We start from the raw sequence: 57,671 nt of genomic DNA on the forward strand, positions 1-57,671 counted from the left end.
GGTCTAGCTCAAATGCATCTGTCGCGTCAGTATCACAGAGTGGATATGTCTTTGGGAATGGCACCGGCAGCGCAACGATCACAGCTAAATATACTGAAAATGGTACTCAGTATATTTCCACCTCAGTGGTGACCGTCACTGCTCCGGCAGTCAGCTACAGCAGTTTGTCTGTGTCGCCAACCAGTGCCAGCATCTCGGTGGGGGCGACCAAGCAACTGGTAGCCACGGCCCACTACAGTGACAGTACGACCAAGACGGTGACTACCAGTGGCACTACCTACAGCAGCTCGAACAGCGGCGTGGCCACGGTCAACGCTACAGGTTTGGTGACAGGTAAGGGAGCGGGTAGCACAGACATCACTGCGACATATATTGAGGGGGGGGTATTGCACTCCGCAATTTCAAAAATAACTGTTAGTGTTAGTTTCATGACATGCACGCTTGAACTTGTCCCAAGCCCATACGATTCTGTTTTGGTCGGAGCAACAGATGACATTCTTTTGAGAACACCGGGTGGCCAATCGGTAATACCTACGTCAGCCTATATGGAAACGGGTACTACATATCTCTCGGTTACGGGAAATTCGACTGATGGCTTTAAACTTACTGGTCTTAAGGCTGGAAGTGGTAAAATTAACCTTTATTATAATGGGAGCTATGGCATCTGCGCTGGTTGGTCTCAACTTATTTACGCAGTAAATCCATAGTTTATATAAATGTAGTCATTAATGGGGAGGACACGTTACGTCCGATGGCCTTCCCATTTTAAATACAGGTATGAACTGTGTTCTCTTGATTTTTTTTGATGATAATTGTGCTGATTAAGAGATGTGATTTAAGTTTTCATTGAAATAAATTCGACGTTTTCGTATGTTATACGCGTTGAAATATTTACATGTATTGTGTGTAAATATATTTTTTGTACCTAGCTAAAATTATGTGTAAAAATAACTTGGGAGATGACAACATGAGAAAAATAACTTTATTGGTATCTGTAGGCTCATTTTTGCTTGCTGCTAATGCCAATGCCGCATTATTGCCCACCCAAGCGGCGGAGACGCTGACCTGGAAAGGACTGGTGCCCTTCTCCGTTGCCAGTGACAAGGTGGTGATCACCGGGGAGTTGGGGGGGCCGATCCGGGCCGGTTTCTTGAATGTCAAAAAAGACGGCACCTTCAGCTCTACCGCGATCAATGTAGAGGCCCACGATAATCTGGGTGATGCCACCACGCCAGTGGTCGGCGATCCTGTCTCTGGCAATGTAAAATGGGGCCTGGCGGCCTACACGGTCGATGCCTCGACCGCTGACATGAGCGGTGCCAACCTCACCTTCGTGGCGAATGGCAATGCACTGACCACGGGCAGCACCATCAAGGATGGCTATGCGCTGGCCGTCAACGTGGCCAATGATGCGCCTATTTCCAGCATCACCGCCGGTGAGCGGGTACAGGTTAGCGCCGTCATCACGGCTGAATTGGCACTCTTGTAATTTCGATAGTAGAACTATCTTTCCATTAAAAGGGTGAGTGCTGCGGCGCTCATCCTTTTTATTCATTATCACTTGCACGGTTGTGGTGTTAGTCCATCGCCATCCGTCATCGCGCTGCCGGAGGATGAAACCACCAGGGGCGTGAGCATGGGTCACAGCTCCATGGCCGATGGTTTAAGTCAGCATGATGAATAGACTGCAATCACATAAGTACAATGCCAGCTCTCTGCAAAGGGATGGGTGTGTTTTATCGCCCATCTTGGCAGCGCGTTGCCGTCATGAGCACGGCTTTCATAATATGTGACTATTGCTGGGGATTAATATTCTGGTTCAATCTACATTCAGCTGAAGGTGGTGATAATCATCATGTCAGCGCGTATTGAGCCACGTGTTGGTGTTGTTAAGCATGTTATTCAATGAGTATTGTTGTTAGCCAACTCGAACGAGTTGGCTTTTTTTATAAATACGCGGGGGATCTATTTTTCTTGGCGCCTGACAGGTTATATTCAGGTTGTTTCAGTTATCATTGTTGGGTAAACAGCTTGTCTTTTTTCGTATCCTTCCTGATGTGACAAAGTCTCTACTCGGTAATGAGTCATCTTTTCATTTGTCGCAGTTACCTGTGTTATTATTGACCCATGCTTTATGCATGGGTTTTTTTTGTTCAAAAGATAGGGTGCAGAGGAACGAGAGCAATGAATCGAAATGAAGCATTTAATATCCCTGACCGAAATAATAACGAGGATTTTTGGTGGTGTAGGCAGAAGACAATATGTTGTGATGGAGGGGGAAGGCGTAAGGGATGTAGGTGCATTGCCAGATAATATTGGCCAAGTAGATAAGTGATTCAGGTTTCAGGGCTTAATTTACCCCAGCGTGAAGAGAGCAGCTTTTTCCAGCTGTAACCCGTTGGGTGATTCTTGGTCTGGCCGACTTGGCGTCGAAAAGGGCGGCGCCTGGCATCAAGGATATAGGGATGAATCTCGATGATCTTGATAGCTGCCTGTAACACTCCTCGAATTCTTACCTGTTGCTCGATGAAGACAATAATATCCTGACGCTGCCGCATGATTGAAAAATCGGAGCTGATCAACTTGGGGGGCAGGTCCAGTGCCAAGGCCACCTCCCTTGAGCGTAGTGGCTTCTGTTGCGCCAGCATCCAGTGTGCGACCTGTAAATAGCGTGGCGGTTCAATAGTCTGCATATTATGGGGGCGCTTGTGTTATGGGAGGGCGGCTTCGGGTGATCTTGATGGAAGCGCCCTCATATGATTTGGTAACTATTATTTTTTAGTTTTTTCAACGGTATTTTTAATATCATCCTTCTTGTTTGACAGCCCATCCTTGGTATCGTTTATTTTTTCTACTTTCTCATCAATTTTGCTGTTGTCGGTGATCGTATCCTTGGCGGCTTCGGTGGCCGAGCATCTGCCACCCACCCCTATGGTGGCATTCATGGCGGCACTTTTCATTGCCTTTTGAGCATTGCAATCCGGGTTAACTATCCCGGCTTGAGCCATGCTGGATAACAAAAAACAAAAAATAGCGATTCTTTTCATATTGTTACCTTTCACGTTAAAGAGAACAAATGTTCATTCATCATGATAGTCCAGTGTCGGTATGGATGACATGTCCAGCATGTTGAATTAATCAATCAGTCAATATTGTTGCCATCGTTGCATTCTAAACAGTCATCGTCGAATTGCGCATGAGTTATTGCGATGAAATACATATCAAATGCGATGGCTTTGAATGGTGCCTGGTACAGGCGCCAAGTTGTTTTAGTGATGCGTTTCGTAGTTGGGCAACTATTGTTCGCAAATGACAAAGTTTGGTTGCTGCAATTGTATAAAATATTGCTGTCATGTTTTGGGGGGGATGCGGCTTATTGCTGCTCGCGAGTCCCATCGCTATCTCATATGGAGTTCTTTTTCCAGGTGCAGGCATAGCATATGGCTCTGCTATTTTGTTTTTTGTAACGCAGGAACAGCACGATGAATATATTCCTTGTCAGCAATGTCACACTGAGCGGCTACGAGCAGTTGGTGTCCGAGATGGGTGGCGATGCCAGTGAATTGCTCGGGCTGGTCGAGTTGAGTGCGTCAGATATTGCCAACCCAGATGGCTACTTGTCGTATCTGGCATATGCAGATTTATTAAATTACACGGCAGTGAAACTCCATGACCCATTATTTGGGCTGAGGTTGGCTCACCGCCATGGTCCCGACCTGCTTGGCCCTTTATCACTGTCATTGCGCTTGCAGCCGAGCCTTGATGCGGCGCTAGATTATTTGCTCTCGCATTCATATCTGTTCGCATACGGCCAGCTACTGACCAGGGCCGTCGATGGTGAACATACCCATATAATGATTAATTATGAGTTCATCAGGGAGCATGGCTATAACGAGCTGAGGCAATCATCGTCCCAGCATTTGCACAACTATCTATCCACACTGGTGGTCGATGACATTGGTCAGTTAAAAATCCATCTACGCCAGCCAAAACCCGCGTCGATTGATAAAGAGTTTGATTCGGTGATATTTGATGCGGAGTTTGATGGTGTCAGCTTTCCCAGTGAATGGCTGACGTGTGGCTTCAATATCGACAACGAACATATTTTGCAATTCGTCGATCAATATATGATGGCGCTAGTTAAAGAGTTTCCTCACTCTTACTCGGAAATGGTCAGCACTGTGGTGATCCGGTTTCTCAAAGAGGGAGACTGTTCCATGCCGCGTGTTGCAAAAACATTGCAGTGTGGGGTGCGCACTCTGCAATTAAGGTTGAAGGAGGAAGGAAGCTCCTACGGTAAAATTTTGCAGAAATGTCGACAGGAGCTTGCCTGTAATTTATTGAAGTTTGAGCAATATCGTGTAACGGATGTGGCATTTGAGCTGGGATTCTCGGACGTGTCTACTTTCAGCCGTAATTTCAAGTCATGGACAGGGATCTCTCCGTTGCAATGGCAGAAAGAGAATACATAAGTCGGTTGCCATGGTGTTCAGAGCGCTGTTTTCTTGTGGCTCGTGGCATTCCACGTTCTTTGACGGCAGTTTGTCAGCGTATCACGGACGCGGATGAGCGCGCGGCATCAACGGCAGGTGGTTAACCTGCCGTTTTTTATTGTGGCCGTGGTTTCATTCCCTTCGCATTTTCCGCTTCAGTTGTGCCTTGATCAGCGCCTGTAACACGGCCATCAATGCTGCCCCTGTCATACCGAACATCAAGACACCATTGGCGGCTTCAAGCGGTCCTAATAACTTCCAAGAGTGGCTCATGACAATATCGCCATAACCGAGCGAGGTGAAGTTGACCCCGGAGTGATAGATGGCTTCGTACAGGGCATCGAATTCACCCAGCAAGAGGAACAGCCCTCCCCAGATCATGATCTGGGTTAGGTTGCCCAATATCAGCAGTACCATGATGGCCAACAGGGGAATGAGTCCCTGACTGAGATGACCTGGTTGTGCGGCCGTGTGCACCCGATCGATGTAAAAGCGCACCGCCAGAAAGGTCAGCGTGGCTTGCAGGATCAGACAGATCATCATGATGGGCAGCCCCACCAGCAGGTTTGTCAGTATCAGGGGGAACATGGTGAGGCCTCGTCATTGGCTGGTGTCAAAAGGGGGGCCGTCCGGTGTTTTCGCCAGCGCTCCAGTGTCCAGACCGCTCCCCAGGCATAACCGGCGACCAGCAGAAACAGACCGAGTCTAAACAGGGAGGCCTGCATCACATCTTTACCGTTGGCACTGTCCTGGATGGCGGGCCCCAGCAAGATGATCATGGTCATCAAGCCATTGCTCCAGTAGGAAGGGGGCAGTCGGCTCTGTGTGACGCTAAATAGCCGCTGTCCCAACCAGAGGGCGCCAATCATTACCCACAGCATCAACATCCACAGCGTGGGCCAAAGCGCGAGCCCGGCCCAGGCGATGGTTGCGACGAGTGCGCCCGTCAGGGTGGAACCAATCAACTCTTTGCCAGCATGGCGTGCCCGCATGGTACAGGCCTGCTGACTCAACGCCACCGTCTTCATGATGGCGGCCAGGTAGTGACCGGGATCCTGCAGCGCCATTATCAGCACCGGCAGCACGATGATCACTGCCCGCAACGCGATCCAGCCTGCATCCTCTGCGCTCAGCGGCCTGCTTTTGACTGCCAGGCCGGGCTCGTCAGGAAACAGATTGTGGGAGACTGTGCTGATGAGTGCACCCAGCATGACACCGATCGCCAGCGCCTGGATCACCATGAAGGCGAGCGCCTGTTCGGCAACGCCAGCCACCGGGATCAGGGTAAAGGTGATGATCAACAGGGTCAGCAGGGGGTTGGCACTTTTGAGCCCAAGATAAAAAAGCGCATAGAGCACCATGGCGATCAGCATCAGGGCACTGGCGGCATAGTGTTCAAGCAGGGGAACCATCATGACCCCGGCCGCCATCAACACCATGAGAGCCCCGCCCATCAGGAGCCCCTTGAGAGGAGGAATGGGCGGACCAGGTTTGCACAGTAGCAGGATCACCACCAGACAGCTGAGATGAGGTTGGGGAAGTGCCAGCCCATAGGTGATGAGGACGCTGAGCCCCACCCCCAGAGTGAGGCGCAGTGCGGCCTTGTCGGCCCGATGCATCTTCAAGGATATCCTCCGTATGGCATGTGTTGGCCACTCAATAGAAGTAGGAGAGCATGCTCATCAGTCTGATAAAGCCTGCACCCAGGGTGTTCATCAAGCCGCTGTCACCGCTGTATACCAGCACCTCTGCCTGGCCTCCGACCCGGATCCCGGTCACCGCCTTCAACTCACCCGGCTCAAATTCGATGGCAACCGGAAAGCGCTGAGCCTGACGCAACCAGTCGCGATTGTTTTGCACCGTCGGCAGGCTGCCTGCTGCGGCCTGGCTTCCCGAGCTCACCCCGTTGCCAAGGCTGCGTACCTTGCCTTTGAAAACATGACCCGGCATGACATCGAGCACGATGGCGACGCTATTTCCCGGTGCCATGTTGCCGAGGTTGTTCTCCGTCATGTCGGCGCTGATCCAGACATCGTGAATGGCGATCAGCGTCATGGCGGGCGCACCTGCCGAGGCGAACTGACCCGCATCGGTGCGCAGATCCGTGACCAATCCGCGTGATGGGGCCAGTACACGGGTATTGGCAAGGTCCAGCTCCGCCTTCTCGATGGCGGAACGGGCGCTGACGAGCTGAGCGTTGTTTTCTCCCTGTGCACCGGCAGCTTCCCTGGCCTGGGTCAGACTGGCCTCTGCGGCCTTGACCTGACTCTGTGCCTGTATCCGGGTGGCTCTGGCAACTTCCAGTCGGCGCACAGAAATGGCGCCCGGATCCTCGGCATAGAGACGTTCCTGGCGACTGGCATCCTGTTCTGCCTTGACGGCATTGGCCCTGGCCGCTTGCAGTGACGCTTGGGCGGCAATGACACCCGCCCCGGTGGCATTGACCGATCGCCGTACTGAGTCATAGTCGGCGTTGGCTCGTTGCAATGCGATCTGGTACTGGCTTGGATCCAGCGTAAACAATGGCTGGCCCGAAACCACCTCGTCATTGTTCTTGACCAGCACCTGGCTGACCTGGCCCGAGACCTGGGCGGCAACAGGCACAACGAAAGCCTGCACGCGAGCCTGAGTGCTGTAAGGGGTCAGTCGATCGGCCGCGAAGTACCAAAGCAGGCTCAATAGCAGCAGGCTCAGCAGCAGCAAGGTGCCGATACGGGAGCCTCTTCCAGGTGGTGGCGGTTGGGTGGTGGGCGGGGTAGTGGCTTCTTGGCTCATCATCTTCTCGTCATGACATTAGGGGGCGTCGGGCGCGGGCAGGGGATCGGTCAACAAAGACCCCCATTGATTGCGAGATTGCATCTGTCGGCGGCTCTCTTCGTCCAGCAAGGGGCGGTTGCGTCCCTGCTGCCATCCTCCCCCCATTGCCTTGTAGAGCGAGATCAGGTTGAGCATGACATCGCCCCGGCTGCTGATTAACCGCTCCTGCTGGTTGAACAGTGCTCGTTGGGAGTCGAGTACGCGCTGGAAGTCCGCCATGCCTTCGCGGTAGCGTATATTGGCAATATCAAGGGATCGCCTGGCGGCCAGCTCGCTCTGTTCCAGCAGGCTGATCTGCTCTTCGCTTCTAGCAAAGCCAATGGCGGCATCGTCTATTTCACGGGCCGCCCGCAGCAAGGTTTCCTGATAATTTTCCCTGAGCTGCTGAAAGCGGGCATCCTGTACCAGCACGGCATTGCTGAGCAGGCCATGGTCAAATACATTCCATTTAACGCTGGGCCCCATCCCCCACTCCAGGGTGGAGCTGCTGCCTGCAAGGGAGGTCGTCGACAATCCCACCGAGCCCAGCAGTGTCAATGAAGGGTAGAGTTCCGCTTCTCTGACGCCAATGAGTGCGGATTGGGCTGCCATCTGCCGCTCGGCCGCGCGCACATCCGGACGTCGCCGGATCAGATCGGCAGGCATCTCCATTGCCAGCGCCAGGGTGGCGTGGGGAATCTTGCCTGTGTCACCGCTCATCTCGGGTAACGGTCCCGGGGCCCTGGCCAGCAGGATGCCCAGGGCATTCTGGCCTTGACGCAAACTGGCCTCGATGGCCGGAATGCTGGCGAGGGTGCTGAGATACTGTGTTCTGGCCTGCTGTACATCCAGTTCGTCACTGTTGCCGCTGCGAAACAGTTTCTGGGTGATCTCCAGACTGCGAGCTTGCAGACGGGCATTTTCATGGGCTATCTGCAGCCGGGCCTCCAGTGTACGGATACTGACATAGAGGCTGGCCACCTGTGCCGCCATCAGAACCTGGATATCGTCATACTGGGCGAGGGTGGCAAAGTAGCTGGCATCCGCAGCTTCGATACTGCGCTGGAACTTGCCCCAGAAGTCGATCTCCCAGCCGAGATTGGCACCGATACCATAGGTCATGGCGTGTGTATCAGACCCATCGCGTAATTGACCGGTTTGCAGGGCACTGCCATTGACCTGCTGCAATTGTGGGTAACGGCTGCTGTCGGCAATCCCGAGCTGGGCTCTGGCCTCCAGAATGCGCAACCCGGTTGCGCGGACGCTATGGTTACGGGTCATGGCCTCATGGATCAAGGCGTCAAGCACGGGATCCTTGAACGCCGTCCACCAGGCATCATTGCGTTCTACTCGCCTATCGGCACTGGCCTGGTTGAGGGCACCTCCTTTCCAGCCCGTGATGGCTTCCGCTTCTGGTCTGACGTAATCCGGGCCCAGCGTGGCGCAGGCGCTCAGCAACAGGGGGCCGAGCAGAGCGATGCCGATCGGTATGCTGCCGGCATGGCGTTTCATGGTTGGAGTTTCAGAGTACATCTTTATGATTCTGTCGTGATGAGAGGCGAGGGGAGATGGTGCTCGGTGACCCAGGCCATGAATATCTGATAGCCAATGGCAAGCAACGTTGCCCCGACAAACATGCCCAGGATCCCGCCTGACACCATGCCTCCCAGCGCTCCCAGCAAGATGACCGGCATGGGAGCATCGACACCTCGGCCAAGCAGAATGGGTTTGAGCACGTTGTCTGCCATGCCGGAGATGATCAGCAAAACCGAATAGGCGATGGCCGATGGGGTGCTGTAGTCACCACTGGTCCATATGTAGATGATGGCGGGAATGAAAATGAGCGCGGCAGGTATCTGGGCGATCCCCAGGATCAAGGCAACCAGAGAGAGCAGACCGGAGGCCGGGATACCCGCCAGTGCCATCGCCAGTCCAATCAGCATGGCCTGAATGAAGGCCACCCCGATCACACCCTGTGCGACGGCACGGATAGTGGCGGTGCAGAGCAGGACGAATTCATCCCCACGCTTACCCATAATCCGGCCCGAGATGGCGCGTGCCCCTTGTTGGCCCGGCTGACCATAGGCCATGATGATGCCTGCGATCACGAAGGCAAAAATGAACTGCAGCAACCCGGTCCCCATGCTGGCCACCATACTGAGCGCGGCTTTGGACAAGTTGCCAATCTTGGGTTGCATGCTTTGGATGAAGGCTGGCAGATCGGTTGCCGCCTGCTGCCAGATAGGGTAGAGCCGTTTGCCGATGACAGGCCAGTTGGCGATGGATTCCGCAGGCGGTGGTAAATGAAGGCTGTTGCTGCGGATATCGTGGATAAAACCGGTCACAGTATCGGCCAGCGAACTGGTCAGCAAGGCCGTTGGCAATACGAGCAGCACCAGCCCGCCCATGACCAGCAAGATGGCTGCTTGCCCCTGTTTACCGTTCAACCTGGCCGCCAATACCTGCTGGAAGGGATAGAGAGTCACCGCCAGAATCAGGGCCCACAACATCAACGTCAGAAAGGGGGCGAAGATACCGTAACAAGTGATGACCAATGCCAGGATCAGGCCGGCTTTAATCAGTACATCCAGTAATTTGTTAAACAGACGACGCTCCAATTCAGAGTCGGATTCGTGTTGCATAGTAGATTCTCGTGGTTGGCTAGTTGGGATGGTTGTGTATCGTCGGATCATGAACCTTGTATTATCTGGATAACTTCCTGTTGCGAAGCTGAACTGAAATACAGTTATGTTTTTAATCAAAAAAGATGCGCAAAATATCAAGTTTTCAACTGGTGTTAGCACAGGTTCAATGAGTTGGACGTATGCTCATCCATCCCACCATTAAAAGGAGTCTATATACATGAGTGTGTGTGTCTCTTAAGGGTTCATTATGTGTTGGTATCAACCGATAAGGAGGGGAATACATGGCGTGTTTTATAAAATGAAGTGAATTGTAATTAAGCGTTGTCATTCGGCATAATATATGATGGCATCATGCTGATGCATCATGGCTATGGTGCATCAGCATGACATTTTTATAACTGTGAAATTGATAAAGTTTATATCGCTGGGCTTATGTTTTTTGGTCTTTTCTCCATATGGATGGTGATTGGCCTGTCCAGTCCTTGAAGTTCTTACTAAATGTGGATACGTCTGAATAGCCAAGATTTAATGCTATGTCCGTCATGTTGACATCTTTTTCTTTGAGACTGTTTATGGCAATCTGCAGCCGGCATTCTTTCAATAATTCATTATAGTTACAACCGATCTCTTTTAATCTGAGCTGCAGCGTTCTAGGATGTAGATCAAGTGAGCGTGCGACCTTTTCAATACTACACTCTCCGCTTGGAAGGATTGTACTTATCGTATGTGACACCATCGTCAATAAATTATCTGGATAGACTTCTTTAAGTTCATTGAGATGGTTGGTCATAAAAAAAGTCAGGCTTTCCTTGTCCATTGAGAACTCAGATTCCAGCCAGGATTGAGGAAACGACAAGCCATTGAAATCTGAATTAAAAATGATATGGTTCAGTGGGATTGATGGAGATGCCGGTGCTGACTGGGTCAAGTGTACGTTCAGCTTGGTTGTGTCAAAGCTCAGCCTGGCAGATAGTAAATTATATATTCTTTGTGTCGCAAGTTGATAGATATGAATGTATTCATTATGTTTGTCAAAATTATATGTCAACGCAAGTCGCTGTCTGTCATGTGAGCTGGATGAGGTAAGAAAAGTGCCATTTGCATGTAAATAATAAACCGGCTTTATAAACTCGATGGCATCTTCAACTGTCGGTTGAATAAATGCGGCAAGCTCAAGCCCACCCAGTAAAATTGTGGATTTTATATTGGCAAACATAAACCCAAAACATGGGTTGTTGAGTTCTTTTGCAGTAAATTCTAACAGACGGCACACCAAGTCATGAGATAAGTAGCCCTGCGGTTCTCTAAGCTGAGCAGATGTTATTCCAAAGTGTTTGAGATATGCTTGAGGATTGCCAGATAATTTCCTTACCAATCGCTCATACTCGGATAATATAGAGTTTCTTACTACATAGACAGTTGACATAAATAACCCCCAAGCATCAATGAGTTTATCTTTTCCATAAAATAAAATCTTTTTTTGTTATTTAATTCTGAGTATTAGATTTGCATAGGTGTGGATGAAGTTCAAGAACATTAAAATGAATTAAAAATTATGATGTTCTAATGACTCCTTGTATGTGAATGGATTAGAAAAACCTGAAGTGTTCGCTTATCTTATTATGGGTGAATATCTTGTGAAGTGTGATTTTTAAATTTTCTTAAAAAACAATATGATATAGAAAGTTGTTATGAGGTGGTAAATATGTATTCATGATTCGATTGGCTCACGGGCAATCAGAAAGGAATGCGCGGTTGTACAACGCAGGTACAACACATAGAGCGCATAGAAATGTCAGGATGATGTCATGATTGCCATATCAATTCATGAGCCAAAAGGACACCATTTTCTTCAGTAAGATAATTCGGCACTAACTCATATTGAAGCATGTGGTGCAATTTGGGACCCTGTGTTGGTGGGTTTAGTTACCCGGCGACATGACTTTATGTAACCTGATTGAATCCTATGTGGAGTTGCGTGGTCGTGAAGACGCTGATATGAGTGATATATATTATCAAAGATAGCTGATGTTTATTGCTTGAAATATTAGGTGTCGAAAATAGATCTTTTCGTAAACGGTCATTAAAAATTCGTAAAAAAACAAACAATAAATATCTTAACTTGGCAAGATACGATATCAGCATGATGCTACATCATAGCAATTTTATATGCTTGGGATATTAACTATAAGGAATAGATATGGATGTATCTGCTATGAGTGTGGTTGCGGAGTATGTGAGGCATACTCGTCCAGGTGTCTTATCGGATGGTATAGTTATTAGCACAATAATAAATATGGGATGTATATCATACTCGGTAGACTATCGTCTACGTAAGACTACATTGCATTTTAATGATGGTTCAACCTATCAAAGTCCTCATGAATTACCAGAGGTAAATATTCAGCTTCATTGTGATGAGATGAAACTTGAGCATGCAATGTCCATCGCACATGACTCTGAGATTTATTATAGTCAATTTTTGAGGTTGACAATTAAGGCTGGCGCAATTGGTTATGAGGTTTGGTTGGTTGATGGTGTCATCAATATGTTTGGAATCGGTGGGTATGTGATAACAAAAAGGTTTAAAACTGCGAAAGATTATTTAAATTTATAGTTGTGTCTGTATTTCTGGCGTGCTTAATGATGATTTTCAATATTGCGATATATGCTAATTAGTTTGCCTATAATTTTAAGGGGCGGAGAGAAAGTCTGATATGAGCTATTGAACTCCATTCGGAGTCGAATGACGGGCACTTCATGATTAATCCTCTCATCTTCGTCGACAGTGAGTTCATTCGTAATGCAAACCCTGGTCGCATCATTATTATTAATTTCAGGCACGTGCTTGGCCCGCATATTTTCAAGTTCATTAACCAACGACAGGCATTATGATAATTCAGGGGGCTTTGGTGGAGGCCACCATCACCTAAGCTCCCAGTGTCACCAAGGCAGCCATGCAAGAATTAATGCTGAATATATGAGGGCCAATATTTTCACCAAAGAGGGCTACGCGTTTCGCATCATCCAACTGCATCGCGACATACAGGGACAACTGAAAATAGATAACCCGCTGGCGATGTTATTTACACTACAGAGCCTGTTTTGGGTGAACCAGATGATATGTCAGTGGCAGCGATCTCATTACAAAGAGGAAATGATGCCAGATATGGCATAAGAGCTTTATAAATAGGCGAAGTGAGGGTGTTTTTCGTAAAAACAGACCCAAACAGTCATAGTGTTAAACGACGAGCCAGCTGGGGAAAATCAACTGCTTGTTCTTACCCCCTAACAGTAAGAGAAAATGAATCATGGCAATTCTTGACCTGTTGCGTGTATTGCTGCCGGGACGTTTTTTCTGAAAAACCATGCTGTAGTGGCGTGATACTTGGCGCAATAGGGTACTGAAACATTAATCAGCAGTGTGAAGTGGGTTTGCTTCTTTTGTTGCCAGATCGAGAAAGGCTCGCATGGCAGGGGTGACACTCTGCTGGCGGGTAAGAAAAACGGTGGTGCCTGCGTCGAGCTGCTCCAGAGGCTGACAGACCAGATCCGAAAGCTGGCTGGCGGAGTGGGCGAGACCGGCACTGACGATGGCCCAGCCCAGCCGATGGCGCACTGCGCTCACCAGATGGAACAGGGAGTCGGTCTCCAGCACTACGTTGAGCGGGATCCCCGCTCGCTCTGCCGCGAGATCCAGATAGTTGCGAAACTGCATGGTGCGGCTCGGCAATACCAGCGGCTGCTGTCGCAGGCTGGCGAGGGTCATGGGGGCATCTGAGGGGAGGGGCGTTGCTGCGCTGCGGTGCATCAGCACTGCCATCCGGTTTTGCCCCTGCGGGTAGATGTGAAAGGTCCGCTTGTTGGGATCGCCGGAGGGGACGTCAAACCCCAGCCCGATATCGCACTGATGGAGCGCCAGTTGTGACAGCAGGGCTTCATTGCTCAGCACCGACAGACGAATGACGATATCAGGATAACGCTGCTTGCACCTGGCGATAAACGGCATGATGTCGACATTGGATTGCGGCACTATGCCGATGCGCAAGGTACCGGACAGCTCGCCATGAAACAGCGCGAGCTCCTGTTTTAGCGCCTCCTGCTCCAGCAACATCCGCTCGGCGTACTGGCGCACCAGCTCGCCTGCCTCGGTCAAGGCGACAAACTGGCTGGTTCGCAGTACCAGATCCGTACCGAGGTTTTTTTCCAGCGCCGTGATGCTGGCCGACAGGGTGGGCTGGGTGATGTGGCAGGCTTTGGCTGCCTTGGCAAAATGGCGATGCTTGGCCAGTTCGTGAAAATAGTGCAGTTGCTTGATGTTCATGGCGATCTTGCGGGTGAGTGGGAGGCGTTGTTGCCAAAATTAATCAATTGAAAAATCTTCGTCAATAGAATGAATCTATCAGGAGATAGATTTAATTCATTGGTTTTGCCTGGCCGTGCTCTTTAAACTTGAATGCGGATTACATTTTTAGGCCAACCTTTCATGCCTGCGCCCTGCTCAGTCGGCACCCCTGCCAATCCACCTGCCTTGCCTTCGCTCGATCATCTGGTGGAGGAGGTGGCGGTTTCCATCAATATCAATGGCATCAACCATGCGGTGATGATGGCGACGCCGGACGATCTCGACGATTTTGCCATCGGTTTTCTGTTCTGCGAGTCGATCATTGAGCACAACCACGATGTGCACGATATTCGGGTCGCCTCCGCTGAACATGGCTTTGTGCTGGATGTGACCATTGCCAATCGTTGTATGGCGCAGCTACAACTGCGTCGGCGCAGGCTGACCGGCGTCACCGGCTGTGGCATCTGTGGTGTGGAGGCCGTCGAGCAGGCGTTTCCCCCCTTGCCATCTCTGCCGCTCACCCCACCGCTTGATGGCGGCTTGCTGGCAGGCCTGCGCCCGCAGATCACCCGGTGGCAGCTCAAGGGTCAGCAGTACGGCGCCCTGCATGCGGCGCTGGCGCTGGATGCCGAGGGCCGGATCCTGCACTGTCGGGAAGATATCGGGCGCCACAATGCCCTCGACAAGCTGATCGGCCTGCTGCTGCGTCAGCACAGTGCGTGCGACACCCTGGTGGTAACCAGTCGCTGCGGCAGCGAGCTGGTGCAAAAAGCCGCCCGCTTCGGTGCCCGCCATCTCATCTGTCTGGCATCGCCCAGCCAGCTGGCGGTCAGGCTGGCCCTCAAATACAACCTCAACGTCGTTCATATTCCCAAGTTTGATGCCCCGGTCAGCTACTCCAGCTATCGCCCGGCGGATCCCATCGGAGAGTGCCATGAGTCATATTGAAAAGCCTGCCAAAGCAGGCGGTTTTTCGTCCCTGCAGTCCACCATGAAGCAGGTGTTGCGCAGCCAGAAGACCCGTCAGAACATCAAGAATCTGTTGCGGGTCAATCAGACCGATGGCTTCGACTGCCCTGGCTGCGCCTGGGGTGACAACGATCACGGCGCCTTCCAGTTCTGCGAAAACGGTGCCAAGGCGGTGGCGTGGGAGTCCACCGGCAAGACGGTGGGGGCCGAGTTTTTCGCGGCCCACTCGGTACGCCAACTGGCCAGCCAGAGCGACTACTGGCTGGAGTATCAGGGGCGGCTGACCGAGCCGATGCGCTACAACCCGGCGACCGATCACTACGAGCCGATAAGCTGGGACGACGCCTTCGCCCTGATTGCCGATACCCTCAAGGGGCTTGCCAGCCCGGACGAGGTGGAGTTCTACACCTCTGGGCGTGCCAGCAACGAGGCTTCTTATCTATATCAGCTGTTTGGCCGCCTGTTTGGTACCAACAACTTCCCCGACTGCTCCAACATGTGCCACGAGGCGAGCGGGTTGGCGCTGATCCAGTCGGTCGGTATCGGCAAGGGCACCGTGGTGCTGGATGACTTCGATCAGGCTGATGCGGTGTTCGTCTATGGCCAGAACCCGGGCACCAACCACCCGCGCATGATGAATGCCCTGCGTAAAGCGGCGCGCAATGGCTGCAAGATCGTCAGCTTCAACAACTTGAAAGAGGTGGCCCTCGAGCGCTTCGCCAGCCCGCAGAGCCCGCTCGAGCTGTTGACCCCGGCGGCCACCACCATCAGCCACCAATACCTGACACCCAAACTGGGCGGCGACATGGCCGCCATACGCGGTATGGCCAAGTACATGTTGGAAGAGGCGCCACAGGTGGTGGATCGCGACTTTATCGCCCGCCACACCCACCATTTTGACGAGTACGAGGCGCAGGTGCGCGCCACTGGCTGGGCCGAGATCGAACGGCAATCCGGCCTGACTCGCGCCGAGATCGTGCAGGCTGCCCGGGTCTTTGCCGCCAGCCGCAGCGTCATCAGCTGCTGGGCCATGGGGCTGACCCAGCATCTGCACTCGGTCGACACCATCCGCGAAATCGTCAACCTGCACCTGATGCGCGGCCAGATTGGCAAGCCGGGGGCGGGGCTCTGTCCGGTACGGGGCCACAGCAACGTGCAGGGCAACCGCACCATGGGGATCAACGAGAAGCCGACAGCGGCCTTTATCGACCGGCTCGAACGTCACCTGCGGGTGAGCCTGCCGCGGGCCCGCGGTCACAATGTCTATGAGGCGCTCAAGGCGCTGCATGAGGGCAAGAGCAAGGTGCTCATCTGTCTGGGCGGCAACTTGGCGGCAGCGGCGCCCGATACCGACTTTACCTATCGGGCGATGAAGCAGGCCGAGCTCAACGTGCAGATCAGCACCAAGCTCAACCGCAGCCATCTGCAGGTGGGCAAGGCGGCGTTGATCCTGCCCTGCCTTGGCCGCACCGAGCTCGATATCCAGCGCACCGGCAACCAGAAAATAACGGTGGAGGACACCTTCAGCATGGTGCACGCCTCGACCGGTGCGGCCGAGCCGGTGTCGCCGCACTGCCTCTCCGAGACCGACATAGTCGCGCGGATGGCTCATGCCACCGTGGGCAGCGAGCGAGTCGACTGGCTGGCCCTGCGCGATGACTATGGCCGCATCCGTGATCTCATCGAGCAGACCATCGCCGGTTTTGCCGATTTCAATGCCCGCATCCAGCAGCCGTGCGGTTTTCATCTGGACAACTCCGCGGCGCTACTGACCTGGAATACCGCCAGCGGCAGCGCCGAGTTTCGTGCCAGCACCCTGCCGCACTCGGTGCTGCCGGAGTGTACCCGCCATGCCGAACAGATGGTGGATCAGCCGGTGTTGCTGCTGCAGAGCCTGCGCTCCCACGATCAGTACAACACCACCATCTACGGCATGGATGACCGCTATCGCGGCATCAAGGGTCAGCGCAACGTGGTGTTCATGAACGAGGCGGATGCCCGCCAGCTTGGCTTTGCCGAAGGGGATCGGGTCGACATGGCGGCCATCTGCAACGACGGGCGCGAGCGGATTGTTACCGGATTCAACGTGGTGATCTATGAGATTCCGCAGGGCAATATCGCGGCCTACTATCCCGAAACCAACCCGCTGGTGCCCATCGACAGCATAGGGGAGGGCTCGTTCACCCCGACCTCAAAGTCCATCCCGGTGCTGGTGACCGCCACCCGTCAGCAGGACAATCTGCTGCTGATATAGACAGAGCCATGGTTTGACGTACCAGCAGCTCGGCCGGGCAACCCTGTTCACGCTGCTGGCCAGAGCGGAAAATGAAAGGGCTCGTACTGTGGGGCATGTCCATACTGGCCAGTACGATGCAAGCCTGAGGGTCGTACAAACAACAACGCCGCATAAAATATGCGGCGTTGTTGTTTGCGAGATCTGGTGCCGGTAAGAGGAGTCGAACCTACGACCTTCGCATTACGAAGTCAATAAACTCACGTTTAATCCTGTCTTGATAAATCCAACAAATAAATGCATTTACATTAAATTCAATGACTTAAATATACGTCAAATTCACTCTTGTCCAACGACATACAACCCTATACGATGCCAAATGTGGTACCCCATGTGGTACCCCATGTGGTACCCCATGTGGTACCCCAATACGAGGTTTTAGGATGATTTCTCAAGATCGACAAGTCGCGGCAGCAGAGCTTAAAGAAGGTGCAACCGCAACCCGATTTGCTATCAGCTCTAAACATGGTAACGGGTTATCACTCGAGGTTCGGGCCGGTAAGCAAAAACGCTTCGTGTATAGATTTAGGCTACTTGGCAAGCAACAAACCATGGTACTTGGACTATACCCTGCGATGGGACTTGCTCAAGCTCGTGAACGACATTGTGTTGCGGTGGGGCAAGTCAAACAGGGCATCGATCCCCGTCAGGTTGTTGCAGAAGCTAAACAAAAGAACGAACAGATGCTCGTGCTTGATGAACTGTTTGAGCAATGGCTTAGCCACAAAGCCAGCGTAAAACGCCGTGATGGCGTTCGATCAGAGATTAGCCTTCGAACCGTCACTGATTATCGTCGAATCTACCAAACACACTTGCAAAAGGTCCTTGGTAAATATCGAGTTTGCGATATCACCATGGCCGTCCTCCACCAACACTATCAGAAGCTACAGAAGGTCTCTCTGGAAGGGCTTCGCAAAGCAATGGGGATAATGAACCAGGTGATGGAGGAGGCTATGCGACGACAGCTTATCGAGATGAGCCCCACGTTGGCACTCAAACCCAAAGTTTACAATGCGACCCCCAATCCACCTCGAGAGCGTTGGCTACCAATCTCTGAATTACGAGCCTTGTGGCATGCATTAGAAGAGGGCGTTGAAGGTGGCGGAGCGTTAACAGCTGGTGGCCGTGGCATTGCTACGACTTCTGTTCTTTCTGGAAGTGTCGCCAATGCAATTAAAATCGTCATATTGAGCGCGGTTCGTCGAGGTGAAGTGATATCGATGCAGTGGGCACACTTGGATGGTGATCGCTGGACGATTCCGGAAACCAAAAATGGGCGCCCGCATGTGGTGACCTTGTCGCCTTTGGCTCAGGAAATCATTTCAGAGCAGCGAATGATAACCTCCTCTACCAGTCCATATGTGTTCGAATCGACGACGAAGCTGGGTCATGCCATCACAGGTGACGCACTTATGCGCGCCCTTGACCGGCTACAAAAGCGTAAGCTGGCTGAACTTGAGCCTTTTAGCGTACACGACCTGCGGCGCAGTGTTGCAAACTGCTGTGGAATTGAACTTGGTGCAGGACCTCTAGAGATAGAGCATATGCTGAACCACCAGATCAGTGACAAACTCCTGCGAACTTATCAGGCGGGTGCTTTACGTAACCCTGAAAAACTGAGGAGTTTATTTCTTCGGTGGGGGGATATTGTGAAACATCAAATAGCCCAACATGAAGTAGAAAAATCACCTGATGTTATGGGGAACGTAATCCAAGGGACATTCGGTAAACGTTGAGTTTTCAGCGCAATCAGACCTAAGAAGGAAGCGGCCGATGGCCGCTTCCTTCTATGTTCTTTTTTTTGCGAGCCAGATATCAAAGAGTATTTACATGAGGTGTGAGGCCCCTATGCAACAACATAGTCAAGAAGCACACAACAGCGCAGTGTAGGGCTAGTTCTTGTTCGCGGACAGTTACTATCTGGATTATATCTAATCGCCTGTACTAAAATGCCCACTTTCTCAAACTGAACACTTCGAATAAAACCAGATATGGTTCTGATGAACAGGCAAATGGGCCAGACCGAAGTAATACAGTTTTCCACAAATAAAATATGAAGCTTTTATGCGTTTATTGATTTGGTTGGCCATATGCTTGTCTCTCACGGGATGCGCAACAATAACATCAAGAATGGGAAAAGATTCAACTTGGGGCCACCCTTACTCCAGTGTTAAGACAGCGGTGGATAATGGTGAAGAGTGCATGGTTATATCCGTGTTGGCAGCCCCCCTTTTGCTACTATTTACCATCCCGTTGACACTAGTGGATATAGGGTTCTCGCTGCTCGTGGATACATTCATGCTGCCTGCAGATCTAGTGATCACCCCCAACAATCCCAAGCTCCGTACACCGCGTCCTATGCTCTGCCGATATGACTACAAGATTTGAGCGTGAATACGCCCAACAAAAAGTACCAAGCAGTTTTTTGTTGGGCGCCAGTTTGCCCCAAAGAATACAATTCCACTACCGTGGACTGTATTCTTTGGGGCCTTTTGGAGGCCAGCGGTTCTGCCTTATTTAGCGTCCAATCCGATAGGTCACCTTCTGCTATATGGTTACCTCGTGCACGAATCCGGCTGCTTCCTTCTATGTTCTTTTTTTAGCTTTTCTTAGCCGTTGATGACATCTTGCCAAACCAGTACTCAGAGAGTTTCTGTGCTTGTTTGACTTCCGGTTTGGTCATTTCTGCTTCCAACTCGTCACGGGCCTTCACCGCCTCCGGCATCCCTTCAGTGGCAGCCAATGAGAGCCAGGCGTAGGCATGCACCCGGTTACGAGGAGCCCCCAGTCCCTCTTCACGCATAGTCCCCATACGGTATTGAGCCATCCGGTCACCTTGCTGGGCCGCCAGGCGATACTGCTTGAGAGCCAGCGCGTAATCTTCTTTGCCCCCCTGACCGAGACGCAACATCTCACCGTAGGTGTACTGCGCGACAATGTGCCCTTGTTGGGCTGCCTCGGCATAACTGGCTCTGGCCTGCTCCAGTTCACCTTGTTTATGCTGTAGCTCCGCCAGTTCGAACAACGCATGGGTTACGCCACCGTCAGCAGCCTTCTCTAACCAGTAGACCTGCTGCTCCCGGTCTACCTGCTGCAAGCTCAGTTGGTACTCGGCTTCATGGGAACCGTGCCCTGCAGCCAGCTCCAGCCAGTAACGTCCCAAGGCCGGGTCTGCTGCGACCTTTTCTCCCGCCAGATAAGCCATGCCAAGCCAGAGTTCGGCTTCGGCAGAACCCGCATTGGCAGCCCGTTGATACGCTGCGAACGCATGGGTGGGGGCGGCCTGCCTGGCTTGCTGTAACAAAGCGTCCGGTTGCTGCTGAGCAGCCGCTTTGTCATTCCAGCGTTGGGCAAGATCCGGCCGCTTTGCAGCCCCTTTACTTTGTGCATAGCGCTCGCCCAGCAGGTACTGGGCATCACGGTTGCCAAGCTCTGCAGACCGCTCAAGCCACTTGACGGCGTCCGTATCGGCCCCCGGTTGTGTGCTGTACCACCGGGCCAGGATCAACTGAGCTTCAGCATGATCCTGCTTGGCAGACTGCTCGAACCAATCGAGGCATTCGCTCACCAGCTTGCCTTGATGCTGCTCCTGACACATCAGCCCCAGCCGATAGCTGGCATTGGTGTTGCCAAGACGAGCTGAACGCTGCCACCACTGTGTAGCAAGCACCGGACTTTTGGGCTCACCGAGCCCAGCTTGATACCAGTCACCCACTTGCCACGCGGCGTTGGCGCGGATCTGCTGATCGGCGGCCAAGGGGCCCGACTGCTTTGCCGCTTGCTGCATCCAGTGCATGGCGTTGGGGTAATCAGGTTGGCTGGCCAGACGTTTAGCCAGTTCATATTGGGCTCGGCCATCCCCCTGCTTTGCGGCTTGGGATAGCTCAGCATCAGTGAGTGACGCAGTGGAAGAACAGGCTGTAAGCATACTGGCTGCTAGCGCTAGCCATAAGGCTCGATGTGTCATGGAGAAAATCTTCGCAGAGTGGAAAAGTTACGGATGAGGCACTGCTTTATTGCAGGCTGATCCGTTATGCTACGCAGCCACCTGATGGACATAAAGCTGATGCGGCGCCTTCCCTGGCTATTAGCCCTTGTCTATCAGGTGGTTCAAGTACTAAACGATGAGCTCAACCTCGTAAAAAGTTAATCATCCTTGTCAACGTCTCAGAGTACATCAATGACGAGGCGGTGATCTGGTCACCACCATTCCCTTCAAGTCAGCATTCATTGGCAAGGCGCTTCACCCCATCACTAATTGCTCTCAATACAACAAGTTTTTGATTTCTCGTGGCTCTCTCACCTTGTAGGTTGATGCCAACGCCGTGAACAACTAGTTCTACCACGACCATCACGGACGACGGGGCCACCGACCAGATCATCCGTACCTTCCTGATGCTAAAGGGAATTTTCAACCTCACCTTGAGAGCTATACAAGGGTTGTTCGACTCCCAACTCGAGCTGATGAATGTACCGCTGTGTGCCCCGAGTCGCACCAGTTTGCCAAGCCCTCAATCGATAACTGTGAGATTAGGTGGAGATTGCGGCCTTAGATCCGGATTTTGATCAAGGCTAACTATAACGGCCAAGTTGGATAGGTAATGGCGCATGTGAGCGCGATAAACAAACTAAACGCCTTTGGTCTGCCAGTCAGAAAACCCCAAGAGTAACGGTCACTTGGAGCCAGGGCAGTTGTTTCTTGATGGTTGATTTAGGAAACAACGCCTCATTCACCCCAACTAGGTGGTCGAGGACATCGTAACGATAGTGGCAAGACAGAATATCGGGTACAGCTAGTGATGCATAACACTGTAATAGTCCCGGGTCTTTATGGTTACTTTTCATTTGTTATTCAAGAACGTCCGATTACGTTTCGCTAACCGAGCCTGCGGCCCTATATGTTCTGACTTTTTCCATGCTTAATTTACAATCCCTGGTAGAGCTTCTCTCAAAATCTCCAACTCATTCTTGTTTGCCTTAATCCAAATTTTTTTCAAGTTTGGCATCGAAGTCAATACATCTACTGTCTCTTTAGCCTTAATTACATTCGTTTCAACTAGATACAACGCAAAAATATTTTTATTTCCACGTAACTCGTCAATACTGGACAACTGTGGGTTCCCACTGAGATCTAGAACTCTTACGCTATCAAGCATTGTAATGATAGAACCAATATCTAATTTTTGACATTTATTTAAAGATAAGTAGCTTAAACCTTGAATATTCCCGGTAATCTCAGAGAGTTTGCTTGCATGGGTCACACTTAATGACTCTACTGAATTCGAGCATAAATCTATTGACTCCAATGAACGAACGATGGAGCAGTTCAATGAAATAGCCACATCTACTCTTACATTATCTATTTTAGAGTTAAATATGTTAACATGCTTAATTCCACCAACCAATTCAGATGATTTATTTTGCTCTAAATAACCTTTCCGAATGAATGCCCTTATGGCTTTCCAATCATCTCGCTGCCACTCGGAGTTATATACATAATCCAAAATCGGCAATATAGAATCGAAGGTAGGCAATGAACACTCCCACCTCTGCCACTCTGATACATTGTCTGGCGCCAACTTTATATATTTTTTAAAAGATGAAATGTCCATGCAGTCACTCAATTAAAGTAAGGGTTGTTGAAGTCAGGAAGTCCATCACTCCCAGTATATTTTTTCCATTTTTCCGGGGAAACAGCTCTAAAACCTGATGACTTATTCGGTAGCGGTATACCATTACTATCGAAACCGATACCCTGTTGTTCATAAAAACGTCTTACGCGTCTAGCGCCGTTTTCGCTTCTTCCTGGCGCATCAATCGGGGTAAATTCTACTTTAGAATCAGGAGCCAACCTACCATCCGCGATATGTTGATTCATACGTGTACCGTAGTCATTTGTCGATCCAGTGTATACATTACCGTTTGTATCAGTAAACCTATATATACCACTATCAGACGGCGCATCTTTACCTGAGTTGATCTTCGTTTCTGACTTGGCTCCAACGGATGGACATTGCGCCAGCCCCAGCGGATCCACCCATTCAAGCGGGTTACGTACATATCCCTGTGGCCTTAATCCTCCCGCAAAGCCTATCGGGTCTGATGAGATATACTGCCCCAACTCCGGGTCAAAGTAACGATGACGGTTGTAGTAGAGACCCGTCTCCTGGTCATAGAGCTGACCCTGATAGCGCAGCTCGCAGTAGATTTCTTCGTTCGCCGCATCTCCCAGGAAACGTCTGAGCTGTTGTGGTATCGCATCAGCGCGATGGTGACCCCACAGCAGCTGTTCACCCCGCCAGACAATATTTCCCTCTTCACTGCACAGCTCTCTAGCAGTGCCCGCCACGTCAGTCACGATATAGTGCAGACGCTCATCCTGTTCACCGGCTTCCCACTGGGCCAGTGGCCTGAAGCTCCCCGGCTCATACACCCACTGCACCTGCCGGGCGGCGTTGCCATCAGCTTGGTAACTTTGTTGTTGTACCAACTGGTCACCGTCCCAGCGGTAATGGACACGGGTGATCGCGGTGAGTTGGCTTACCTGACCTTCCCTCTCCTTGCCGATACGCCGACCAAAGGGGTCGTAGCGGTAACGCCAGCGACTGCCATCAGGCAGCATTACCCGCTGCAAGCGGTCGTGGGCATCCCATTGAAATTGCGAGGTCTGGGGCCGAAAGCCGGGCCGTGATACCACTTTTTCAGTTAGGCGACCGCATTTGTCATAGCGGTACTGATTTTGCCCAACCTGGCTGACTCGGCCCGCTTCGTCATACTGACGCAGCGGCTCGGCCTGTGCTTGCTTGCTGGATAACGGCTGCTCATCACTTGGCAGGATGTGGGAGAGCTCGCAGAGGTTCAGCTCGCTATCATAGCCAAATAGCCGGGCCTGACGCTCGTGGCCGCGCTTGCTGCGCTCGGCCACCACCTGGCCATTGCCATTTAACTTCCAGCCCTGTTCGCCCCAGTGGCTGTCCTTGATCCCAACCAGGCGGTCAAGGGCATCATATTGATAGTGGCGCGACAAGGTATCGGGCACTGTGCCTATGGCAGGCACCAAGGATTGAGAGAGCAAGAGCCCGGTGGCGCTCCACCCTTGTGTCAGGGCAAAGCCGGCCTCGCTCTGGCGCACCTGTTCACGTCCTTGCTGGTCGTGGGCAAAGTGCAGGGGCTGGCGGCTGCCCACGGTGAGCTGGGCCAGCCGCCCTTGCTCCCAATCCAGACCTAGTGGTGCCAGCAAGCCGGTTATCGCCTCGCGCTGTCCAGCCTCACCATAACGGCTCTCTATCGTCTCGCCATTGACGCGCTCGCACACCACCCGCCCCAGCGTATCCCACTCGTATTCTACCACCGCATCTGCATTGCCGGCCCGCAGCAAACGACCGGCAGCGTCATAGGCAAAATGAGTCTCTCCCTCGCGCTCGCCATGCTCACGCAACGCTTCAACTCGGCTCAATCGCCCCAACGCATCGTAGTGATAGTGCAGCTCGGTGCTATCCGGCGCACGACGCAAGACAAGCTGTCCGGCCATATCGTAACGGTAGTCATAGCAGCGACCGTCGTAATGCACCTCTCTGGACACTCGGCCGCAGTGGTCAAATTCATACCGCCAGTTGCGCCCTTGGCTGTTGGTGACGCCGGCAAACTCGCTCTCGGCATTGTAGTGATAGCGGGTGGTAGCACCTAGTGGGTCGGTCACGCTTTGGAGATTGTCAAAGGCACTATAGGCAAGTTGATGTTGCTGACCCAAGGCATCGGTCAGTCGCACCAGATTGCCCTCGATATCGTAATCGAAGCGGCTCTCTGTGCCATCTTCATAGATGACCTTGCTTGGCTGTTGCTCGTTATGGCGATATTCCCAACGGCGTACCAAGGGCTGTTGGTCGCTCTGCTGATAACGGGCAACCAAACGGTCCTGCGGGTCATAGTCAAAGCGCCAGGGAGCACCCACTGCCGGCTCGTAGCGGGCCAGCAAGCCACGTGGGCTATATTGCCACTGGCTGCGCAGCCCGCTCGGGTCAGTCATAGCCGCAAGCAGTCCCTGAGGGGTGTATTCATGACCCCAGGTTTGCCCCAAAGGATTAGTCACCGTCTCAAGCTGACCCAGAGAGTTATAGCTGTATTGCCAAGGTTGGCCGAGCGGGTCGATATAGGCCTGCAGCCTGCCCGCCTCATCGTAACCATAACGGTGAGTTGTGCCATCGGGCAGAATAACCTGGGTGACTTGCCCCCATTCGTTACGCTCAAACTCGGTACGCTGGTCCAGCGGATTGACTAGTGCCGCCAACTGATTGTTCACCCACTCAAAGCGAGTCTCGCCACCATCCGGCTCACGGCGCAGTAAGATGTTGTTACGCTCATCCCTCACATAGGCGGTAACGCCACCAAAACCACTGTGGTAGTAACTGGTAAGATTGGCATCGTCATAACGGAAGTGGCCATTCCAATAGTTGTCGGCGCAGCGGTTGGCCAGACAGCGCCCCTGCGCATCGTATTCGTGCTCGACCCAAGTCTGGGCCAAGTCGCTCCAGCGAGTAAGCCACCCTTGCGGTGAATATTGATAATCAAAGCTGCGCCCGGCACCGGCCCGCACCTCAAGCAGCTCGCCATTGGTACCGTACTCATAACGTGAGAGCAGGCGCGGAGGGTCAACTTCCGACGTCACCAGGGTGAGCGCCCTGACATTGCGCCCCTGATGGCTGACTCGAATGTAGCGGCCATCGGCTAGCAGTACGCGTACCAACCGTCCCCGTTCCCATACCCAGCGCATGGTGTTGCCACAGGCATCGCTCATGGACGTCAGGTAGAGGTGGGGACCACGGGCATGCTCGAACCCATAACGACGACCATCCAAATGATGCAGTTGCAACAGACCTTCGGAGCGGGTCAGCCGCCACTCAGGGTTAGAGAGGCTTTGCGCCCACGCCCCCTCATCAGGCAGGGTAAAGAAGGCTTGGTTAAATTCACCATCGGTGAAGACAACCATGCCCTCTTGCAGCTCCAGTGACATGTCCCATTCCGTACGCCAGAGCGTACCCAGGATACCGGGACGGCGCTGCCCACCCGAGCGGTAGTAACGCGTCAACCCGACAGGCAACAGGCTGACCAGGCGCCAATCCTCCCGGCGTTCGAACACGAAACCGGTGGCCATATCGACCGGCTCACCTTTCCCTTGGCACGTTTTTGTGGAGGCGCAGTTATTGCCATCTGCCTGACCAGCTTGCGTTGTTTCGGTGGGTGGTTTATCGAGATCACCATCCCCCTTGTTGCGACCAGCATTGACACCCTCTGGCAGATCAGCACGCCCTTTAGCCCGTGGTGAGCCGGTGACTCGGGTGACCACCTTGCCAATAAATTCATCAAATTTTGCAGCTATATAGGCAAGTGCTGAGTCGTATTTTGCAGAGAGTTTCTCCAGCGCGTGGATAATCCCGGTAATTTGCTCCTTCATCATGGCAATCAGCCAGCGGTTGCTTGCCGGGTCTATCAGCATTTTCTTCAATGCCGCAATCACCTGCAGCAAGATGGCTTTGGCTTTTTGCCCATATGTCGTTATCTGGGAACGTAGCTCCGTCAGCCCTTTAATCAAGTTGCCATTAGACAGACTGCGAATGGTCTTGATGGCAAACTGAATTGACTTCCTATCGCCCAGTTTCAATGCCTTGATAATGGCCTTGCCACTGACCTTGATGGCATCACCAAAGCCGGGGATAACCCCAATCAAACACAGGGCTCCTCCCGCCAAGTGCAGATTGTCATCCAGCTTTGCCGGCTCCTTGTAGGAGACGTAACCCCACTCACCAATCGCATACAGGTCGATGACCTGACCGACCACAGGAACAAAACCCAGCAGTACTTCACACACCAAGAGCACCGCTTCATTGCTGCTGGCCTTATCACCCAGCTCGGCAGCGAGACTGTGGTGTATCTTGTTGACCGCCACTTTGAGCTCGCGGCTGCCCTTGTTAATTTTTTTATCCAGCGCCCAAAAACGCTTGTAAGCCTGGTTGTACTTATCCGGGACACTATTGAAAATTCCACCGAGCATGCCGACATCATCAACATCCACCTCATCTGCGTCACTGTCAGAGGCATCATACTCAATCAATCCTTGCTGACGCAGAATAAGAAACAGCGTGAAATATTCAGCGGCCAATGCTGCATGGGCGGGATTGGATTGAAAGACTGGGTTGTTTTGCAAGGTTTCTTGGGGTTTGAATTCATCACTCCCCTCTTCCATTAGCAACTCAAAAGGACCACAGCCCATGTCTTTTATCTTACAGAGCCCATTTTTATCCGTCTTGCCACTGATCTCTTTCTTATTACTGTCTGTCAGTACAAAAGGGGCATTAGGGACCGGCTTTCCATCGTCATAATGATAATGGATGATGACTTCACAGCCACACTTTACGCAACCGCCAGAAATGATGTTATCGGTCGAAAAGTTGTTTTTGGCAGCCTCATCGCTGGACATCAGGCTTGCTGTTTTATTTTTACTCATGAGCTCCTCAACCTATCCCTTATCCAATTCATGAAGTGCCTGTTCAAACAACCTATCCATGCGGTTTTGTTGCCCAATCAGTTCAGCCGGCTCAGCCATTATTTTTTTTGCCCAGGGAAGCGCCATAAAGCCCGCTGGCATTTCCAGTTTTAAACTCAAGAAGCGAATAACATCCTGCTGGTTTTTGAATCCATTGGAGATAGCCTCTCGCTCACCCTCTTTGACGAAAGAGAACAATTGCTCTGGTTGCCACCCTTTAACCACTTGATGATGCGCCTGGATATGCGCGACATAGTCATCGTGTGCAACTCGATCTGACAGCGAGTTCAATGCAGTCCACTGTGCAGGTGATAACTGCTGCGGAGCACGCCCAGCGAGGTCATGTTCGACCCGTTCAATGAGCTGGAGATATTCACAACCGCCCTCCGGTAACACATCGATAAACTTGGCGATAGGGCCAAACAGTGCAGTGGCTTCGGCAGGAGAGCTTGCCATCAAGAGGGGCTTGGCCACCTGCCAGTCACTGAGCCGCAATATGGCGGTCTCATGTTCAGGTGTATCTATCCAGGACCACTGCCGCAGATGTGCCAGCAATGCTTGCAACTGCTGAAGCGGCGTATAGGCCAGCATGAACCAGTCGAGCTGAAACATCAGGCCCCATCCGGGTTGATGGGTGACAAGGCGCTGAAGCTCTAGCCAATTTTGTCGATGAACAGGGATGAGATAGGGGGAGATAGTGCTATGCAGCTTTCCCGTCGCCCCCCAATACAGTCTGGTTTGCTCAAGGCTACCGCCCCATTTTTCTGCCAAGCCCGGCACTACCTCATTGATGGCCGCTTCGGCAAACATAAACAGACCTTGCCCATCAAGCAGCTGTTGCCAGTCATCATCCCGATGCTTGCCAGATATCATCACCTTGCTTGCGTTCACACCTTACGCTCCTTTATCGTCTACCAGACCAAACAGCCATTCACATCGATGGAAATGGGCCCGTGAATCACTGACCAGCGCTGTATCCATCTTGAATTTTTTAATGGCCATCGATAACGAATAGTGAGAAACCAATTTAATAAACTGAGGGTGCCGATAATAATCTGAACCTATAATCCAGCGATGCGCCGACCAGGACTCCCACTCATTCTCCGATGCAGAGGGATATAACTCCCTTGCCAACGCAATACCGCTGATAAAGCGTCGTTCCAGCCACTCAATACTCAACTCAAAGGGATAATACTCGCTGGCTCGGACAAACAGGGTCCTTGCCAAATATTGATAGCGAGCCTGATTGGTCAGCACTCGATAACTCTCGGTACTCAGTCTGTTCTCATACCCTTTTGATGGCAGGTTGGTATACGAGGTTGACTCTCCGAGACATTCAAATTGCAACGTTGAATAACTTGCATCGACCACCTCAGGTACATACATCGCCAGAAATGGCGATTCAAACTGCTGTCTTGTTGGCAAGTCAGCCATTGCTAGCCATGTCTTTAGCAGGGTGGGTTCGTGAAAGGGGAAAAAGACATGTCGTCCATCCGGGTAAACACAGGCATGGCGAGCAATGCAAGCTTGCCGAACCTCATCGATGCCGGCTGTTGTCGTCAGCAGCACAATACCCACGTCAGGGTAACGTTCATGAGACAACAGCCACAACAGCAGACTTTCCGTGGCTGCACCTTCTTCGATAAAGAGCAGCAGTAACTCAGAATCTGGATAGCACTGTACATCATGTTCATTGGACAATAAGCGCCAATCCTCTGAACATCTATGATGTAACGACTTCCAGTAATCAACGCCACCATCAAACTGACTTATATCAATGACGACATATAGATTGGATGTCTCATCCCTGACAATATCGAATATAGGTAACGACATCGAAATGCCTATCTAGTTATTGCATTAACAGGACGTATTAAGCTCATTAGCACACGCCTACAGCATTGCGTTAAAAGTGCCGACTAGCATGACAGCAGAGCACGATGGACGTGATTAACAGAACAACATGTTTTTATGGTGAGGCAGTGGTCTGGGAATACCAGACCACTGCCTCACATCACTACACTTTTTCTCCGCGAGCCCAACGCTCACGCACTTCGGCAGGCGTCAGTGGTGGAAACTTAATACCTTTATCAACTAAGAACTGTTTTACCTTAATCGCCCAAGGATACTGAGGAGAGGACTTATCCATCAGTGACAAGCTATCTTCTACCGAGAAAGCCAAATCAGAACCCCCGCTGTCCCTCACCTTATAATCGGCACCATTCTGTAACAACCAATAGACAACCTCATACTTATCAATATATGCACCATATAGCGCGCTATTACGCCCAGGACCATCGGTCAGGTTAAGATCTGCACCACGCTCAGCCAATAGCTTGATATCAGCCCAACGCGCTTCACCGATAGCATTGAAAATGGCGGGTTCACCATTTCTGTCCAGAGAATTAGGATCACCTCCCGCATCTAAGACAACCTGAAGCAATTCAGGATATTTAGAACCTGCAACAGAACAAACAGCATTATCACCAAATCCATCTTTATAGTTGGGGTCTGCCCCCACTTTCAGGGCAAGTTCAACCGCTTTGTAGTCTTTGGTCTCAAGGATTAACCATAATAACGGGGTAATGCCCTCTTCATCTTGAATATTCAGGTCAACCCCCCGCTCAATCTGACGACGGGCTGCGGCTTCATCACCACGCTGGATAGCTTCCAGCACTTTCACTACCGGGGCGGGGAAAAACTCACTGGCTTGCATACTTTTTCCTCCCACTTGGCATGCCGATAACAAACCCAGCACTCCAATGCAGAGTACTTTTAAACGAGAAACCCATATCATTTTACTCCTCCAAGTTTGCTGGTAATGGTACCGATATCCTCACTCTTCTGCGCTTCAATCCCGGCAATCACTTGATCCATACCGTGGCGAGCTATGGGGTTTCCCCCTTGCGAGGGCAAGGGTAACATCTTGCCAGCAGCAGCAGGGAGTGCCCCACCTGCCAGCAGCAGGCTTCCCAAGGCACCACCAACAGCCGCCCCGCCCGAGCCCCCTATCGCACTGCCAATACCGGCAAACAGAGTGGGCACTGCCAGTTTCCCCACCCCTTGCGCCATGGTGAGCACCTCACCGTCCACCGCCTGGGTTGTAATCAGATCCCCTACCTTATCCAGTGGCAGACCCCCTTTGCGGCTGACTGTATTGGCATGTAACCCGGCCGCGTTGAATGTGTACCCAGGTAAGCCGGTAACACCGACTCCCGCGGAAGCCAATCCTCCCCCTAATGAATGCCCCACGGCAACCAACGGGGATGAGGGTGAAGCAACAGTCCGTTTGACCTGCCGCGCCAAATCCATCGCCTGATTGTATTGCTTAGTTTCCGAACCAATCCCCTGAGCCCCATTGGTCATCCAGTCCATTTTACCGGTCACCGCGTTGTTGGTGCCCCGATAGGTGAGCATGGTCTCGTTGTTGATGGAGGATTTGAACAAGGCGGCACCAAAACCACTCTTTTTATCGGTAAACACAGCCTTTTCCAGGCCGGGTATTTTTTTGGTATCTACCTGAGCAAGGCCAACAGGAGCAGCAAGCAGGTCTGTTCGCGCACCGCGAGTAAATTCATCCACGGCATAGACATACTGCGCAGCCTCAGCACGCAGGATACTGTCATTGTTAAAGCCCAGACGTTTACCTGCGTCCGCCAATCCCGGCACCTTGGCGGCACGCTCGGATAATTGTTTACGCGCCTGATAGCGCAGCTTACGCTGTGCTTCTGTCAAAGTTTTTTCCACCTCTGGCAAGGCGACGGGAGCTGCCCACTCAAGCAATGTTTGCCATGGCACCAACATGGGCGAGAGCGCCAACAAGGGCAGCCGCTTTTTGGCGGCTTGCTCGGCGCAGCTCTTGGCAGGGGATTGATAGGGGCTATCCCCAATGATCACATTGCCACTGCCTGCTGCAACAGAACCGCCACAGCCGATGGCATCACCCACCCTTGCCGCCGCCTTACCGTTGATAAACACATTGCCGGAGCCACCGGAGATGGCGCGACTGTGAATGCCATGGGGCATGTTGGGACAGGGGCAGGCATGGAGCAACACGGCATCACCTTTACGTGCAGCAGGCTTGCCATTAATGATGACATCACCACTACCTGCAATGATGGGGGTCGCCGGGAAACAACCATGACCGGCGCAGCTATCACCTAATCGAGCAGCACTTGGCATATCGGCTCCTTAGCGACGATCCGGCGCGTCCGGCAGGGTGGGCTTGTTGGGTGCTTCTGGTTCGATTGCGACCGGCGCAGTGCCGGCGCCGGGTGAGCCACCATCGTTGATCTTGACCACATTACCCGAGATGGTTACCCCAGATCCATCAAGCTTGATAAAACCACCGGGCCCTTTGATGGTTAGTGCTTGCCCCGCCTCCAGCACAATATCGGTGGCTTTGAGATAGCTGTCTGTGCCAACCACCACTCGCTGATGTGCCCCTACGACCAACTCTTCTCCACCAGAAATAGAGGTCTGGCGGCTACCATCCAGATGAGTGATCTCTCCCCCACCAATGAAGCGCTTGAATGAGGCCATGACTTTTTGCACAAAATGGCGGCCAATCAGTTGGTGATGATCCTGCCCAATTTGCTCAAAATCATCTTGAGCTACCGTGCGATGACTGTGACGGTCCACTCGCTGGAACTGATCCTGATTGACCGTCAGGTGCTGATCCAGTCCCACACTTTGACGATGAATGTGGTTGATGACGACGTCCATGTCCTTTTGGGCATGAATGTAGATCTGCTCTCTCGACGCTTCATCCTCAAAGCGCAGTTCATTAAATCCTTTGCCTTTATGCGTGTCTGTTCGCAGCAGCGTACGTGTCTTATGTTCGGGCAACACGTAGGGAGTTTGGTTTGTGGCGTGATAGGTACGACCGGTCACGATGGGCTGATCAGGATCGCCTTCTAAAAAGGAGACGATGACCTCATGACCAATACGGGGCACTGCCATCATGCCATATTGGCCGCCAGCCCAACCTTGGCTGACGCGTACCCAACAGGAACTCTGATCATTACTGGCACCGTATCTGTCCCATGGGAACTGCAGCTTGATCCGGCCATATTTATCGCAATAAATCTCTTCACCCGACGGGCCAACTACCGTGGCAATTTGGGGACCATCAACCATGGGTTTATGCGGTAAGAATGGTCGCCAAGTTTGTAGCGCTTTGACTACTGTGAACTCATTAGTAACAGTTGTGGCCCCATCGCCGCCTTCCTCTTCCAAGGCTTGAGGTTGTTTACCTGTATGGAGAATGCTGACGACTTGCCAATGGGTATTCAGGACAGCATTAGGATGCTCACTCAATGCAAAGGTCTGACCGGGTAACAACGCTGCACAGTTCGACTGACCTCGGCTCGCCATAGCATCGCTGCGCAACGCATCGAGCCGGTATTGGGTGAAGGATTTGCCACTGGGATCTTGCTTGAAACGCCCTGGGTAATCGAAGTGCTGATAAGTGTCACGCTGGTGCTCAAGTTCACTCCCCAGCTTTTTATGGGACAGGCCATACGCAGGGGTTTTAAAGCTGTAGTCCTTGAGTTCAACTTCAGCCTGGCGCACCGCTTCTCGATAGTGAAACTGGCGTACATAAGGCCCTTGCTCTAGCGAGCGGTTACCTAAATTGAAGAAGAGCGCGGGGCCATCGGTAAGCGCGGCAGCATCGTCTGCAAACACGAGACGATGCTTGCCTTGTTCGAACTCATGGAAATAAAACATCCCCTCTTCTGCTGCGAGGCGATTGATGAATTCAAGGTCGGACTCCCGGTACTGTACGCAGTACTCCCGCTGAGCATGGGCGTTTTTGAGTGCAAATGCGTAATCAGTGATGCCATGCTCCTGTAGCAAGGCCCCCATGATTTCTTCCGGTTTTTGTGCCTGGAAGATGCGGGCATTGTGACGCAGACCTAGTCGCCACAGGGCTGGTTTGACTTCCATGCTGTAGCGAGTACGCCGAAAACCACTGTCACCTTGCTCGAACTGGCTCACAACACCGTTAACACGTCGTTGCAACTCCCCGTTGTACCACACTAGCAGTTCGCATGGCTGATCCAGTACAGCGCCAAAATCGATATCAGGCTGGCTACTTGCCAGTTCCAGCGCAAGAGTGAACGGATCGCTTAACGCTTCATTCAATGTAAAACTGGCCACCACAAAGGTAGTGCCTGGCAGCGCACCCACCTTGACAGTGAATTGCAATCCGGTCTGATTAGCCATGATATCTCCCTAATACCTCTCCAAACGCCGCCTGAAACCTGTCAAAACACCACGCTACCGCCCTCTCCGGTCCATATATGGCAACCAAAGATAAGTAACATGACGGGTAATATGTTGATTGTGTCTGCATAACAGGACACCCCTTATTGCTTTGCCATCACTCCGCATTCACTACCACGACACCAATTTTTGGGCAGGGGGATGGCAAAACATAAAAGCTCCGGTAGCCACAGACTGACCGGAGAAAAAACGGGATAAAAGGCCGGTTACACGCCGGCCACAGAATACATACAAGGAATAGCAAAGTAAGAATGTGAGGCTTACGACTCGAGCGGCGCACGCCAGTCGTCAGAACCAGAGGTACCGGCAACAGTGTGCTCCCAGTCAATCTTGCGATACGCCAAAGAGACCTGGATAAGCTGGGTGAAATCAGACTTTGCAGGGTCTTGGCAGTGCGGCATCTGGCAGTCGATGTCGACGATGGTGGCGTCGGTCAGCACGGTAGAGAAGAAGTGCTCCTGCTTGCCCTCAACAGAGGTGCGATACCACTTCAGAGTCACTTTCGGCAGCATCTCGCCGGAGGCCAGGGAGTTGTACATCAGTGGTACGGCTTTGTTCAGCGCAACGGTGAACTTGAACGGCTTGTGGACACGCTGACCTGCAGGCTGACCGGATTGCGGGTCAGTCGGTACGGTAACTTGGTGATTGAACTCTTGTACCAGCATCTCGTCTTCGTGGCCTTGCACGAAGATGTTGCCGACGGAATCGGAGGTGAAAGCACTGGCAGTGATGTTGCCCTGGGTTTTACCTTCGATGCTGATATAACATGGAGTTGGCATGTGTATGCTCCTAAATGGATTGGTGAAATGAGTTAGCACTCGACCAAAACCATTAGCAGCGACCATGCCACTTTATTTATTCATTATTTATCAGAAAGTTACAACACCCATCACGACTCCACTTCAAATCAGCAGCAAGATATTGCGCTGCACAGGCCATTACACCAGCAAAGATTGCATTCGCAGTATTAAAGCTCGCTATTTGCGCAACATGTTGCGCCATTTGGAGCTATTGGCCATCTTCATCCACGTTCCCCACTAGCGCATTGTCGATATTAAGCCTTACCAGCCCCTGCTTGAGCGCCCAGGATATCGCCTGGCTTTTACTACTCGCCCCCAGCTTCTCGACAACACGATTGAGGTGGAAAGTCACGGTCCGGGGGGTGATGCCCAGTATCTGGGCTATATCACTGACTTGCTTGCCCTCCGCCGCCCACTGACACACCTCCAGCTCCCGTAGACTCAGCACCTCCCGACGAGGGATATCGGATAAGCAGACCCGAACAACCGCTTCAAAGATGTGTACCGATAGCCAGCTCAACAATGGCGTTTCCGTCAGCCACTGGTGTTCTGGACGGGGTGTTCGGGTAATAAATGACAGCAACCCCACATGACCATTAGCCCCATGCCAGGGGAAGGTGATGCCATCGCGTAATCCCGCCTCATGGGCCTGCAGCATGACCTCTACACCAGCGGTATCCTGTTGCTCGCAACATTCCTTGATTAGACTGGCCCACAGAAACGGCATGCTCTGAGTCATCCCTTTGCGTACCACCGGGTCTACCGCGAAGAAGTGCTGCGCATCATAGGCCTGCACCCACTGGGCAGGACAGCCATTGAAGATACGCACCTCGGGGCGCTGGATAGAGCTTGGTGAGATGAACCCCAGCCGGAAATGGTCAAAACCCATCTGCTGGCTGAGGGTGCGCAACAGCGTGACGATGGTGTGCTCGTCAGTTGCCGTATCGAACTGGGTGATGAACGTCAGTGCGTCGGCAGTATTGAGGAAATGAAGCGGGGTGGTGGTCAAGCATTCAGCTTACAAGCGATAAAACGTACTAAATATTACCAACAATCAATCAGATGGCGCAATCTATCATCTGCTAATGATAGATAAGGCCGCATCAATACTCGATGCGGCCCATACGTTCAGGTGAGGAACTCGTCCAGCTGATTGCCTTGCTCGAGCTGCTCAGCCAGGAATTTGGGCGTGCGACCCTGACCGGTCCAAGTTTTCTCTACACCATTCTCGACATAACGGTACTTCGGGGGACGAGGAGCCCGTTTAGCTTTAACCGCACTGGTCGATGTGGAAGGAGCACTACCGACCAACTCAGCCGGATCAATCCCCGCATCAGCCAATATCGCTTGGAACTCAGCCAGCTTTTGTTGGTGCTCAGCTTGGGCGGCTTGTTCTTTCTCTGCCTGCTCCAACCGTTCCAGATAAACAAGCTCAATCTTTTCGTGTGATTCTTTTACCTGCTCCAGAGATAACTCACGCAGTGCTGCCCGCAAACTGTGCACATTCATTAACACCTTAAAAAACTCACTCATTGAATATCCTCATATTTTTCTGAAAAGAATCAACATTAAAAATACTGCAATGACAAACAGCCACTAATCGCAATTAAAATGAAAGTTGATGCCAGCTAAACTGGTATCAACTTTCATTGTTTGCATCTTCTATCAGTTTCTCGATCAGAGCTGACTTTGTCAGTTTAAGACGCGTCGCCATATCATCTAGTTTTTTCTTCACATCATCATTAAGATAGAATGATGATGGTTTAATCGTCTCTCTTTTCATTCTGGTTTTTTGTTGTGATGCAGCTTTTTTGAATCTCATCATAAATAATGCTTGTCGGTCTGGGTTCGCGAACATGAGATCCCATGCGATTACAAGTTGACGCCCAATGAACTCTTTGGGGCCGTCCTTACAGGCCCATAGTGGCAATTGGTTATTAAATCCATTTGTTAATACGTACTCCCATGCCCACTTGTGCATATTCTGGTTCAGCTTAACCCACTGGACCATATCAGTGGAATCCTTTTGGGTTTCCCATATTTCTGCCATAGCGGCTAGGTGCTTTGATTTCTCTGAAATACTACAATCCCAACGATCAAAGAATCGAACAATATCGTTAAACCTATCTTTCTCATTGATGGATTGAGTTGAAATACATAACTGGTGAGACAATAGGCATCGCTCATGATAATTCTTATTTCGTGAAGTGTACATGTTAGGAGGCATGATTGGATTGAGCTTGGTAAGAGGTGAGAGCTTTAATTGTGACGTGCGACCGTCACGATAAGCAGCCTTATCAACTGAATACATGTGGAGCAGACTCCAAAAAAAGTCTATCGCTCGATCGTCTCTCTCTATAAATGAAAATTTTTCCCGGTCAAGCATAAAGGATGCTGAAGCATTGAGTAAGGCCTTGTAAAAGGCATCTGGATTGTTTTCAGGCGGTGGAATATCACCGCCATTATGTTCAATGTGATGAATGAGCTTTTTTAGTTTTACTGTATTTTTTACCGCCAACGCTATATCTTGCTGAAGAAAAAAATCTTTAGATTGCTTACTTTCAAACGCGTGAAAATCAGCATCCTTGTTAATTTTATAACAATAGTAAAAGTAGGCTACATCAATTGCTCTCTCGGCACTATTGCCATCCCACCCAATACCATTAACGAAAAATCCAACCATAATCTACCCCGTAGAAATCAAGCTAGGAAAGAGTGTGAATCTAGCAAAAATCAGGCTAATTTCAAGCGTTTTTCAGGTATCTATTTTATGGATTTAGTTGCGAATTCATAAGGCTTTCATGTTCAAGTTCACTTGATGAAGCTAGATGTGACTGACCATTCCTCTAGCTTGTTTATCTAAAGATACAGAGCATGGCATATCAAAGAGGGTCAGGGGGCCCTCAGGCTGGTGGGTGTGATAAATAAAATTGGGTTAGTGTTACCTCTATCTGCACACATTTGCGCGTGCCGTGAATAAGCCATGAGACATCGATGCTGAAACCAAACGCTTAAAAATTACTGCGTGGATTATCTACTGAGCAAAACCCAACCCTAACACTCAGGAGTACATCCATGAATAACCCCATCAAAGTCCTGCGCATTAAAGACCTCATCAGTAAAATCGGTATGGCGCGTTCTACCATATACGACCGCTTCAACCCAAAGTCGCCACGCTATGACAGTAGCTTTCCCAAACCCATCAAGCTGGGTTTGTCCGCTATTGGCTGGTTAGAGCATGAGGTTGACGCGTGGTTGGCCAACATAGCAACTCAGCGCTACCTCTAATTTATTTCTCTCTAATCCGCTCCATAAGTAGACATCAATTCTGATGGGTAGTAATTGACTGTCACATCTCTTTTGTTGCAATGCCCTCTATATATAGCGAATGACAAAAACACCCCGTAAATGCTTGGTCATCCAGACATTCCGTTTGGGTATTAATGTTATTTGATTTGCATCACTCATTATCCATTTAAAACACATGCCACTATTACCATCATCCTACATAGCCAGGTCTCCCAATAGACCTGGATAGTGACTATAGAGAAACACATATGCTTATCGATACACTAACCTTCATCGACACCCTGAATAAGTCCACTGTGCCATACATTCTTATTAAGCGAGATGGCACCTACAATAAATTAGCTAGAAAGTTTCAGCGCATCATGAACACCGTGACGGATCACTATTACGAATACAGGCAGCCTATATCTGCACACCCTTCAGTTGAGTTACTCTTGGAGCATCTCTATCCTTTTCGGAAATTAAATCTATTTGACCGAAATTTATCCCTGTCGGATATGCTCGCGTTAGCAGAGGAGATGGATGACGTTCTACGTGAGTTTATGATCAAACTGCACTCACCCCAGCACAATAAGCGCCTGTGTAATCTCAGGCGCGATGTGGCGCGTAATACGCAAACATATCGTCACTACATAAACGACTTGTTTGATATGCATGCCAAGTTGCTCGTTGTGAGAGTAGATATTCACTACGCTCAATCTATCAGTGCAGAGATATCATTAGAGGAGGCCATCTCTGATAGAGAGACTTACTTACGCCACGTAAAGCGAGAGTTTCCGCATCTGATTGGATTCATCTGGCGGATGGAGTACGGCAAAGGCCGAGGCTATCACCATCATCTGATGTTTATCTTCAATGGCGCCAAGCTTCGCAATGATATTCATCTTGGAAGGCAGCTCGGTGAGCTGTGGAAATCGCTCAGCCGTGAGCCCCGAACCTATTTCAACTGTAATGCTCGCAGAAATGAATACAAGCAATGGGAGACGGATGGGATAGGGATGGTGACCTATGACGATACACGCAAGCGGCAGTGTCTGCAGGACTATGCGCTGAGCTACTTGCTCAAGCATGACCCGCTGCTACTGGCGATGATGCAGGAGCGCCGTAATGGCATCGGCAGGATGCAGCTACCGACACAGCGTGGGCGCGGTGGTAGGCCAAGGATCCACCGTACCGAGTAATCGTCGGGGCCGTCCACGCATCCGCCGTTTAGGGTTGCCGGTGCTGATCTAGTTCGATTGAAAAAGATCTCAGATAGATATTATCAGGGGAGAGTAAACAGATATCGCGGTTAAGCTGCTTGGGAGCGTCATTGCGGCCTCCCAAGTTATCGGTCCTGGTATCGGCATCAGTTTGTCATCGATGCGCACTGTGAGCCATTAAGGCGCCAGTCGCGCCACCAGCTTATCAACTACCTCCAGCACCAGTGCTCTGTCAGCAGCCTTGAGCTTGGCCAACTGCTGGCTGAGCACAATGCCTTGTTCGGTAGGGCGGTTGCTGGTTTCACGCAGGAAGTCTGCCAGCTCACAGCCAAACAGCTGGGCGAGCTATGCCAATCGCACCACCGTCGGTACCACTTTTCCCCGCTCCATCCGGGAGACCGCTTCCATCCCGATATCCAGATGTTCTGCGACTTGCTCCTGGGTCAGCCCCGCTTGCTGGCGTTGGCGTCCAATCGCTTTACCTACGCTCTTGGCCAGTTCTTCAAAGTTGACGTCTGTCATAAGTCCTCCAGTCAGCACGTATGCTTGACCATGGACTCGTTGACATTAAGGGCGGTTTGAGTTGAGACTGGGCGCCATAGGTTGAGTTTGTTTGAATATATAGATTGAAATTGGAAAGGAGAGTCTTCTACACGGCATAAATTCCAACCCACTTTCTTCAGTGGCGCTTGGCTAACTGCCAACGCACTCGCTGACATTACCTGTATGACCCCGCTTACCCGAGAGGCCTGCCTCATCGGTCAGGCACCCTTTTGTCCTTTTCATGTTACAGGAGACCACACATGAAACGCTACCTTATCGCTGCTGCAGTGCTTGCTGCCTCAGCGGTTATCTATACCAGTGCCTCTGACGGCGCCAAGGCGTCACCGCCAGAATTCAAGCTCGACCTGTTCTACAACTCACTGGGCCGTCCCCAGTTACAGGTAACGTCCCTCAATGATGCAGTCACCATCAAGAAGATCCTCATCAACCGAGGAAAGTGTGTGGCAGTCGGCCCCTACGGAGTAGACCGCACGTTCCCGGTATCACTCAAGTACAGCCAGCGTACCCAGTTCTCCCTTATTCCGGGCACCTGCAACTTGCTCGAAGCCACCGTGTTCACCGACCAGGGTGAAGCGGCTTACACATTCCAATAGGAGATTCATCCATGCCATTAATTCTGCTGTGGGTAGGGCTGGCGTTACTGCTGGGCTTTGTTGCCGCCGGTAACGGACGCTCTTTTTGGGGGTGGTTCATTCTCGGGTTAATTATCGACCCTATTCTGGCTGGACTACTGTACTGGCTTATTTGCAAAGACTGATGGAGATAAACATGACGACACTGTTCACCCGGACACTACGAGTGGCCACGCTGGGGCTTCTGCTCAGCTGTTCGATGGTAACCTTCGCTACAGATGGAGCACTGGAGATTGAGACAAAAGTCCCTGCTAGCTTAAGCGGGAAGCTGAGCTACGCCAGCATGAAGTACTGGGTCGAGGTACCTGGGCAAGGGAATGTTGAGATATGGACCGATGATGAGGCTTACGCCGCCTTGATTGACCTGGTGGGAACACAAGTCTCGCTTGAGGGGGCCATGGTGACCTTCACCGATGGCAGTGTCTATTTTCAGCCCAAGCTGGCGAAAGCATCAGCCGGATTTACGGTGCGAAAAAATGACGAGGTGAACTTCGATGTGTTGCTCAATGGTGAGCGACTGACTCATCACGACAGTTATGCCGGTGTCGATGTGGCCCACCAGTTTGCGATACAGGGTGGTCAGGTTGCGCTGGTTGAACTGTTCAGCGGGGGAGTGGGGTGCCCCGTGCTCTACCAGTTGGTTGTGGCCAGACAAGATTCACCCACCATGATATCGACCGAGTTTGGGACCTGTAGCGACCTGGGCAAGCTGAGCCCCGAACCCAACGGCTTTACCCTCAATCTACCCGGCAACCCCAGCGAGCGCTGGGTATGGGATGCAAGTAGCCTGACGCTACGGAAGCAATCCTGACCACCAGCCACCACACACTCACCACCATCAGGGCACCTTCGGGTGCCCTGTGTGTTTATGCCGCATCTCGTTTAAGGAACTGTCCATGCCATTACCACAACCGGGGGACCACCTCGTTTCCCCCCGTACCGGTTACCAGCACCACGGCCTCTACCTGGGTGACCACCAGGTCATTCACTACCTGGGCTTCAGTGCCGGTGAACTGTCCGGCCAGATAACCATCACCTCCCTGGCTGAGTTTTGCCAAGAGCGCGATTACTACATCCAGCACCATGAGACTCGCGCCTACAACCGGGAGGAAAGCATGGACCGGGCTTACTCCCGCCTTGGGGAGGCGCACTACAGCACCCTCTTTAACAACTGCGAACACTTCGTGCTCTGGTGCATTGAGGGCTTTCACTACAGCAAGCAGATTAACCAGCTCATCGCCACTGGCTATATCGCCCATCAGGCTCTGCGCACCATGGCGAGGCAACCAGTTACCTCAGCACTCTCAGGAGCGGCCACCAGCAGTGCATTGAGCATATCGAGCAGCACTGTAGCGACCGCAGTCGCCGGTTCACTGCTCAGCACGACCGCAGCTCCCATCACACTCTCCCTCGTCGCCACTTATGGTCTTTACCGCGCCTGGCGCTGGTTCAGAGATTGACGGTTCTCACATTCGATACGAAAGGACACACCATGATGACCATGCCATTTCACCTGGCAGGGATGGCCCTGCCGATTTCACCTGAACTACCTGACTTGCTGCGCAACGTCGTGCGGGAACAACCGCTCGACCTCACCAATCTCTCGACCCTGACCTTCAACTTTCGCAGCCCCGGCTACAGTGCCGAAAAGGGTGGTGTCCATCCGGTAGAGCTGCGGCTTATTCGGGGATTACACGGCTGGGTCTTCGATTACATCACCGACTTCAGTTACCAAGGGCTGGGCCAGGATGCTGAGCTCTGCAAGGAACTCGACTTTAACCTCTCCTGCGACGAGCACTATCTGCAGGGCTGGGGACCACTGCCCGGCGTGGAAGCGCGGGAACTGTTTACCCTGTGGCAGAGCAATTTCATCACCTATGGCCAGCTGGGGTATTTCACCGTCACAGTCAGTGGGGAGTAGGAGGTGTGTGATGACTAACGAACTACCGCTCTCCCACTACTCACGCCAGTGGTTGGGGTTGGTAGCCGCCAAAGCCAAGCTGCAGCCAACTCGCCGGGGTGAGCGCTGGTTGCTGCACCTGACCCCTGGTAGCCCGAACGCCCGCACCGTCACGCTGCATCTGCGCTGGTCTGGCGTGCAGTGGCAACTGCTCTCCCTCACCAATGCCGAGGATTGGCACACCATGAGCCAGCCCGTGGATGAAATCTGCGTGGACCCCAAGCGTCGGTGTTTCTGGCGCTGCCAAGCAGGACCGGTTTCTCTCACCGAGCAACCACGTGTGTTGGCAAGTTTCCTGGCTGACCTGCAGCGCACCTGCACTAATCGCGGCTATACCGTGGAGAGTGACCCCTTACCCCAAGAGGAGGCACACGATGCCCAAACAACCGATAGTCGTTGAACTTGAAGCCATCAATCGGGAGGGTGAGACGCAGGTGGTGCGTGACAGTGGCCTGACGGTACAGGGCTACAGCGTTTACCTGCGCAGCGGCCTTGCCCTGGCCACTTGGGTCGCTGACTACGACACCATAGGGCCAGCCTACCAACTGACAGAATGGCTGAATGGCTGAGTATGGCACTCACTATCCCGCTCACTGTGCTGGTCTCCGGACCACTGATACCGGTACAGAGTGGCCCCGCAGCCACGGGCAACTGAACTACCCTCAAAGTGAACCAACAACCTCTCTACCTTTGACCCCGACATGCTTCCTGCGTGCCGGGGTTTTGTTTATTTGGAGAACCCCACATGCGTTACCACAAACTCAAAGCCGGGGAATGCCCCGGCACTTATGTCGTCACCGAACCGGTGACCGAGCAAGACCTGCTGCGCATCGCCAACCAGATTGCCCGCAAGCGTCTGGCCAAAGGCACCGCCATTACCAGCACCACGGACGCCGCTCTGCGGCTGCAAACTTTGCTGCAAGACCGGGAACACGAAGTGTTTGGGGCACTTTTCCTCGACTCCCAACATCGTGTCCTGGCCTTTGAGGAGCTGTTTCGCGGCACTCTCGATAGCGCCAGCATCTACCCACGGGAAGTGGTCAAGCGGGCCCTGATACTCAATTGCGGGGCCATCATCGCGGTCCATAATCACCCCAGCGGTGACCCGGAACCCAGCCACTCCGACAGGGTTTTTACCCAGGCCCTCAAGGAGGCATTGGCGCTGGTCGATGTCCGGTTGCTCGACCACCTGGTGGTTGGCGCTGAGGGCGTAGTCTCGCTGGCCGAGCGAGGCCTGCTATGAACATTCCCCCTGGCAAATCACACCTCACCGTCCTCGATATCCTCATCGAGTTGCGTTGCTGGCTTGCAGACAACGTCCAGATGCAGGCAGCGCCCGCTATCGTGACTCACCTGCCCAACGGTTACCAACTCACCCAGGCCGACTGTGTCGAAGCCATTGATGCGCTGCTGCATCAGCTACGCCATTAGCCAAGCCAAGAAGGGACAAACACAGTGCGATTACCTAACCCCTATTCCCTTGAGGAAGCGCTGGGCAAGCTGCGCTATGGCCTGGCAGCTACCTGCAACGAGGATGCGCTGGCGTTATTGGAGAAGGCGGTCACCCAAGCTGGTGACGATCAGATTTATGCCAAGCAGTTTGAAGAAGCTTTGCTGCTGGGCTCCACGGTCGAGATACGCGAGTGTCTCAGTTGCTTTGGAGACTACTTTGAGCGCTCCCGAGACAAACCGCCCTATTACCCGCACCACGACGCCGTCAACGGCATTGATTGTGCGCTCTACGCTACCCTGTTCGATGCCGCTCACCCAGAAGCCGAGCAGATGCACGAATAACACCAGCATCCCCAAACCCCGATCATCTGGTCCAGCACCATGATCTGGATATGCCGACACAACCCACAGGGCCACCTCACTGCAGGTGGCCTTTTTCATTTCAAGGAGTCATTCCCATGTCTGCCTTCATGATCGATCGTAAGGACTATCTGGCCTTTGCCGTGCAGTTACACCGCTTTTGCAATGCACCCATGCCGCCGCACTACACCCTTGAGTTGCTGCGCACCCTCTGGTGGATACCGCCAGCAGACACGACCAGTACCTGGACGTGGCGAGTAGACCGGATGGTACGACTGATGATGCTCGCCAACCGGCGGGCGGTCTGGCATCGCTATCAGCTGGGGCGTCAGCAGGACCACAAGGAACCACGCCAGCACCGCTCCACCAAGCTGAGTCTGCTTAAACCTGCCCACCGTTACCACCAGGCACTACTCACCGATGCCGAACTGGTAGCCCTGTACAAATTCACCTGCTGCGCCCTATACCAATCGAGCGAATGGAGCGGGAGCCCTGAACAGGCTCCCCGGCTGGTGAAGGTGATACAGCAGTTGCAACAGGCTCTCGCACAAGACGTGCTGACCCGACTGTCACTGTGGGAACAAGCCCCCTGGGGAGAGATGTGATGGCTCTCTCCATCACCCTGACAGTGACAAGCTCACCACCGAGATCAACCGCCCATATAGCCCAACGTATCGCCGATGACATGGCACATCTGCATCACCGTCTAGGGGATGGGGTCAGTGATGAACTGGGCATCAGTATCAGCTATCTGGTCGAACAGTTTGCGTTGTTGGCAGCCGCTTACCGTGCACCTGCAGAAAGGGAGAAATACCCATGATTGAGTTCAACGACAGCTTTAGCCAGGCCGCCGTGGCAGAGGCCATGTGTGCCCATCCAACACTTACCAAGCTCATCAGTCAGCAGTTGATGCAGCGGGGCTTTGCCTATGCTCACGATGTGGAGGGAAGGCGTATTGGCGGCCCACTGGTTGCACCCAACCCGGTACTGCACAAGACCATGCTCTTTGTCAGTCCACGGGATATGCGTGAACACCTGCCACGTGAGATTAACTTCGCCCGTTTCCGCTGCACCTGTAATGCTGCGGGTCAGCCGGTCGGCGAGTGGCAACGGGTGATAGTCGGGGCCTACATCAACCACGGCAGCAATGACGCGCCGGATTGGAGCAGCCACACATGACAACACCCACAGCATCACCAATAGCGCCAGAGAGTGCTACCGCCAGACTCAGAGCCCATATCGAGGAGTTCATTGCACTGGAGCTGACCCACAAGCTTGATGTGCAGCTGGCCAGCCTGGTGCGCTCCGGCGCACTGAACCTGGATAACTGGGACGGGGCAAATCTGGTTCTGCCCCGCACCGTGACCACCGCGCTGCTGGAGGCTGCTGCCGAGCGGGTGATTTGGCATAGCTACCGCCGCCGCTATGAGCGAGACATCAACCGCCTCAAGCAATTGCTGTAGACAATCCCCCCACTGTTGCACACCACAACCCCACGCAGCCCCTCACGCCGAGGGGCTGTTTGCATTTGAAGGAAGCCCAACCATGCACGACCTGCATGATTACAAAACCCTGTCCGCTCGGCAGATAACCACTGCCATCGGCCAGCTCAACCACAACACCGCACCGAAGATAATGACCCACCTGGCATTGCGGGCCCGACAGTCCCATCCGCTCGGTAATGGCCGCAGCAGAGCCAAGGCCCTCAAGCTGCTGCACCGGGTCAAAAAGGCCCACAACACGGGGCGTATCCCGCTCGAGCGCACAGCGACTGGTTGCCGCATCGACCGGGGTAGCCATCAGGCCGACCGTTACTACTACGACCGAATGCTGCTGGCCCAAGGCTGGCAGCAATACGACACCGAGGAAGATGCATGGTATTTCGGCATCTGGATTAACACCGAGAAGCTGGAGACCTTTACCTATGCCGAGGGGGATACCCACCATGTGATTGCGCCGAACGTTGAGGCCTTTCGCGCTGAATTGGCGCGGCTCTACCAGTACCACCCGCAAGCCCCGGCGTTTATCAGCATCGACCCAGAGGCTGGCATTGTGACCCACCATTTTGAAGCCAAACCGGAGGTGTGAAATGGCGAAAAACATCACCATCAAGGTGCCCGGCAAACATCCGCGAATCGGCGAGCTCACGACTTTCGAGCTCAAGGGGCAGCGCATGGATATCGACATCGGCGGCCAGGCCGTGCCCTTCCTTATTCACGGGAGGGGGATAGGGACGTCGCTCACCCATATCCCGAGTGGCTACCGCATCGCACTGCTCGGCGGCTGGCTCACCGCGGGTTAAGCAGTCCTTGAGAATAAGCCCAGCAGAACGGCCTGCGCCCAAATAGCCATAGACCGGCTGGTAGCCCAGTACGGCTCGCGGCACCTGCTGGACCGACTCAACTGCAAGTCGGTTATCAATTAGACGGCTGACTGCGCTCGTTGACGCCCGACTGTCTCGCTCATCAACAAACAACATAAAGGGCCAGCCCTATCAGGCTGGCCCTTTGCATCATTGGAGTCACCGAGCATGACCCGTCTTATCACCGGGCTCGAGGTGCATCACTATGCCCCCGAGCTTAACACGTTGCATCTGCGCAACCGGCAAACGTTACCAGCCCCCGGTATCACCACCATCAAAGAGGCCAAAGCCCGCCTGTTTAGGCGTTGGCAGCCGGGGCATCAGGTGACCATCACAGTGAGCCACCCCGACTACGTCAACTTCTCCCGGCTCTACCGGGGGCGACTGGCAAACCTGACAGACCTCCCAGAGCACCTGGCCAGACTACGCCAGCGCCACAACGTGCCCGGCACCATCATCGACATTCAAATGAGGTATCGCTAATCATGACCACAATCCACCCCACATGCTCTGCCACACACCATCCAGATCACCAGGCTCTCACACCGCTCCCCAGCATTTGCTGGGGTCTGCCGCGTGATATCTCTCCACGTTTTGGCGCTCGTCTGATACAGAGCCGCTACCGGCTCGATTTTCTATCCGATCGGGCCAGTCTGATAGGTGAATGGAGTGCGGTGCAGATAGACAAGCTCGACCTGGCTTTCCCTGAGATCATCAAGGCACTGGAAGCCAAGCTGCTGACCGGCTAACTGGATGCCAGCTCCAGCACTGCATCACTATTCAGCACGGCGGCTTTACCTGCGAAGCCGATACCCTTGGCAGCTACGGCTATGTCTACTTAGCCATTTACCCAGCGACCAACATGGGCGTCAATCCTGAGCGCAAGGCGTGACCACCAATCCGCTTGTGGTTACATTTTGGCACCTACTCATCCGTGATTATTGGGATAGGTCGTGGGGAAGGCCAATTCATGGCCTTCCCTTTGTTTTTTGTCCGCCAACTTGAGGCGTTGACCATTTCATCTCTGCAATAACAACGATGCTCAGTGATCGCCATTACGCGTTACATTACGCATAGTGCTGCGGGGTTCATTTGTATAAACTGCCCGCCAGATAATTGATAGACGACTGACGGGCCGGACTTTTTCTCGCCGATGCATCACCTTGGCTGCATCGCCTTCTGTTGACCCACCACCCTAGATTGGTCCCTGCTGCGCCCGCAAGGCTCGGCATGCGCCGTTCCGTCAGTCTGACAACTTGGCCCGCATCCTCACCTTGGCTTTCGCGCAGGTGAGCTGTGAAGGCAACACGCATTAACCGGAGAACCCCATGACCGACCCCAACGAGCTCAGCCAGGCGCTGCTGGCCGCCGTTCCTGAAGATGGCAGCAGCATCGGCAACCAAGCCTTGATGGAGACCCTTAAAGCCCAATTCAGCGACCTGACCGATGAGGCATTTACCGCCGCACGCGAGGGCCTGCTGGAACAGGGCGTATTGCGCAAGGGGCGCGGTCGGGGCGGCGCTGTGCTCCGGGTGTTGGAAGGTGAGGCCGCCGTGGCAGCACCACGCAAAGCGAAGGCCGGTGGCAAGGGCAAGCCAGCCAAGGATGCGCCGCAAGCTACCGGCATCGAGGGGCTGAAGAAGACCCTGTGGGCTGCCGCAGACAAGCTGCGTGCCGACATGGACGCCGCCGAGTACAAGCACATCGTGCTGGGCCTTATCTTCCTCAAGTACATCTCCGACTCCTTCGCCGCCCGTCGCGCTGAGCTGACCCGCCGCTTTGCCGATGAGAGCGACGAGTACTTTCTCTACGATTGTGACGATGAGCTGCTGGCCGAGGAGCTGGAAGACCGCGATTACTACCGTGAGGTGAATGCCTTCTGGGTACCGGAAGGAGCCCGTTGGGAGGGGCTGCGGGCCCATGCCAAGCAGGCCGATATCGGCAAGCGCATTGACGATGCGCTGACCCTGATCGAACAGGAGAACCCGCGCCTCAAGGGCATCCTCGACAAACGCTACGCCCGTGCCCAGTTGCCCGATGGCAAGCTCGGCGAACTGGTGGATCTGGTCTCCAAGATTGGCTTTGGCAGTGATGTCAGTGAAGCGCGCGACATCCTGGGGCAGGTCTACGAGTACTTCCTTGGCGAGTTTGCCAGTGCCGAGGGCAAGAAGGGGGGCCAGTTCTATACCCCGGCCAGCATCGTCAAGACGCTGGTGGCGGTACTTGCCCCCCATCATGGTCAGGTCTACGACCCCTGCTGCGGTTCAGGCGGCATGTTCGTGCAGTCGGAGAGGTTTATCGAAGCCCATGGCGGCAAGCTGGGTGATGTCTCCATCTACGGTCAGGAGTCGAACCCGACCACTTGGCGGCTGGCGGCGATGAACCTCGCCATCCAGGGGATGGACTACAACCTCGGGCGCGAAAACGGTGATACCTTCACCCGCAATCAGCACCCTGACTTGCGTGCCGACTTCGTGTTGGCCAACCCGCCGTTCAATATCAGCGACTGGTGGCATGGCAGCCTTGAGGGGGATCCGCGCTGGGTCTATGGCACACCACCTGCTGGCAACGCCAACTATGCGTGGCTGCAGCATATGCTCTACCACCTCAAGCCAACTGGTCGCGCCGGTATCGTGCTGGCTAACGGCTCCATGAGCTCCAGCCAGAACAGTGAGGGTGATATTCGCCGTGCGATGGTGGAGGCGGACGTGGTGGAGTGCATGGTGGCCCTGCCGGGTCAGCTCTTCACCAACACCCAGATCCCGGCTTGCCTCTGGTTCCTCGCCAAGCACAAGACCCGCCGCCAGGGCGAGGTGCTGTTTATCGATGCCCGCAAGCTGGGCACAATGATCAGCAGGGTGCAGTGCGAACTGGACAAAGACGCTATCGCCAAGATTGCCGACACCTTCCATGCATGGCGCGGTAGTGCCGCTGGTAATGGTCAATCAGATGGAGAAACTGCGCAGCCCTACGAGGATGTCCCCGGCTTCTGCCGTAGCGTAACTTTGGCCGAGATTGCCGAGCTCGGCCATGTGTTGACCCCTGGCCGCTATGTGGGTGCCGAAGAGGTGGAAGAGGACGATGAGGCCTTTGCCGACAAGATGGCTCGTTTGACAAAGCAACTTGGTGAGCAGATGGCCAAGGGGGCCGAGCTGGACCAGTTGATCAAGCAGAAGCTGGGGGGGCTGGGGTATGAGTTTTGACCTTCCGGTCTTACCCGATGGCTGGACCTACGTTCCCCTTGAACAATTGGCACAGAAAAATTCCGTAACTTACGGTGTCGTGCAGCCAGGAACACACGTCGAAGAGGGCGTTCCAATTGTCCGAGTCAACAATTTCAAAGACGGATGTATTGAGCTTGCCGATGTCATGCGAATCGCACCGGACATAGAGAGCAAATACGGTCGTACGCGTTTGGAAGGCGGAGAAGTGCTGCTCACCATTGTTGGCAGTGTTGGTCAAGTCGCTGTTGTACCGAGGGGGCTTAAAGGTTTCAATGTCGCACGAGCGGTCGCTGTAATCCATTTGACGTCAGCGGTCGAGTCCGATTGGTTGGCGTTGTGCTTAAGATCTCCGTTGTCTCAGCACTTACTCACAAGTCGTGCTAACACCACAGTCCAAACCACCATCAACTTGAAAGACTTACGAGCGCTCCCTGTTCCGATACCGCCGAAGGCCGAACGTCGGAGGATTGCTGATCTACTTAGCGCCCTTAACGACCGAATCTACTTGCTGCGAGAGACTAATGCCACGTTGGAGGCGATCGCGCAGGCGTTGTTCAAGTCGTGGTTTGTTGACTTCGACCCGGTCCATGCACGCGCTCGTGGCGAGCAACCAGCAGGTCTGGCCCCCGAAGTCGCGGCCCTGTTCCCCGACAGCTTCGAAGAGTCCGTGCTTGGCAGGGTGCCGAAGGGGTGGCGGACTGGTGCATTCCGTGATGTCTGTGTCCGTATAGAAAGTGGAGGTACGCCGAGACGTTCGGTACCGGAATACTGGGGCGGCGGTGTTTCATGGCTTAGCTCGGGAGAAGTACGCAGCCCTATCGTCTTTGACACTAAAGAAACCATCACTGACTTGGGGGTGAAGGAAAGTGCTGCCAAATTGTGGCCGCAAGGAACGACCGTGGTTGCTATGTATGGTGCAACGGCAGGTGAAGTCTGTTTATTGGCAAGACCTACGACAGCCAACCAAGCATGTTGTGGTTTGATAGCGAAGCCACAGGCCCGAGCATTCATGTTCATGTGCGCTAGACGGGAACGCGCGGCACTAGCGTCCAAATCCTCCGGCTCTGCACAACAGAACTTGAACAAAGGTCTCATAGAGAACCACCCATTAGTTCTGCCGCCAATTGAACTCCTTAGTACATATGAGGAGTCAGCGGGAGCATTGCTGGACTGCTGGATCGCAAATGATCATCAGGCCCAAATACTCGCGACCTTGCGCGATACCCTGCTACCTCGTCTGATCTCCGGTCAACTGCGCTTGCCGGATGCCGAACAACAACTGAAGGATCTCGCTGTATGACGGCCGCTGTTGCAAACGCCACTGCCTTTACCAATGAACACTTCCCGCGCTTGTTGGCTCAGCTCAAGACGATGGGCGACAGAGCCCGTTTCGATAGTGAACAGAGCGATCTCTATTGCAAGTTTATCGAGCAGTTCCCGCTCGACTCGTTGCCTAACTTGACCCTTGAGGAATACTGCGTAGGCAAGGGGGATGGCAACTCGTTCTGTTGGTGGATCGAGCGTGGTCTGCAGCCCGTGCTGGCCCGCTATATGCCCGGTACGTCCCGTGGTCACCTGCTCTACTTCCAGAAAGATGGCGCTGTCTACAAGCACCAGCGCTTGGCCGAGTTGGGGGATGAAGGGGCGCTGCGCTACACCCTCAAGGTGCAGCACTGCGTAGCGGCAGCCGACCCTGATGGCGACCTGAGCTGGATTGATAACGACGAGGCACTTTACAAGCAGGCCGGGGTCGAGCCGCGTGTCACCATGGGGCACGGCCGCAAGCTGCGGCTGGTGACTTGCTATCACCCCAAGCGGATGCTGCCCATCTCATCCTCTGCTCATCTCGGACATTTTTTGAATGTGCTGGGATGGCCATCAGCCGACATCCCCCCAGAAAACCAGCCCATGGGGCGTATGCAGCGTCTGGTTCGTTACTACGATTTGGCTCGTGAGTCGTTGCCAGACTTGACCCCCTTCGGCTTTGCTTCCGGCTTGTATCAAGAGGCACTGGGGTTGGCACCACAAAAAACTGAATGGAATCAGACCGAAGCTAATGATGAGGATGACACCATGACCGAATCAAACGACAACCCGGTGATGCCCAAGACCAGCGCGCCGTTGAACCAGATCCTCTTCGGCCCGCCCGGTACTGGCAAAACCTACAATACCATCAACAAGGCGCTAGCCATTCTCGACCCTGATTGCCTGGAGCAACAGCGTGATGATGAAAGCCCAGAGGCCCGCAATGCGCTGAAGGCGCGCTTTGATGAGCTGGTAAAGGAGGGGCGTATCGACTTTGTGACCTTCCACCAGAGCTTCAGTTATGAAGACTTTGTGGAAGGGATCCGTGCCGAGAGTGATGGAGACAGTGGTCAACTGACTTATGACGTGGTTGATGGTGTCTTCAAGCGCATGTGTGACGCGGTGGCCACCAAAGTCACGCGCAGCGACAGCCATGAGGCGATGACGCTGGAGGGGCGCCGGGTCTGGAAGATGTCACTTGGAAATACCAAGGGGGATGATGCTCATATCTTTGATGACTGTATTGAAGAGGGGGTGATCCGTCTGGGGTATGGAGGCGCGCATGATTACAGCAAGTGTAAGAGCCGTGAAGAGGTGCAGGCATTGCTGGAGCAATCAACTGGCAAGATAGATAACGCGTATGACTACACCGTTACCAGCGTGATGACGCTGGTCAACCGGATGAAGGTTGGCGACCTAGTTGTTGTTACTGATGGTAATTTCAAGTTCCGGGCTATTGGTGAGATTAAAGGGGATTACCGACGCGAACTTCATCCCGATTATGATGATGGTTATGCTCAGGTTCGTCCGGTCAAGTGGCTGTGCCAGTTCAGTCCCTCGCTCCCATGTAGTGAACTGATCAACGGTCGCTTCAGCCAGATGACGCTCTATGAATTGAAGGCTCCGACCTTGATCCCGGAGAAGCTGCTTGCTCTGGTCAATGCCACAGCATCACAAGCTGGGTCGCAGAGTGAAGCTGGCGCCACGCCATCAAACAAACGCGTACTGATCATCGACGAGATCAATCGGGGTAACGTTTCGCGCATCTTCGGTGAGCTGATCACCCTGATAGAGCCAAGCAAGCGAGCTGGGGCAAGCGAGGCGCTGACCACTACTCTGCCTTACTCCAAGCGCCCCTTTAGCGTACCGGACAACCTCTACCTTATCGGCACCATGAACACTGCTGACCGCTCCTTGGCCGGACTCGATATCGCGCTGCGTCGCCGCTTTGTGTTTGAAGAGATGGCCCCCGCTCCTGAGAAACTTAAAGGGGTTGTGGTCGAGCACAATGGCATCAAAGTTGATGTTCGCGAACTACTAACAGTGCTCAATCAGCGAATCGAAGTTCTGCTGGACCGCGACCATTGTCTCGGTCATGCCTACTTTATGCCGCTCAAAACTGCTGTAAAGCCGACCATGGCGCAGTTGGGATACATCTTCCAGCATCAGATCCTGCCGCTGTTGCAAGAGTACTTCTTTGAGGACTGGCAGCGCATTGCCTGGGTGCTCAATGACCATCGCAAGAGCAGCGCTGAGGCGATGTTCCTCAAGCCTCCCCAACTCGATATCAAGACCCTGCTTGGTGATATAGCGGTTGGGGGGCAGCGCCAACGTTGGTGCATCAATGAGAAGGCGTTTACGCGTATTGAGGCCTATGCCTTGACCATCGAGGGTGACAAGGGGGCGCAGTGAAGGCTCCCATCACGGTTCGTGAGTTTGGTCGGCTAACTGTTAGAGATAATGCGGTTAATACGCTGATGCTTGCCCAGATTATCCCAACTGATTTCGATTGGCTGTGCCAGTTGAGTCAGCGTTATAAGGTCACCCATGCTCCTGCCTTGACACAGGTGGAAGATAGCCGGACCTTGCAACTGGACAACTACGTGGGGGTGATAGAGACCCCCACCGGGCAGGTGATTGAGATCCTGCCCAAGACTGCCAATGAGGATGACCCACCTGAGCATGGCCGTGAGTTGATCCGCCGGATGCTGGAGCGAGCCTTGGATCTGCCCCCCCGTGAAACGGCGGAGGCGTCGCTGGATCGCTTTGATATGCCGCTCAACGAGTGGGTTATCGCGCGCTTTCTGGCCGAGCTCGATCAGCTGGTCAAACGCGGCGTGCGCAGTGACTATCAGCGCCTTGAGGCGACCGAGCCGTTCTTGCGTGGTCAACTGGATGTCGCCCGGCAGATGCGCCAGCCACCGGGCCGGGGTCACCACTTTGCGTTACGTTACGACCTCTTCTTGCCCGACCGGGCCGAGAACCGGCTGCTCAAGCGGGCGCTGGAGACCGTCGCCAATGCGACTCAGCACCCGGACAACTGGCGGTTGGCACAGGAGCTGCGCCACTTGCTGGTGGATGTGCCTGCCAGCTGCGATGTGGAAGGGGACTTCAGACTGTGGCGACATGACCGCTTGATGGCTCACTATCAAGGGGTTCGGCCGTGGTGTGAGCTTATCCTCTATCGTGCCATGCCGAGTGCCCTGAATGGTGAGTGGCGCGGCATCAGCCTGCTGTTCCCCATGGAGAAGCTGTTCGAGCGCTATGTAGAGTCGTGTTTGCGTGAACAGCTGTTGCCCGATGCCAACCTCAAGGCCCAGGTGGCCAGTCAGTACCTTTGCACCCAGCAAGGCAAGCAGATGTTCCGGTTACAGCCGGACCTCTTGTTGCAGCACGGCAGCAAGCGTTGGGTGATGGATGTGAAGTGGAAGCAGCTCGATAGCAACGACCATGACGGCAAGTACGGCATCAGCCAAGGTGACCTATACCAGCTGTTCGCTTATGGTCACAAGTACCTGACCGAGCAAGATGATGGTCATCTGGTATTGATTTATCCATCATGGAGCCAGCTCAAAGTTCCACTCGAACCTTTTTGTTATGATGCCCGCCTGACGTTATGGGTCTTGCCGTTTGACTTGGCTGCCAGTTCGTCCCACCGGTTGATATTGCCATGCCAGCCGGGGGCGGATTCTGCGTGCGAACTGCGTTTGCCACTGAGGCCCACCGAGCCCGCCTGACGGGCGTTTCTCCCTGTTGATGAGTGATGGTGCATGACCGAAGATCAGTTGGAACAAGAGGTGCTGGGGTGGTTGGCCGAGGTGGGCTATCGCGTGGTGTGTGGCTACGATGTGGCCCCCGATTCTGATAACCCGTGGCGTGCGAACTTCAATCAGGTGCTGTTGCTCGACCAGTTGAGAGGCGCGATAGCACGCCTCAATCCGTCTGTGCCGATGGTAGCGCGTGAAGACGCGCTGGCGCAGGTGGTCAATCTCGATACTCCGGCGCAACTGTCGGCCAACAGGGCGTTTCACCGCCTGCTGGTGAATGGGGTGCCAGTCCAATACCAGCGGGATGGCGAGACGGTGGGGGACTTTGTCCGCCTCGTTGACTTCGAGGACCCTACCGCCAACGAGTGGCTGGCCATCAATCAGTTCACCATCAAGGGGCCCAAGCACACCCGACGGCCAGACATTATCCTCTTCGTCAACGGGTTGCCGCTGGTGGTGCTGGAGCTCAAGAACCCGGCCGATGTGCATGCCGACATCTGGAAGGCATTCGACCAACTGCAAACCTACAAGGAGCAGATCCCCGACCTGTTCCAGTACAACGAGATCATGATTGCCTCCGATGGCAGCGAGGCGCGGATGGGGTCGCTCTCTGCGGATGCCGAACGCTTTATGCAATGGCGCACTGTGGATGGGGTCAACCTCGACCCCTACGGCGAGTTTGGCGAGCTGGAGACCATGGTGCGCGGCATTTTGACCCCGGCCATGTTGCTCGATTACCTGCGCTTCTTCGTGCTGTTTGAAGACGATGGCAGGTTGGTCAAGAAGATCGCCGGTTACCATCAGTTCCATGCAGTCAGGGCGGCCATTGAGCAGGTGGTGCTCGCATCGCGTCCAGACGGCAGCCACAAGGGCGGGGTGGTGTGGCATACCCAGGGCAGTGGCAAGAGCATCACCATGACCTGCTTTGCGGCGCGGGTGATGCGAGACGCCGCGATGGAGAACCCGACCATTGTCGTCATCACTGACCGAAATGACCTTGATGGCCAGCTGTTCGGGGTCTTCTCACTCTCGCAAGATCTGCTGCGCGAGCAGCCGGTGCAAGTGAGTACGCGAGGTGACTTGCGTGACAAGCTTGGCAACAGGCCTTCCGGTGGCATCGTGTTCACGACCATCCAGAAGTTCATGCCCGGCGAGGATGAGGACACGTTCCCAGTGCTCAGCGACCGCGCCAACATCGTGGTCATCGCGGATGAAGCACATCGTACCCAGTACGGCTTCAGCGCCTCGCTCAAAGCGCCAGGTAAGATCGCAGAAGGGTCTGCGCGCTATCAGGTCGGGTATGCCCAGCACTTGCGCGACGCGCTGCCCAACGCGACGTTCGTGGCCTTTACCGGTACGCCCGTATCGGCGGAAGACCGCGATACCCGCGCCGTCTTTGGCGACTACATCCACGTCTACGATATGCAGCAGGCCAAGGATGATGGTGCTACGGTTGCCATCTACTACGAGTCACGCCTGGCCAAGTTATCGCTTAATAACGAAGAGCTTCCTCACATCGACGACGAAGTGGATGAGCTGGCCGAGGATGAGGAAGAGAGTGAGCAGGCCAAGCTTAAGTCACGGTGGGCCGCCTTGGAGAAGGTGGTTGGCAGCAAGCCGAGAATAGAGCGGGTTGCCGCCGATCTGGTGGCCCACTTCGAAGAGCGCAATCAGGCGCAACATGGCAAGGCCATGGTGGTCGCCATGAGCCGCGAGATCTGTGTGCACTTGTATGATGCCATCGTTGCTCTTCGCCCCGACTGGCATGACCCGGACCCCGACAAGGGGGCCATCAAGATCGTGATGACCGGCAGCGCTTCTGACAAGGCATTACTGCGGCCCCACATCCATGCTACCCAAGTGAAGAAACGGTTGGAGAAGCGGTTCAAAGACCCGAGTGACCCGCTCAAGTTGGTCATCGTGCGAGACATGTGGCTTACCGGCTTCGACGCGCCCTGCGTACATACCCTTTATGTGGACAAGCCGATGAAGGGCCACAACCTGATGCAGGCCATTGCGCGGGTAAACCGGGTGTTCAAGGACAAACAAGGTGGGTTGGTGGTCGATTACATCGGTATTGCCAACGAGCTCAAGAGCGCCATCAAGGAGTACACCGCCAGCCGTGGCCGTGGCCGTCCTACGGTCGATGCCCATGAGGCCTACGCGGTATTGGAGGAGAAGCTGGATGTACTGCGCTCTATGTTGCATGGCTTCGATTACAGCGACTACCTCACGGGTGGGCACAAGCTGCTGGCCGGGGCCGCCAACTTCATCCTTGGTCTTGAAGATGGCAAGAAGCGCTTTGCCGACAACGCGCTGGCGATGAGCAAGGCATTCACCCTCTGCTGCACCCTTGATGAGGCCA

General features: G+C 53.3%; 56 protein-coding genes and 2 pseudogenes (1 of these 58 running past the window's edge). 36 read left to right on the forward strand and 22 right to left on the reverse strand.

All coding sequences use genetic code 11. The features are described 5' to 3' along the window. The coding region (locus ACW5XD_RS13495) for an Ig-like domain-containing protein (protein ID WP_456495331.1) at positions 1-707 on the forward strand (707 nt) is incomplete at its 5' end. A 299-nt stretch (positions 708-1,006) separates the two neighbouring features. Continuing rightward, on the forward strand, positions 1,007-1,489 hold the full coding sequence (locus ACW5XD_RS13500; protein WP_456495332.1) for a hypothetical protein: 483 nt from the start codon (positions 1,007-1,009) through the stop codon (positions 1,487-1,489). A gap of 847 nt (positions 1,490-2,336) precedes the next feature. Here the strand turns inward: ACW5XD_RS13500 and ACW5XD_RS13505 are convergent. Next, complete coding sequence (locus ACW5XD_RS13505) at positions 2,337-2,606, reverse strand: hypothetical protein (RefSeq protein WP_456495333.1); 270 nt, start codon at positions 2,604-2,606, stop codon at positions 2,337-2,339. Between the two features lie 165 nt (positions 2,607-2,771). Next, positions 2,772-3,047 carry a hypothetical protein gene (locus ACW5XD_RS13510; protein WP_456495334.1) on the reverse strand — a complete coding sequence of 92 codons (276 nt, stop codon included), beginning with the start codon at positions 3,045-3,047 and terminating at the stop codon, positions 2,772-2,774. 435 nt (positions 3,048-3,482) lie between these two features. Between ACW5XD_RS13510 and ACW5XD_RS13515 the strand changes: the two genes are divergently transcribed. Further along, on the forward strand, positions 3,483-4,472 hold the full coding sequence (locus tag ACW5XD_RS13515) for a helix-turn-helix domain-containing protein (RefSeq protein WP_456495335.1): 990 nt from the start codon (positions 3,483-3,485) through the stop codon (positions 4,470-4,472). Between the two features lie 153 nt (positions 4,473-4,625). Here the strand turns inward: ACW5XD_RS13515 and ACW5XD_RS13520 are convergent, their stop codons facing one another. The 6 genes from ACW5XD_RS13520 to ACW5XD_RS13545 all read right to left on the reverse strand — a co-directional run bounded on the left by ACW5XD_RS13520 (position 4,626) and on the right by ACW5XD_RS13545 (position 11,360). Further along, positions 4,626-5,081: an ion channel gene (locus ACW5XD_RS13520; RefSeq protein ID WP_456495336.1), complete on the reverse strand. Its 456-nt coding sequence runs from the start codon at positions 5,079-5,081 to the stop codon at positions 4,626-4,628. Further along, positions 5,069-6,112, reverse strand: a complete 1,044-nt coding sequence (locus ACW5XD_RS13525; RefSeq protein ID WP_456495416.1) for a DUF2955 domain-containing protein — start codon at positions 6,110-6,112, stop codon at positions 5,069-5,071. The genes ACW5XD_RS13520 and ACW5XD_RS13525 overlap by 13 nt, the downstream gene beginning before the upstream one ends. Before the next feature lie 37 nt (positions 6,113-6,149). Continuing rightward, positions 6,150-7,271: an HlyD family secretion protein gene (locus tag ACW5XD_RS13530; protein WP_456495337.1), complete on the reverse strand. Its 1,122-nt coding sequence runs from the start codon at positions 7,269-7,271 to the stop codon at positions 6,150-6,152. A 15-nt stretch (positions 7,272-7,286) separates the two neighbouring features. Further along, entirely contained in the window at positions 7,287-8,801 is a 1,515-nt protein-coding gene (locus tag ACW5XD_RS13535) for an efflux transporter outer membrane subunit (RefSeq protein ID WP_456495338.1), read from the reverse strand. A 23-nt stretch (positions 8,802-8,824) separates the two neighbouring features. Further along, complete coding sequence (locus ACW5XD_RS13540) at positions 8,825-9,931, reverse strand: AI-2E family transporter (protein ID WP_456495339.1); 1,107 nt, start codon at positions 9,929-9,931, stop codon at positions 8,825-8,827. A gap of 433 nt (positions 9,932-10,364) precedes the next feature. Continuing rightward, positions 10,365-11,360 carry a helix-turn-helix domain-containing protein gene (locus tag ACW5XD_RS13545; protein WP_456495340.1) on the reverse strand — a complete coding sequence of 332 codons (996 nt, stop codon included), beginning with the start codon at positions 11,358-11,360 and terminating at the stop codon, positions 10,365-10,367. A 774-nt stretch (positions 11,361-12,134) separates the two neighbouring features. Between ACW5XD_RS13545 and ACW5XD_RS13550 the strand changes: the two genes are divergently transcribed. Together ACW5XD_RS13550 and ACW5XD_RS13555 are read left to right on the forward strand one after the other, a co-directional pair. After that, entirely contained in the window at positions 12,135-12,551 is a 417-nt protein-coding gene (locus ACW5XD_RS13550) for a hypothetical protein (RefSeq protein ID WP_456495341.1), read from the forward strand. Positions 12,552-12,737: 186 nt separating this feature from the next. After that, positions 12,738-13,112 (forward strand): hypothetical protein, encoded by a 375-nt coding sequence (locus ACW5XD_RS13555; protein WP_456495342.1) that lies wholly within the window; start codon positions 12,738-12,740, stop codon positions 13,110-13,112. A gap of 234 nt (positions 13,113-13,346) precedes the next feature. Here the strand turns inward: ACW5XD_RS13555 and ACW5XD_RS13560 are convergent, their stop codons facing one another. After that, on the reverse strand, positions 13,347-14,258 hold the full coding sequence (locus tag ACW5XD_RS13560; protein ID WP_456495343.1) for a LysR family transcriptional regulator: 912 nt from the start codon (positions 14,256-14,258) through the stop codon (positions 13,347-13,349). 162 nt (positions 14,259-14,420) lie between these two features. On the opposite strand from ACW5XD_RS13560, the gene ACW5XD_RS13565 reads away from it, so the two are divergent. From ACW5XD_RS13565 to ACW5XD_RS13580, 4 genes are all read left to right on the forward strand, one after another. Then, positions 14,421-15,227 (forward strand): formate dehydrogenase accessory sulfurtransferase FdhD, encoded by an 807-nt coding sequence (locus ACW5XD_RS13565; RefSeq protein ID WP_456495344.1) that lies wholly within the window; start codon positions 14,421-14,423, stop codon positions 15,225-15,227. Further along, complete coding sequence (locus ACW5XD_RS13570) at positions 15,214-17,502, forward strand: FdhF/YdeP family oxidoreductase (RefSeq protein ID WP_456495345.1); 2,289 nt, start codon at positions 15,214-15,216, stop codon at positions 17,500-17,502. The genes ACW5XD_RS13565 and ACW5XD_RS13570 overlap by 14 nt, the downstream gene beginning before the upstream one ends. Positions 17,503-17,924: 422 nt before the next feature. Then, on the forward strand, positions 17,925-19,277 hold the full coding sequence (locus ACW5XD_RS13575; RefSeq protein ID WP_335873516.1) for a tyrosine-type recombinase/integrase: 1,353 nt from the start codon (positions 17,925-17,927) through the stop codon (positions 19,275-19,277). 394 nt (positions 19,278-19,671) lie between these two features. Next, positions 19,672-19,929 (forward strand): YceK/YidQ family lipoprotein, encoded by a 258-nt coding sequence (locus ACW5XD_RS13580; RefSeq protein WP_456495417.1) that lies wholly within the window; start codon positions 19,672-19,674, stop codon positions 19,927-19,929. Between the two features lie 211 nt (positions 19,930-20,140). Here the strand turns inward: ACW5XD_RS13580 and ACW5XD_RS13585 are convergent, their stop codons facing one another. Continuing rightward, positions 20,141-21,508: a tetratricopeptide repeat protein gene (locus tag ACW5XD_RS13585; RefSeq protein WP_456495346.1), complete on the reverse strand. Its 1,368-nt coding sequence runs from the start codon at positions 21,506-21,508 to the stop codon at positions 20,141-20,143. A gap of 262 nt (positions 21,509-21,770) precedes the next feature. Here ACW5XD_RS13585 and ACW5XD_RS13590 point away from each other — a divergent pair. Beyond that, positions 21,771-22,074, forward strand: a pseudogene (locus tag ACW5XD_RS13590) (transposase); the annotation flags it as partial. Positions 22,075-22,460: 386 nt separating this feature from the next. Here ACW5XD_RS13590 and ACW5XD_RS13595 read toward each other — a convergent pair. The 11 genes from ACW5XD_RS13595 to ACW5XD_RS13645 form a co-directional block, all read right to left on the reverse strand. Then, positions 22,461-23,153, reverse strand: a complete 693-nt coding sequence (locus tag ACW5XD_RS13595; RefSeq protein ID WP_456495347.1) for a hypothetical protein — start codon at positions 23,151-23,153, stop codon at positions 22,461-22,463. Positions 23,154-23,161: 8 nt separating this feature from the next. Further along, positions 23,162-28,042, reverse strand: coding sequence for an RHS repeat-associated core domain-containing protein (locus ACW5XD_RS13600; RefSeq protein WP_456495348.1), 4,881 nt, complete (start codon positions 28,040-28,042; stop codon positions 23,162-23,164). A 12-nt stretch (positions 28,043-28,054) separates the two neighbouring features. Further along, positions 28,055-28,972 carry a DUF4123 domain-containing protein gene (locus tag ACW5XD_RS13605; protein ID WP_456495349.1) on the reverse strand — a complete coding sequence of 306 codons (918 nt, stop codon included), beginning with the start codon at positions 28,970-28,972 and terminating at the stop codon, positions 28,055-28,057. Between the two features lie 3 nt (positions 28,973-28,975). Further along, positions 28,976-29,917, reverse strand: a complete 942-nt coding sequence (locus tag ACW5XD_RS13610) for a DUF4123 domain-containing protein (protein WP_456495350.1) — start codon at positions 29,915-29,917, stop codon at positions 28,976-28,978. Positions 29,918-30,098: 181 nt separating this feature from the next. Next, positions 30,099-30,797: an ankyrin repeat domain-containing protein gene (locus ACW5XD_RS13615; RefSeq protein ID WP_456495351.1), complete on the reverse strand. Its 699-nt coding sequence runs from the start codon at positions 30,795-30,797 to the stop codon at positions 30,099-30,101. 77 nt (positions 30,798-30,874) lie between these two features. Next, positions 30,875-32,263 (reverse strand): PAAR domain-containing protein, encoded by a 1,389-nt coding sequence (locus ACW5XD_RS13620; RefSeq protein WP_456495352.1) that lies wholly within the window; start codon positions 32,261-32,263, stop codon positions 30,875-30,877. A gap of 9 nt (positions 32,264-32,272) precedes the next feature. Then, complete coding sequence (locus ACW5XD_RS13625) at positions 32,273-34,309, reverse strand: type VI secretion system Vgr family protein (protein ID WP_456495353.1); 2,037 nt, start codon at positions 34,307-34,309, stop codon at positions 32,273-32,275. 320 nt (positions 34,310-34,629) lie between these two features. After that, positions 34,630-35,148: a type VI secretion system effector Hcp1 gene (gene hcp1, locus ACW5XD_RS13630; RefSeq protein WP_155604112.1), complete on the reverse strand. Its 519-nt coding sequence runs from the start codon at positions 35,146-35,148 to the stop codon at positions 34,630-34,632. A 229-nt stretch (positions 35,149-35,377) separates the two neighbouring features. Continuing rightward, positions 35,378-36,178 (reverse strand): LuxR family transcriptional regulator, encoded by an 801-nt coding sequence (locus tag ACW5XD_RS13635; protein ID WP_456495354.1) that lies wholly within the window; start codon positions 36,176-36,178, stop codon positions 35,378-35,380. A gap of 119 nt (positions 36,179-36,297) precedes the next feature. Continuing rightward, positions 36,298-36,702, reverse strand: a complete 405-nt coding sequence (locus ACW5XD_RS13640) for an H-NS family histone-like protein (protein WP_456495355.1) — start codon at positions 36,700-36,702, stop codon at positions 36,298-36,300. Between the two features lie 106 nt (positions 36,703-36,808). Next, a complete protein-coding gene (locus ACW5XD_RS13645) occupies positions 36,809-37,852 on the reverse strand; it encodes a ribbon-helix-helix domain-containing protein (protein ID WP_456495356.1) in 1,044 nt (347 codons plus the stop codon). 392 nt (positions 37,853-38,244) lie between these two features. Between ACW5XD_RS13645 and ACW5XD_RS13650 the strand changes: the two genes are divergently transcribed. Together ACW5XD_RS13650 and ACW5XD_RS13655 are read left to right on the forward strand one after the other, a co-directional pair. Beyond that, the gene (locus ACW5XD_RS13650; RefSeq protein ID WP_456495357.1) at positions 38,245-38,457 is read left to right on the forward strand and encodes a helix-turn-helix transcriptional regulator; all 213 of its coding nucleotides are present in this window, start codon (positions 38,245-38,247) and stop codon (positions 38,455-38,457) included. A gap of 269 nt (positions 38,458-38,726) precedes the next feature. Next, the gene (locus ACW5XD_RS13655; protein ID WP_456495358.1) at positions 38,727-39,659 is read left to right on the forward strand and encodes a YagK/YfjJ domain-containing protein; all 933 of its coding nucleotides are present in this window, start codon (positions 38,727-38,729) and stop codon (positions 39,657-39,659) included. Between the two features lie 198 nt (positions 39,660-39,857). Here the strand turns inward: ACW5XD_RS13655 and ACW5XD_RS13660 are convergent. Next, positions 39,858-40,202, reverse strand: a pseudogene (locus ACW5XD_RS13660) (helix-turn-helix domain-containing protein). Positions 40,203-40,483: 281 nt separating this feature from the next. Between ACW5XD_RS13660 and ACW5XD_RS13665 the strand changes: the two are divergent. The 24 genes from ACW5XD_RS13665 to ACW5XD_RS13780 form a co-directional block, all read left to right on the forward strand. Next, positions 40,484-40,837 (forward strand): hypothetical protein, encoded by a 354-nt coding sequence (locus ACW5XD_RS13665; protein ID WP_373970003.1) that lies wholly within the window; start codon positions 40,484-40,486, stop codon positions 40,835-40,837. Positions 40,838-40,848: 11 nt separating this feature from the next. Then, positions 40,849-41,001, forward strand: coding sequence for a hypothetical protein (locus ACW5XD_RS13670; protein WP_021137985.1), 153 nt, complete (start codon positions 40,849-40,851; stop codon positions 40,999-41,001). A gap of 11 nt (positions 41,002-41,012) precedes the next feature. After that, positions 41,013-41,687, forward strand: a complete 675-nt coding sequence (locus ACW5XD_RS13675; RefSeq protein WP_456495359.1) for a hypothetical protein — start codon at positions 41,013-41,015, stop codon at positions 41,685-41,687. Positions 41,688-41,772: 85 nt separating this feature from the next. Further along, positions 41,773-42,336 (forward strand): lecithin retinol acyltransferase family protein, encoded by a 564-nt coding sequence (locus tag ACW5XD_RS13680; protein ID WP_456495360.1) that lies wholly within the window; start codon positions 41,773-41,775, stop codon positions 42,334-42,336. Positions 42,337-42,371: 35 nt separating this feature from the next. Next, positions 42,372-42,797: a DUF2787 family protein gene (locus ACW5XD_RS13685; RefSeq protein ID WP_456495418.1), complete on the forward strand. Its 426-nt coding sequence runs from the start codon at positions 42,372-42,374 to the stop codon at positions 42,795-42,797. Between the two features lie 10 nt (positions 42,798-42,807). After that, positions 42,808-43,236 carry a hypothetical protein gene (locus tag ACW5XD_RS13690; protein ID WP_456495361.1) on the forward strand — a complete coding sequence of 143 codons (429 nt, stop codon included), beginning with the start codon at positions 42,808-42,810 and terminating at the stop codon, positions 43,234-43,236. Beyond that, positions 43,211-43,405: a hypothetical protein gene (locus ACW5XD_RS13695; RefSeq protein ID WP_456495362.1), complete on the forward strand. Its 195-nt coding sequence runs from the start codon at positions 43,211-43,213 to the stop codon at positions 43,403-43,405. Before ACW5XD_RS13690 ends, ACW5XD_RS13695 begins: the two co-directional genes overlap by 26 nt. Positions 43,406-43,581: 176 nt before the next feature. Continuing rightward, positions 43,582-44,079: a RadC family protein gene (radC, locus tag ACW5XD_RS13700; RefSeq protein WP_456495363.1), complete on the forward strand. Its 498-nt coding sequence runs from the start codon at positions 43,582-43,584 to the stop codon at positions 44,077-44,079. Beyond that, entirely contained in the window at positions 44,076-44,267 is a 192-nt protein-coding gene (locus ACW5XD_RS13705; RefSeq protein WP_456495364.1) for a hypothetical protein, read from the forward strand. The genes radC and ACW5XD_RS13705 overlap by 4 nt, the downstream gene beginning before the upstream one ends. A 24-nt stretch (positions 44,268-44,291) precedes the next feature. Next, positions 44,292-44,630, forward strand: coding sequence for a hypothetical protein (locus ACW5XD_RS13710; RefSeq protein WP_456495365.1), 339 nt, complete (start codon positions 44,292-44,294; stop codon positions 44,628-44,630). Between the two features lie 116 nt (positions 44,631-44,746). Continuing rightward, complete coding sequence (locus ACW5XD_RS13715; RefSeq protein ID WP_456495366.1) at positions 44,747-45,253, forward strand: hypothetical protein; 507 nt, start codon at positions 44,747-44,749, stop codon at positions 45,251-45,253. After that, positions 45,253-45,468, forward strand: a complete 216-nt coding sequence (locus ACW5XD_RS13720) for a hypothetical protein (protein ID WP_456495367.1) — start codon at positions 45,253-45,255, stop codon at positions 45,466-45,468. Before ACW5XD_RS13715 ends, ACW5XD_RS13720 begins: the two co-directional genes overlap by 1 nt. Next, on the forward strand, positions 45,465-45,827 hold the full coding sequence (locus ACW5XD_RS13725) for a hypothetical protein (RefSeq protein ID WP_456495368.1): 363 nt from the start codon (positions 45,465-45,467) through the stop codon (positions 45,825-45,827). Before ACW5XD_RS13720 ends, ACW5XD_RS13725 begins: the two co-directional genes overlap by 4 nt. Further along, positions 45,824-46,111: a hypothetical protein gene (locus ACW5XD_RS13730; RefSeq protein WP_456495369.1), complete on the forward strand. Its 288-nt coding sequence runs from the start codon at positions 45,824-45,826 to the stop codon at positions 46,109-46,111. The genes ACW5XD_RS13725 and ACW5XD_RS13730 overlap by 4 nt, the downstream gene beginning before the upstream one ends. An 82-nt stretch (positions 46,112-46,193) precedes the next feature. Beyond that, on the forward strand, positions 46,194-46,736 hold the full coding sequence (locus ACW5XD_RS13735) for a hypothetical protein (RefSeq protein WP_456495370.1): 543 nt from the start codon (positions 46,194-46,196) through the stop codon (positions 46,734-46,736). 1 nt (position 46,737) lies between these two features. Further along, positions 46,738-46,950 carry a hypothetical protein gene (locus tag ACW5XD_RS13740; RefSeq protein ID WP_456495371.1) on the forward strand — a complete coding sequence of 71 codons (213 nt, stop codon included), beginning with the start codon at positions 46,738-46,740 and terminating at the stop codon, positions 46,948-46,950. Between the two features lie 228 nt (positions 46,951-47,178). Then, positions 47,179-47,493 carry a hypothetical protein gene (locus ACW5XD_RS13745; RefSeq protein ID WP_194758952.1) on the forward strand — a complete coding sequence of 105 codons (315 nt, stop codon included), beginning with the start codon at positions 47,179-47,181 and terminating at the stop codon, positions 47,491-47,493. 2 nt (positions 47,494-47,495) lie between these two features. Further along, positions 47,496-47,759, forward strand: coding sequence for a type IV toxin-antitoxin system YeeU family antitoxin (locus ACW5XD_RS13750; RefSeq protein WP_323744431.1), 264 nt, complete (start codon positions 47,496-47,498; stop codon positions 47,757-47,759). Between the two features lie 29 nt (positions 47,760-47,788). Then, a complete protein-coding gene (locus ACW5XD_RS13755; protein ID WP_266119462.1) occupies positions 47,789-47,902 on the forward strand; it encodes a type IV toxin-antitoxin system YeeU family antitoxin in 114 nt (37 codons plus the stop codon). 436 nt (positions 47,903-48,338) lie between these two features. Then, the gene (locus ACW5XD_RS13760; protein WP_456495372.1) at positions 48,339-50,213 is read left to right on the forward strand and encodes a class I SAM-dependent DNA methyltransferase; all 1,875 of its coding nucleotides are present in this window, start codon (positions 48,339-48,341) and stop codon (positions 50,211-50,213) included. After that, positions 50,203-51,534, forward strand: coding sequence for a restriction endonuclease subunit S (locus ACW5XD_RS13765; protein ID WP_456495373.1), 1,332 nt, complete (start codon positions 50,203-50,205; stop codon positions 51,532-51,534). Before ACW5XD_RS13760 ends, ACW5XD_RS13765 begins: the two co-directional genes overlap by 11 nt. Then, positions 51,531-53,951 carry an AAA family ATPase gene (locus ACW5XD_RS13770; protein WP_194758955.1) on the forward strand — a complete coding sequence of 807 codons (2,421 nt, stop codon included), beginning with the start codon at positions 51,531-51,533 and terminating at the stop codon, positions 53,949-53,951. Before ACW5XD_RS13765 ends, ACW5XD_RS13770 begins: the two co-directional genes overlap by 4 nt. Positions 53,952-54,061: 110 nt before the next feature. Next, on the forward strand, positions 54,062-55,276 hold the full coding sequence (locus ACW5XD_RS13775; protein WP_228519975.1) for an McrC family protein: 1,215 nt from the start codon (positions 54,062-54,064) through the stop codon (positions 55,274-55,276). A gap of 33 nt (positions 55,277-55,309) precedes the next feature. Continuing rightward, positions 55,310-57,671 carry the 5' portion of a type I restriction endonuclease subunit R gene (locus ACW5XD_RS13780; protein ID WP_194758957.1) on the forward strand. Its footprint extends 737 nt past the window's final position, so 2,362 of the gene's 3,099 nt are visible here — the first part of the coding sequence; the start codon lies at positions 55,310-55,312; its stop codon lies off the right edge, out of view.

This window comes from Aeromonas enterica (genome assembly GCF_054052465.1).

Coding starts and splice junctions, on each gene's coding strand:
- ACW5XD_RS13615 (WP_456495351.1), bottom strand. CDS start 30,797: ATGCAAGCCAGTGAGTTTTTCCCCGCCCCGGTAGTGAAAGTGCTGGAA.
- ACW5XD_RS13690 (WP_456495361.1), top strand. CDS start 42,808: ATGACTAACGAACTACCGCTCTCCCACTACTCACGCCAGTGGTTGGGG.
- ACW5XD_RS13595 (WP_456495347.1), bottom strand. CDS start 23,153: ATGGACATTTCATCTTTTAAAAAATATATAAAGTTGGCGCCAGACAAT.
- hcp1 (WP_155604112.1), bottom strand. CDS start 35,148: ATGCCAACTCCATGTTATATCAGCATCGAAGGTAAAACCCAGGGCAAC.
- ACW5XD_RS13520 (WP_456495336.1), bottom strand. CDS start 5,081: ATGTTCCCCCTGATACTGACAAACCTGCTGGTGGGGCTGCCCATCATG.
- ACW5XD_RS13575 (WP_335873516.1), top strand. CDS start 17,925: ATGATTTCTCAAGATCGACAAGTCGCGGCAGCAGAGCTTAAAGAAGGT.
- ACW5XD_RS13580 (WP_456495417.1), top strand. CDS start 19,672: ATGGGAAAAGATTCAACTTGGGGCCACCCTTACTCCAGTGTTAAGACA.
- ACW5XD_RS13715 (WP_456495366.1), top strand. CDS start 44,747: ATGTCTGCCTTCATGATCGATCGTAAGGACTATCTGGCCTTTGCCGTG.
- ACW5XD_RS13555 (WP_456495342.1), top strand. CDS start 12,738: ATGCAAACCCTGGTCGCATCATTATTATTAATTTCAGGCACGTGCTTG.
- ACW5XD_RS13620 (WP_456495352.1), bottom strand. CDS start 32,263: ATGCCAAGTGCTGCTCGATTAGGTGATAGCTGCGCCGGTCATGGTTGT.
- ACW5XD_RS13720 (WP_456495367.1), top strand. CDS start 45,253: ATGGCTCTCTCCATCACCCTGACAGTGACAAGCTCACCACCGAGATCA.
- ACW5XD_RS13655 (WP_456495358.1), top strand. CDS start 38,727: ATGCTTATCGATACACTAACCTTCATCGACACCCTGAATAAGTCCACT.
- ACW5XD_RS13725 (WP_456495368.1), top strand. CDS start 45,465: ATGATTGAGTTCAACGACAGCTTTAGCCAGGCCGCCGTGGCAGAGGCC.
- ACW5XD_RS13540 (WP_456495339.1), bottom strand. CDS start 9,931: ATGCAACACGAATCCGACTCTGAATTGGAGCGTCGTCTGTTTAACAAA.
- ACW5XD_RS13550 (WP_456495341.1), top strand. CDS start 12,135: ATGGATGTATCTGCTATGAGTGTGGTTGCGGAGTATGTGAGGCATACT.
- ACW5XD_RS13545 (WP_456495340.1), bottom strand. CDS start 11,360: ATGTCAACTGTCTATGTAGTAAGAAACTCTATATTATCCGAGTATGAG.
- ACW5XD_RS13770 (WP_194758955.1), top strand. CDS start 51,531: ATGACGGCCGCTGTTGCAAACGCCACTGCCTTTACCAATGAACACTTC.
- ACW5XD_RS13570 (WP_456495345.1), top strand. CDS start 15,214: ATGAGTCATATTGAAAAGCCTGCCAAAGCAGGCGGTTTTTCGTCCCTG.
- ACW5XD_RS13685 (WP_456495418.1), top strand. CDS start 42,372: ATGACCATGCCATTTCACCTGGCAGGGATGGCCCTGCCGATTTCACCT.
- ACW5XD_RS13515 (WP_456495335.1), top strand. CDS start 3,483: ATGAATATATTCCTTGTCAGCAATGTCACACTGAGCGGCTACGAGCAG.
- ACW5XD_RS13565 (WP_456495344.1), top strand. CDS start 14,421: ATGCCTGCGCCCTGCTCAGTCGGCACCCCTGCCAATCCACCTGCCTTG.
- ACW5XD_RS13765 (WP_456495373.1), top strand. CDS start 50,203: ATGAGTTTTGACCTTCCGGTCTTACCCGATGGCTGGACCTACGTTCCC.
- ACW5XD_RS13705 (WP_456495364.1), top strand. CDS start 44,076: ATGAACATTCCCCCTGGCAAATCACACCTCACCGTCCTCGATATCCTC.
- ACW5XD_RS13560 (WP_456495343.1), bottom strand. CDS start 14,258: ATGAACATCAAGCAACTGCACTATTTTCACGAACTGGCCAAGCATCGC.
- ACW5XD_RS13740 (WP_456495371.1), top strand. CDS start 46,738: ATGGCGAAAAACATCACCATCAAGGTGCCCGGCAAACATCCGCGAATC.
- ACW5XD_RS13680 (WP_456495360.1), top strand. CDS start 41,773: ATGCCATTACCACAACCGGGGGACCACCTCGTTTCCCCCCGTACCGGT.
- ACW5XD_RS13640 (WP_456495355.1), bottom strand. CDS start 36,702: ATGAGTGAGTTTTTTAAGGTGTTAATGAATGTGCACAGTTTGCGGGCA.
- ACW5XD_RS13600 (WP_456495348.1), bottom strand. CDS start 28,042: ATGAGTAAAAATAAAACAGCAAGCCTGATGTCCAGCGATGAGGCTGCC.
- ACW5XD_RS13535 (WP_456495338.1), bottom strand. CDS start 8,801: ATGAAACGCCATGCCGGCAGCATACCGATCGGCATCGCTCTGCTCGGC.
- ACW5XD_RS13645 (WP_456495356.1), bottom strand. CDS start 37,852: ATGGTTGGATTTTTCGTTAATGGTATTGGGTGGGATGGCAATAGTGCC.
- ACW5XD_RS13665 (WP_373970003.1), top strand. CDS start 40,484: ATGAAACGCTACCTTATCGCTGCTGCAGTGCTTGCTGCCTCAGCGGTT.
- ACW5XD_RS13650 (WP_456495357.1), top strand. CDS start 38,245: ATGAATAACCCCATCAAAGTCCTGCGCATTAAAGACCTCATCAGTAAA.
- ACW5XD_RS13735 (WP_456495370.1), top strand. CDS start 46,194: ATGCACGACCTGCATGATTACAAAACCCTGTCCGCTCGGCAGATAACC.
- ACW5XD_RS13745 (WP_194758952.1), top strand. CDS start 47,179: ATGACCCGTCTTATCACCGGGCTCGAGGTGCATCACTATGCCCCCGAG.
- ACW5XD_RS13670 (WP_021137985.1), top strand. CDS start 40,849: ATGCCATTAATTCTGCTGTGGGTAGGGCTGGCGTTACTGCTGGGCTTT.
- ACW5XD_RS13525 (WP_456495416.1), bottom strand. CDS start 6,112: ATGCATCGGGCCGACAAGGCCGCACTGCGCCTCACTCTGGGGGTGGGG.
- ACW5XD_RS13625 (WP_456495353.1), bottom strand. CDS start 34,309: ATGGCTAATCAGACCGGATTGCAATTCACTGTCAAGGTGGGTGCGCTG.
- radC (WP_456495363.1), top strand. CDS start 43,582: ATGCGTTACCACAAACTCAAAGCCGGGGAATGCCCCGGCACTTATGTC.
- ACW5XD_RS13760 (WP_456495372.1), top strand. CDS start 48,339: ATGACCGACCCCAACGAGCTCAGCCAGGCGCTGCTGGCCGCCGTTCCT.
- ACW5XD_RS13730 (WP_456495369.1), top strand. CDS start 45,824: ATGACAACACCCACAGCATCACCAATAGCGCCAGAGAGTGCTACCGCC.
- ACW5XD_RS13585 (WP_456495346.1), bottom strand. CDS start 21,508: ATGACACATCGAGCCTTATGGCTAGCGCTAGCAGCCAGTATGCTTACA.
- ACW5XD_RS13675 (WP_456495359.1), top strand. CDS start 41,013: ATGACGACACTGTTCACCCGGACACTACGAGTGGCCACGCTGGGGCTT.
- ACW5XD_RS13610 (WP_456495350.1), bottom strand. CDS start 29,917: ATGTCGTTACCTATATTCGATATTGTCAGGGATGAGACATCCAATCTA.
- ACW5XD_RS13530 (WP_456495337.1), bottom strand. CDS start 7,271: ATGATGAGCCAAGAAGCCACTACCCCGCCCACCACCCAACCGCCACCA.
- ACW5XD_RS13695 (WP_456495362.1), top strand. CDS start 43,211: ATGCCCAAACAACCGATAGTCGTTGAACTTGAAGCCATCAATCGGGAG.
- ACW5XD_RS13750 (WP_323744431.1), top strand. CDS start 47,496: ATGACCACAATCCACCCCACATGCTCTGCCACACACCATCCAGATCAC.
- ACW5XD_RS13510 (WP_456495334.1), bottom strand. CDS start 3,047: ATGAAAAGAATCGCTATTTTTTGTTTTTTGTTATCCAGCATGGCTCAA.